Origin of the sequence: Ancylobacter sp. FA202 (assembly GCF_000380205.1) — a bacterium.
Lineage (GTDB): Bacteria > Pseudomonadota > Alphaproteobacteria > Rhizobiales > Xanthobacteraceae > Ancylobacter.
In genome coordinates this window covers 4617131-4674801 of record NZ_KB904818.1, presented here as the reverse complement: position 1 = coordinate 4674801, position 57671 = coordinate 4617131, and the positions used below count along the sequence as shown (strand labels likewise).

48 protein-coding genes, 1 tRNA gene, 2 pseudogenes and 1 other annotated feature (1 of these 52 cut by a window edge) are annotated in these 57671 nt (G+C 66.1%); of the genes and pseudogenes, 39 read left to right on the top strand and 12 right to left on the bottom strand.

Features of this window, described 5'->3' with window-relative positions:
* From A3M1_RS0121780 to A3M1_RS0121720, 13 genes are all read left to right on the top strand, one after another.
* Window positions 1-1481, top strand: partial view of an IlvD/Edd family dehydratase gene (locus A3M1_RS0121780; protein ID WP_018391103.1) — the 3' portion only. Its footprint begins 268 nt before the window's first position; 1481 of the gene's 1749 nt are visible here — the last part of the coding sequence; its start codon lies off the left edge, out of view; the stop codon is at window positions 1479-1481.
* 8 nt (window positions 1482-1489) lie between these two features.
* On the top strand, window positions 1490-2422 hold the full coding sequence (locus A3M1_RS0121775) for a dihydrodipicolinate synthase family protein (RefSeq protein ID WP_018391102.1): 933 nt from the start codon (window positions 1490-1492) through the stop codon (window positions 2420-2422).
* A 5-nt stretch (window positions 2423-2427) separates the two neighbouring features.
* Entirely contained in the window at window positions 2428-4026 is a 1599-nt protein-coding gene (locus A3M1_RS0121770; protein WP_018391101.1) for an aldehyde dehydrogenase (NADP(+)), read from the top strand.
* The gene (locus A3M1_RS0121765; protein WP_018391100.1) at window positions 4023-4949 is read left to right on the top strand and encodes a Gfo/Idh/MocA family protein; all 927 of its coding nucleotides are present in this window, start codon (window positions 4023-4025) and stop codon (window positions 4947-4949) included. Before A3M1_RS0121770 ends, A3M1_RS0121765 begins: the two co-directional genes overlap by 4 nt.
* A 15-nt stretch (window positions 4950-4964) precedes the next feature.
* On the top strand, window positions 4965-6770 hold the full coding sequence (locus tag A3M1_RS0121760; RefSeq protein WP_018391099.1) for an IlvD/Edd family dehydratase: 1806 nt from the start codon (window positions 4965-4967) through the stop codon (window positions 6768-6770).
* The gene (locus A3M1_RS0121755) at window positions 6757-7665 is read left to right on the top strand and encodes an SMP-30/gluconolactonase/LRE family protein (RefSeq protein ID WP_018391098.1); all 909 of its coding nucleotides are present in this window, start codon (window positions 6757-6759) and stop codon (window positions 7663-7665) included. Before A3M1_RS0121760 ends, A3M1_RS0121755 begins: the two co-directional genes overlap by 14 nt.
* Complete coding sequence (locus A3M1_RS0121750) at window positions 7665-8591, top strand: 2-dehydro-3-deoxygalactonokinase (RefSeq protein ID WP_018391097.1); 927 nt, start codon at window positions 7665-7667, stop codon at window positions 8589-8591. The genes A3M1_RS0121755 and A3M1_RS0121750 overlap by 1 nt, the downstream gene beginning before the upstream one ends.
* Window positions 8588-9259 carry a 2-dehydro-3-deoxy-6-phosphogalactonate aldolase gene (locus A3M1_RS0121745; RefSeq protein WP_018391096.1) on the top strand — a complete coding sequence of 224 codons (672 nt, stop codon included), beginning with the start codon at window positions 8588-8590 and terminating at the stop codon, window positions 9257-9259. Before A3M1_RS0121750 ends, A3M1_RS0121745 begins: the two co-directional genes overlap by 4 nt.
* Window positions 9260-9354: 95 nt before the next feature.
* Complete coding sequence (chvE, locus tag A3M1_RS0121740; protein WP_018391095.1) at window positions 9355-10425, top strand: multiple monosaccharide ABC transporter substrate-binding protein; 1071 nt, start codon at window positions 9355-9357, stop codon at window positions 10423-10425.
* 68 nt (window positions 10426-10493) lie between these two features.
* On the top strand, window positions 10494-12044 hold the full coding sequence (mmsA, locus tag A3M1_RS0121735; RefSeq protein WP_018391094.1) for a multiple monosaccharide ABC transporter ATP-binding protein: 1551 nt from the start codon (window positions 10494-10496) through the stop codon (window positions 12042-12044).
* A complete protein-coding gene (gene mmsB / locus A3M1_RS0121730) occupies window positions 12041-13228 on the top strand; it encodes a multiple monosaccharide ABC transporter permease (protein WP_018391093.1) in 1188 nt (395 codons plus the stop codon). Before mmsA ends, mmsB begins: the two co-directional genes overlap by 4 nt.
* A gap of 125 nt (window positions 13229-13353) precedes the next feature.
* A complete protein-coding gene (locus A3M1_RS0121725) occupies window positions 13354-14478 on the top strand; it encodes a DNA repair exonuclease (RefSeq protein WP_018391092.1) in 1125 nt (374 codons plus the stop codon).
* Window positions 14475-17129 (top strand): AAA family ATPase, encoded by a 2655-nt coding sequence (locus A3M1_RS0121720; RefSeq protein ID WP_018391091.1) that lies wholly within the window; start codon window positions 14475-14477, stop codon window positions 17127-17129. The genes A3M1_RS0121725 and A3M1_RS0121720 overlap by 4 nt, the downstream gene beginning before the upstream one ends.
* On the opposite strand, the gene A3M1_RS0121715 is transcribed toward A3M1_RS0121720, so the two are convergent.
* Window positions 17126-18547: an FAD-binding oxidoreductase gene (locus A3M1_RS0121715; RefSeq protein WP_018391090.1), complete on the bottom strand. Its 1422-nt coding sequence runs from the start codon at window positions 18545-18547 to the stop codon at window positions 17126-17128. The two genes, A3M1_RS0121720 and A3M1_RS0121715, sit on opposite strands and share 4 nt — an antisense overlap.
* Before the next feature lie 103 nt (window positions 18548-18650).
* Window positions 18651-19346 carry a GntR family transcriptional regulator gene (locus A3M1_RS0121710; RefSeq protein ID WP_018391089.1) on the bottom strand — a complete coding sequence of 232 codons (696 nt, stop codon included), beginning with the start codon at window positions 19344-19346 and terminating at the stop codon, window positions 18651-18653.
* 154 nt (window positions 19347-19500) lie between these two features.
* Between A3M1_RS0121710 and A3M1_RS0121705 the strand changes: the two genes are divergently transcribed.
* The 10 genes from A3M1_RS0121705 to A3M1_RS0121660 all read left to right on the top strand — a co-directional run bounded on the left by A3M1_RS0121705 (window position 19501) and on the right by A3M1_RS0121660 (window position 29311).
* Entirely contained in the window at window positions 19501-20139 is a 639-nt protein-coding gene (locus A3M1_RS0121705) for an amino acid synthesis family protein (protein ID WP_018391088.1), read from the top strand.
* Window positions 20132-21898, top strand: coding sequence for an alpha/beta fold hydrolase (locus A3M1_RS0121700; RefSeq protein WP_018391087.1), 1767 nt, complete (start codon window positions 20132-20134; stop codon window positions 21896-21898). The genes A3M1_RS0121705 and A3M1_RS0121700 overlap by 8 nt, the downstream gene beginning before the upstream one ends.
* Window positions 21899-21920: 22 nt before the next feature.
* Entirely contained in the window at window positions 21921-22958 is a 1038-nt protein-coding gene (locus A3M1_RS0121695) for an LLM class flavin-dependent oxidoreductase (protein WP_018391086.1), read from the top strand.
* A gap of 10 nt (window positions 22959-22968) precedes the next feature.
* The gene (locus tag A3M1_RS0121690; protein ID WP_018391085.1) at window positions 22969-24450 is read left to right on the top strand and encodes an aldehyde dehydrogenase; all 1482 of its coding nucleotides are present in this window, start codon (window positions 22969-22971) and stop codon (window positions 24448-24450) included.
* A 9-nt stretch (window positions 24451-24459) separates the two neighbouring features.
* The gene (locus A3M1_RS0121685; protein ID WP_018391084.1) at window positions 24460-24774 is read left to right on the top strand and encodes an NIPSNAP family protein; all 315 of its coding nucleotides are present in this window, start codon (window positions 24460-24462) and stop codon (window positions 24772-24774) included.
* A gap of 100 nt (window positions 24775-24874) precedes the next feature.
* Complete coding sequence (locus A3M1_RS0121680; RefSeq protein ID WP_018391083.1) at window positions 24875-25903, top strand: ABC transporter substrate-binding protein; 1029 nt, start codon at window positions 24875-24877, stop codon at window positions 25901-25903.
* Between the two features lie 201 nt (window positions 25904-26104).
* Entirely contained in the window at window positions 26105-26980 is an 876-nt protein-coding gene (locus tag A3M1_RS0121675; protein WP_018391082.1) for an ABC transporter permease, read from the top strand.
* 6 nt (window positions 26981-26986) lie between these two features.
* Window positions 26987-27787: an ABC transporter permease gene (locus A3M1_RS0121670; RefSeq protein WP_018391081.1), complete on the top strand. Its 801-nt coding sequence runs from the start codon at window positions 26987-26989 to the stop codon at window positions 27785-27787.
* On the top strand, window positions 27784-28863 hold the full coding sequence (locus tag A3M1_RS0121665; protein WP_018391080.1) for an ABC transporter ATP-binding protein: 1080 nt from the start codon (window positions 27784-27786) through the stop codon (window positions 28861-28863). Before A3M1_RS0121670 ends, A3M1_RS0121665 begins: the two co-directional genes overlap by 4 nt.
* Window positions 28864-28924: 61 nt before the next feature.
* Window positions 28925-29311: a DNA-binding transcriptional regulator gene (locus A3M1_RS0121660; RefSeq protein WP_018391079.1), complete on the top strand. Its 387-nt coding sequence runs from the start codon at window positions 28925-28927 to the stop codon at window positions 29309-29311.
* Between the two features lie 184 nt (window positions 29312-29495).
* Here A3M1_RS0121660 and A3M1_RS0121655 read toward each other — a convergent pair whose 3' ends face one another.
* The 6 genes and pseudogenes from A3M1_RS0121655 to A3M1_RS0121630 all read right to left on the bottom strand — a co-directional run bounded on the left by A3M1_RS0121655 (window position 29496) and on the right by A3M1_RS0121630 (window position 40633).
* Entirely contained in the window at window positions 29496-30698 is a 1203-nt protein-coding gene (locus A3M1_RS0121655) for a DUF763 domain-containing protein (RefSeq protein ID WP_018391078.1), read from the bottom strand.
* A gap of 63 nt (window positions 30699-30761) precedes the next feature.
* Window positions 30762-32654, bottom strand: a pseudogene (gene htpG / locus A3M1_RS26975) (molecular chaperone HtpG).
* A gap of 713 nt (window positions 32655-33367) precedes the next feature.
* Window positions 33368-37303, bottom strand: a complete 3936-nt coding sequence (locus A3M1_RS0121635) for an ATP-binding protein (RefSeq protein WP_018391074.1) — start codon at window positions 37301-37303, stop codon at window positions 33368-33370.
* Between the two features lie 548 nt (window positions 37304-37851).
* Window positions 37852-38301 (bottom strand): hypothetical protein, encoded by a 450-nt coding sequence (locus A3M1_RS26550; RefSeq protein ID WP_156029577.1) that lies wholly within the window; start codon window positions 38299-38301, stop codon window positions 37852-37854.
* 177 nt (window positions 38302-38478) lie between these two features.
* On the bottom strand, window positions 38479-39456 hold the full coding sequence (locus A3M1_RS26545; RefSeq protein WP_156029579.1) for a beta-propeller fold lactonase family protein: 978 nt from the start codon (window positions 39454-39456) through the stop codon (window positions 38479-38481).
* A gap of 325 nt (window positions 39457-39781) precedes the next feature.
* Window positions 39782-40633: a LysR family transcriptional regulator gene (locus tag A3M1_RS0121630; RefSeq protein WP_018391072.1), complete on the bottom strand. Its 852-nt coding sequence runs from the start codon at window positions 40631-40633 to the stop codon at window positions 39782-39784.
* A 123-nt stretch (window positions 40634-40756) separates the two neighbouring features.
* Here A3M1_RS0121630 and A3M1_RS0121625 point away from each other — a divergent pair, with 123 nt between their 5' ends.
* A complete protein-coding gene (locus tag A3M1_RS0121625; RefSeq protein WP_018391071.1) occupies window positions 40757-41707 on the top strand; it encodes an aldo/keto reductase in 951 nt (316 codons plus the stop codon).
* Window positions 41708-41791: 84 nt separating this feature from the next.
* Here A3M1_RS0121625 and A3M1_RS0121620 read toward each other — a convergent pair.
* Window positions 41792-43023 (bottom strand): IS3 family transposase gene (locus tag A3M1_RS0121620; protein ID WP_085930248.1). Its coding sequence is split into 2 segments (ribosomal slippage): window positions 41792-42726 and window positions 42726-43023, totalling 1233 coding nucleotides; the frame shifts between segments, so codons are not numbered across the junction.
* Window positions 42623-42739: a sequence feature (AL1L pseudoknot), on the bottom strand. It overlaps the preceding gene by 117 nt.
* Window positions 43024-43329: 306 nt before the next feature.
* On the opposite strand from A3M1_RS0121620, the gene A3M1_RS0121605 reads away from it, so the two are divergent.
* A complete protein-coding gene (locus tag A3M1_RS0121605) occupies window positions 43330-44085 on the top strand; it encodes a hypothetical protein (RefSeq protein WP_018391069.1) in 756 nt (251 codons plus the stop codon).
* Window positions 44086-44686: 601 nt separating this feature from the next.
* Window positions 44687-46318 (top strand): annotated as a pseudogene (locus A3M1_RS26085) (recombinase family protein); the annotation flags it as partial.
* Here the strand turns inward: A3M1_RS26085 and A3M1_RS0121580 are convergent.
* The 3 genes from A3M1_RS0121580 to A3M1_RS26795 all read right to left on the bottom strand — a co-directional run bounded on the left by A3M1_RS0121580 (window position 46289) and on the right by A3M1_RS26795 (window position 48103).
* Window positions 46289-46378, bottom strand: a tRNA-Ser gene (locus A3M1_RS0121580). The pseudogene A3M1_RS26085 and the gene A3M1_RS0121580 overlap by 30 nt on opposite strands.
* A gap of 80 nt (window positions 46379-46458) precedes the next feature.
* Window positions 46459-47586: a tyrosine-type recombinase/integrase gene (locus A3M1_RS0121575; protein WP_018391067.1), complete on the bottom strand. Its 1128-nt coding sequence runs from the start codon at window positions 47584-47586 to the stop codon at window positions 46459-46461.
* Window positions 47576-48103 (bottom strand): hypothetical protein, encoded by a 528-nt coding sequence (locus tag A3M1_RS26795; protein WP_198291149.1) that lies wholly within the window; start codon window positions 48101-48103, stop codon window positions 47576-47578. The genes A3M1_RS0121575 and A3M1_RS26795 overlap by 11 nt, the downstream gene beginning before the upstream one ends.
* Before the next feature lie 119 nt (window positions 48104-48222).
* Here A3M1_RS26795 and A3M1_RS0121565 point away from each other — a divergent pair, with 119 nt between their 5' ends.
* The 13 genes from A3M1_RS0121565 to A3M1_RS25220 all read left to right on the top strand — a co-directional run.
* Window positions 48223-48441 (top strand): helix-turn-helix domain-containing protein, encoded by a 219-nt coding sequence (locus tag A3M1_RS0121565; protein WP_018391065.1) that lies wholly within the window; start codon window positions 48223-48225, stop codon window positions 48439-48441.
* Window positions 48442-48452: 11 nt separating this feature from the next.
* On the top strand, window positions 48453-49133 hold the full coding sequence (locus tag A3M1_RS27235; protein WP_081620322.1) for a helix-turn-helix domain-containing protein: 681 nt from the start codon (window positions 48453-48455) through the stop codon (window positions 49131-49133).
* Between the two features lie 166 nt (window positions 49134-49299).
* A complete protein-coding gene (locus A3M1_RS0121560; RefSeq protein WP_245261808.1) occupies window positions 49300-49662 on the top strand; it encodes a hypothetical protein in 363 nt (120 codons plus the stop codon).
* A gap of 130 nt (window positions 49663-49792) precedes the next feature.
* Entirely contained in the window at window positions 49793-50974 is a 1182-nt protein-coding gene (locus A3M1_RS0121555) for a phage portal protein (RefSeq protein ID WP_018391063.1), read from the top strand.
* Window positions 50974-51477, top strand: a complete 504-nt coding sequence (locus tag A3M1_RS0121550; protein ID WP_018391062.1) for an HK97 family phage prohead protease — start codon at window positions 50974-50976, stop codon at window positions 51475-51477. The genes A3M1_RS0121555 and A3M1_RS0121550 overlap by 1 nt, the downstream gene beginning before the upstream one ends.
* 3 nt (window positions 51478-51480) lie before the next feature.
* Window positions 51481-52686 (top strand): phage major capsid protein, encoded by a 1206-nt coding sequence (locus A3M1_RS0121545; protein ID WP_018391061.1) that lies wholly within the window; start codon window positions 51481-51483, stop codon window positions 52684-52686.
* Between the two features lie 42 nt (window positions 52687-52728).
* A complete protein-coding gene (locus tag A3M1_RS0121540; protein WP_018389748.1) occupies window positions 52729-53160 on the top strand; it encodes a hypothetical protein in 432 nt (143 codons plus the stop codon).
* 203 nt (window positions 53161-53363) lie between these two features.
* Window positions 53364-53972 carry a hypothetical protein gene (locus A3M1_RS0121535; RefSeq protein WP_018389747.1) on the top strand — a complete coding sequence of 203 codons (609 nt, stop codon included), beginning with the start codon at window positions 53364-53366 and terminating at the stop codon, window positions 53970-53972.
* 7 nt (window positions 53973-53979) lie between these two features.
* Window positions 53980-54336: a hypothetical protein gene (locus tag A3M1_RS0121530; protein ID WP_018389746.1), complete on the top strand. Its 357-nt coding sequence runs from the start codon at window positions 53980-53982 to the stop codon at window positions 54334-54336.
* On the top strand, window positions 54324-54758 hold the full coding sequence (locus tag A3M1_RS0121525; protein WP_026221440.1) for a phage terminase small subunit P27 family: 435 nt from the start codon (window positions 54324-54326) through the stop codon (window positions 54756-54758). Before A3M1_RS0121530 ends, A3M1_RS0121525 begins: the two co-directional genes overlap by 13 nt.
* A 2-nt stretch (window positions 54759-54760) precedes the next feature.
* Window positions 54761-56362, top strand: a complete 1602-nt coding sequence (locus tag A3M1_RS0121520; RefSeq protein ID WP_018391059.1) for a terminase large subunit — start codon at window positions 54761-54763, stop codon at window positions 56360-56362.
* Window positions 56363-56377: 15 nt separating this feature from the next.
* Window positions 56378-56995, top strand: coding sequence for a hypothetical protein (locus tag A3M1_RS0121515; RefSeq protein ID WP_198291135.1), 618 nt, complete (start codon window positions 56378-56380; stop codon window positions 56993-56995).
* A partial coding sequence (locus tag A3M1_RS25220) for a phage tail length tape measure family protein (RefSeq protein WP_039784409.1) occupies window positions 56989-57671 on the top strand: 683 nt, incomplete at its 3' end. The genes A3M1_RS0121515 and A3M1_RS25220, both read left to right, overlap by 7 nt.

The window sequence follows — 57671 nt, the reverse complement described above, 5'->3', positions numbered from 1 at the left end:
CCTCGCTCGGCGAGGTGACGATGCGCCCCACCGCCATGCTCTATCGCAACCTCGCCTCGATGGATGTGGAGGAGGCGATCCGCGCCCACCCGCTCGACGGCGTGGTGCTGTTGATGGGCTGCGACAAGACCACGCCGGCGCTGCTGATGGGCGCGGCCTCCGCCAATCTGCCGGCCATCGGCGTGTCCGGTGGGCCGCAGCTGCGCGGCAATTATCGCGGCCAGATCATCGGCTCAGGCACCAACATCATCTCGATGAGCGAGCAGCTGCGCGCCGGCGAGATCACCATGGCGGAGTTCCACGAGGCGGAAGCGGGCATGAACCGCTCGTCCGGTTCCTGCATGACCATGGGTACCGCCTCCACCATGGCCTCGATGGTGGAAGCGCTCGGCATCGGCCTGCCGGAGAACGCCGCCATCCCCGCCGTCGACGCCCGCCGCAATTTGCTGGCGCGGATGGCCGGAAGGCGCATCGTCGACATGGTGCAGGAGGACCTGAAGCCCTCCGACATTCTCACCCGGGAAGCCTTCGAGAACGCCATCCGCACGCTGGCGGCCATTGGCGGCTCGACCAATGCGGTGGTGCATCTGCTCGCCATCGCCGGCCGCGTAGGCGTCGAGCTTAACCTGGCGGATTTCGACCGGCTCGGGCGCGACATCCATTGCCTTGTCGACCTGATGCCTTCGGGCCGCTTCCTGATGGAGGATTTCTACTATGCCGGCGGCCTGCCAGCGGTGCTGCGGGCGCTGGGCGAGCGCGGCCTGCTCAAAAAGGACGCCGTCACCGCCAATGGGCGGACGATCTGGGAGAATGTCGCCACGGCGCCGAACTGGAACGCCGAGGTCATCACCCCGTTCGAGACGCCGTTCAAGCCGGAAGCCGGCATCGCCATCCTCACCGGCAACCTCGCCCCGGATGGCGCCGTCATCAAGCCCTCCGCCGCCTCGCCCGAATTGATGGTGCACACCGGCCGCGCCGTGGTGTTCGAGAGCGTCGAGGAGATGCACCATGGCGTCAATGACGAGACGCTCGACATCGACGCCTCCTGCATCATGGTGCTGAAGCATTGCGGGCCGAAGGGCTATCCCGGCATGGCCGAGGTCGGCAACATGCCGCTGCCGGCCAAGCTGCTGCGCGAGGGCGTGCGCGACATGATCCGCATTTCCGATGCCCGCATGTCCGGCACCGCCTATGGCACCGTCGTCCTCCATGTCGCCCCCGAGGCCACCGCCGGCGGGCCGCTGGCGCTGGTGAAGAACGGCGACCTCATCACGCTCGACGTGCCCGCCCGCTCGCTGCACCTGCATGTGAGCGAGGAGGAAATGGCGGCCCGCCGCGCCGCCTGGGTGGCGCCGGAGCCGCACGCGACGCGCGGCTATCAGCGGCTTTACATCGACCATGTGCTGCAGGCCGATCGCGGCGCGGATTTCGACTTTCTGGTGGGGCGTTCGGGTTCGCCCGTTCCCCGCGACAATCACTGAGGTGCAGGATGACCATCCTTTCCGCCGCCGGCCCGTATAAGGGCGTGTTCCCGGTCGCCCCGACCGTGTTCGACGCCGAGGGCCGACTCGATCTCCAGGGCCAGAAGCGCGCCATCGACTTCATGATCGATGCCGGCTCGCACGGCCTGTGCATCCTCGCCAATTTCTCCGAGCAGTTCGTGCTGGCGGACGACGAGCGCGACCTCGTGATGCGGACGGTGCTGGAACATGTGGCCGGCCGGGTGCCTGTTATCGTCACCACCACCCATTTCGCCACCCATGTCTGCGCCGAGCGCTCGCGGCGCGCGCAGGAGGCGGGGGCGGCGATGGTGATGGTGATGCCGCCCTATCACGGCGCCACCTTCCGCGTGCCGGAGCCTTCCGTCTACGCCTTCTACAAGGCGGTGTCCGACGCCATCGACATTCCGATCATGGTGCAGGACGCCCCGGTCGCCGGCACGCCGCTCTCCGTGCCGTTCCTCGCCAGGATGGCGCAGGAAATCGAGAACCTCGCCTATTTCAAGATCGAGGTGCCGCAGGCGGCGAACAAGCTGCGGGCGCTGATCGAGGCCGGCGGCGAGTCCATTGTCGGCCCGTGGGACGGCGAAGAGGCAATCACCCTGATGGCCGACCTCGACGCGGGCGCCACCGGCGCCATGACCGGCGGCGGCTATCCCGATGGCATCCGCCAGATCCTCGACCCCTATGTCGCGGGGGACCGCGAGGCGGCGCTCGACGCCTATATGCGCTGGCTGCCGCTGATCAATTACGAGAACCGGCAGGCCGGCTTCGCCACCGCGAAAATCCTGATGCAGGAGGGCGGTGTCATCAAGCATGACACGCTGCGCGCCCCGCTGCCGCCGGTGCACCCCGCCACCCGCGCCGGGCTGATCGAGCTCGCGCGCCGGCTGGACCCTATGGTATTGAGGTGGGGCAAGTGAGCGCTATGACCATGACCGACATAACAGGCGCCGTCCTTCTCGGCTCCCGCGACCTCACCGGCGACGCGACCTTCCTCGCCGTCGATCCCGCCACCGGCGCAGCGCTGGAGCCGGCCTTCACCGAGGCTGGCCCGGCCGAGGTGGCGCAGGCGGCCGCGCTCGCCGCGAGCGCCTTCCCGCTCTACCGCGCCACCACGCCGGAAGCGCGCGCGGCCTTTCTCGACGCCATCGCCGCCAATATCGAGGCGCTGGGCGACACGCTGATCGCGCGCGCCGCTGAGGAAACCGGCCTGCCCATCGCCCGGATCACCGGCGAGCGCGGCCGCACGACGGGCCAGCTGCGGCTGTTCGCCAGCTGGGTGCGCGCCGGCGGGGCGGACGAGCCGCGCCTCGACAGCGCCCTGCCCGCCCGCACGCCCCTGCCCCGCGCCGATCTGCGCCTGCGTCATATCGGCCTCGGCCCGGTGGCGGTGTTCGGCGCCTCGAACTTCCCGCTCGCCTTCTCGGTCGCCGGCGGCGACACTGCCTCGGCGCTGGCGGCGGGCTGCCCGGTCATCGTCAAGGGCCACCCCGCCCATCCCGGCACCTCGGAACTGGTCGGCCGCGCCATCCGCGCGGCTGTCCTTGCGGCGGGCCTGCCGGAAGGCGTGTTCTCGCTTGTGACAGGCACCTCGCATGAACTGGGTTCGGCGCTGGTGGCCGATCCCCGCATCAAGGCGGTCGGCTTCACCGGCTCGCGCGCCGGCGGCCTCGCTCTGTGCCGCATCGCCGCCAACCGGCCCGAGCCGATCCCGGTCTTCGCCGAGATGAGCAGCATCAACCCGGTCTTCCTGCTGCCGGCGGCACTGGACGCGCGTGCCGAGGCGCTGGCGACCGGCTTTGTCGGCTCGCTGACCATGGGCGCCGGCCAGTTCTGCACCAATCCCGGCCTCGTCATCGCCCTCAGCGGCCCGGCGCTCGACCGCTTCATTGCCGCCGCTTCCCCGTTGGTAGCTTCCGCCCCTGCGGCCACCATGCTCACCCCCGGCATCGCCGGCGCCTATGCCAAGGGCGTCGTGACGCTTGAGAGCCAGGCGGACGTCACCGAACTCGCCCATGGCGCTGAGGGTGGCCCCAATAGCTGCCGCCCGGCGCTGTTCGTCACCGAGGCAGCCGCGTTCCTGCGCGAGCCGGTGCTGTCGCATGAAGTGTTCGGCGCCTCCTCGCTGGTCATCCGCTGCGCGGATGCGGACGAGATGGCGGCGGTGGCCGGGGCGCTGGAAGGCCAGCTCACCGCGACGCTGCATCTGGAGGCCGGCGACCACGCCCTCGCCGCCCGGCTACTGCCGGTGCTGGAGGACAAGGCCGGGCGCATCCTCGCCAATGGCTGGCCGACCGGCGTGGAAGTCTGCCACGCCATGGTGCATGGCGGCCCGTTCCCGGCGACCTCGGACCCGCGCTCGACCTCCGTCGGCACGCTCGCCATCCGCCGCTTCCTGCGCCCGGTCTGCTACCAGGATTTGCCGGAAGCGCTGCTGCCCGCCGTCGTGCGGGCGGAAAATCCGCTCGGCCTGCCCCGCCTTGTCGACGGCGCGCTTCAGCCCGCCGGGGAGGCACGCTCATGAGCCCGATCCGCCTCGCCCTTGTCGGCCTCGGCAAGATTGCCCGCGACCAGCACCTGCCCGCCATCGCCGCGACTGACGGCATCGAGCTGGTCGCGGTCGCCAGCCGCAACGCCTCGCTCGACGGCGTCGCCCATTTCGCCACGCTGGCCGATCTGCTGGCGAGTGGCGAGCCCATCGACGCGGTGGCGCTGTGCACCCCGCCGCAGGGCCGGCACGATCTCGCGGCGCAGGCGCTCAAGGCTGGCAAGCATGTGCTGCTGGAGAAGCCGCCCGGCGCGACGGTGAGCGAGCTCGGCCCGCTGGTCGCCGCGGCGCAGGCGTCGGGCCGCACCCTGTTCGCCACCTGGCATTCGCGCTTTGCCCCGGCGGTGGAGCCGGCCCGCGCCTTCCTCAGCGAAGTGCCGGCCCGCGCGGTGACGATCACCTGGAAGGAGGATGTCCGGGTCTGGCATCCCGGCCAGCGCTGGATCTGGGAGCCGGGCGGGCTCGGCGTGTTCGACCCCGCCATCAACGCGCTGTCGATCCTCACCGCCATCCTGCCGCGTGCGGTGTTCGTCACCGGGGCGGAACTGTCCTTCCCCTCCAACTGCTCCGCCCCCATCGCCGCGACGGTCGATCTGGCCGATGCGGCGGGGCTGGCGGTGCGGGCCGATCTCGATTTCCTGCAGACCGGGCCGCAGAGCTGGGACATCGCCATCGAGACCGACCGGGGCGCGCTGCTGCTGGCGCAGGGCGGGGCGAAGCTGACGCTGGACGGGCAGGTGCTGAGCGCCCAGCCCGAAGCGGAATACCGGAATATCTACAAGCACTTCGTCGAACTGGTTGAGACGGGGCGGTCGGATGTTGACCTCGCTCCGCTTCAGCTCGTCGCCGATGCCTTCCTGCTGGGCCGGCGCATCGACGTCGCGCCGTTCCACGACTGAGCCGAGGACCCCCCAATGCACGGCAACGCCCCGAAGAGCGACCGGCCCCTGCGCTCCCGCGCCTGGTTCGACAATCCGGACAATATCGACATGACCGCGCTCTATCTCGAGCGCTACCTCAATTTCGGCCTCAGCCAGGACGAGTTGCAGAGTGGCCGGCCGATCATCGGCATCGCCCAGACCGGCTCGGACCTCTCCCCCTGCAACCGCCACCATCTCGAACTCGCCAAGCGCACCCGCGAGGGCATTCGCGAGGCCGGCGGCATCGCCATCGAATTTCCGGTGCATCCGATCCAGGAAACCGGCAAGCGCCCCACCGCCGGGCTCGACCGCAACCTCGCTTATCTCGGCTTGGTCGAGGTGCTTTATGGCTACCCGCTCGACGGCGTGGTGCTGACCATCGGCTGCGACAAGACCACCCCGGCGCTGCTGATGGCGGCGGCCACCGTGAACATTCCCGCCATCGCCCTCTCGGTCGGGCCGATGCTGAACGGCTGGTACAAGGGCGCGCGCACCGGCTCCGGCACCATTGTCTGGAAGGCCCGCGAATTGCTGGCCGCCGGCGAGATCGACCATGCCGGCTTCGTCAAGCTTGTGGCCTCCTCGGCGCCGTCGACGGGCTATTGCAACACGATGGGCACGGCGACGACGATGAACTCGCTCGCCGAGGCGCTGGGCATGCAGCTGCCCGGCTCGGCCGCCATTCCCGCGCCCTATCGCGACCGGCAGGAAATCGCCTACCGCACCGGGCTGCGCATCGTCGAGATGGTGCACGAGGATTTGAAGCCCTCCGACATCCTCACCCGCGACGCCTTCCTCAACGCCATCCGGGTGAATTCGGCCATTGGCGGCTCGACCAACGCGCCGATCCACCTCAACGCGCTGGCCCGTCATGTCGGAGTGGAACTCTCCATCGACGACTGGCAGACCTATGGCGAGCATGTGCCGCTGCTGGTGAACCTGCAGCCGGCCGGGGAATATCTCGGCGAGGATTACTATCATGCCGGCGGCGTGCCGGCGGTGGTGAACCAGCTGATGGGCCAGGGCCTCATCGCCGAGGACGCGATGACCGCCAATGGCCGCACCCTCGGTGCCAACTGCGCCGGGGCGCGGATCGAGGACGAGGCGGTGATCCGCCCCTATGACCAGCCGCTGAAGGAGAATGCCGGCTTCCGCGTGCTGCGCGGCAATCTGTTCTCCTCCGCCATCATGAAGATGAGCGTCATCAGCCCGGAATTCCGCGTCCGCTACCTCTCCAACCCGGACGATCCGGAAGCCTTCGAGGGCCGCGCCATCGTGTTCGACGGGCCGGAGGATTACCACGCCCGCATCGACGATCCGGCGCTGGCCATTGACGACATGTGCGTTCTGTTCATGCGCGGGGCCGGCCCGGTCGGCTATCCCGGCGCGGCTGAGGTGGTGAACATGCGGGCGCCTGATTACCTCATCAAGGCCGGCGTGCACGCTTTGCCCTGCATCGGCGATGGCCGCCAGTCCGGCACGTCGGGCTCGCCCTCCATCCTCAACGCCTCGCCGGAAGCAGCGGTCGGCGGCGGGCTCGCGCTGCTGCGCACCGGCGACCGGGTCCGCATCGATCTGAAGCGCAACAGCGCCAACATGCTGGTGGCTGACGACGAACTAGCCCGCCGCCGCGCCGAGCTGGAAGCCGCCGGCGGCTATGCCTACCCCGCCAGCCAGACCCCCTGGCAGGAAATCCAGCGCGGCCTCGTCGGCCAGCTGGAAAGCGGCGCCGTGCTGGAAGGAGCCGTGCGCTACCAGCGCATCGCCCAGACCATGGGGATGCCGCGTGACAACCATTAGCGCGCCCGCCCCCGAGACGGCGGCCCACACCCTCCTCTGCGCCGAGCGCTGCCATCTCGGCGAAGGCCCGGCCTATGACGCCGCCAGCGACACCGCCTGGTGGTTCGACATCGTGGAGAAGCGCCTGTACGAGGCGCGGCTCGCCACCGGCGAGATCGCTGTCCACACGCTGCCGGTCATGGCCAGCGCGCTGGCCATGGTCGATGCGCGCCGCCAGCTCCTCATCACCGAGGGCGGGCTGATGCTGCGCGACATCGCCTCGGGCCGGCTGGAGAGTGTCGCCGCTGTGGAGGCGGATCACGCCGCCACCCGCTCCAACGACGCCCGCGTCCACCCCTGCGGCACCTTCTGGTTCAGCACCATGGGCCGGCAGGCGGAGAAGGGCGCGGGCACGCTCTATGCCTTCCACGCCGGGGCGGTGCTCCCGCTCGTGCCCGGCATCACCATTCCCAACGCCATCTGCTTCTCGCCTGACGGAACGCTCGGCTATTTCGCCGACACCGCCCTCGGGGAACTCTACCGTGTGCGGCTCGATCCCGTCTCCGGTCTGCCGCTGGAGGCGCCGAGCGTGCTGCACCGGCACAGCGGCGCGGGCGGGCTGGACGGCGCCGTCACCGATGCGCAGGGGCTGATCTGGTGCGCCGTGTGGGGCGGGGCGCGGCTCAACGCCTATTCCCCGGCTGGCGATCTCGTCCGCAGCCTTGTCACCCCGGCGCGGCAGACCAGCTGCCCGGTCTTCGTCGGCAAGGGGTTTGACCGCGTGCTCGTCACCTCTGCCTGGGAGCATATGGATGCGGACGCCCGCGCGGCGGACCCGGAACATGGGCGCACCTTCCTCCTCGACATCGGCGTGACCGGCCGCGCCGAGCCGCGCGTCCGTCTGGGGGCACTGTGATGGCTGGCGTCTCCCACATCGTCGTCGACTGGGGCACGTCGAGCTTCCGCCTGTGGGCGCTCGACCGCGCCGGCACCGTGCTTGGCGAGCGGCGCAGCGCCCAGGGGCTGGCCGCCTCGGGCGCCGAGGGCTTCGAGGCGGTGTTGGACTCCCATCTCGCGGCGCTGGCCATTCCCGAGGGCGTGCCTGTTATGATGTGCGGCATGGTCGGCTCGCGCGCCGGCTGGGTGGAGGCCGCCTATGTCACCACCCCGGCCGGGCTGGAAGGGCTGACGGCGAAGGCCGCTCATGTCCCCTCCGCGCGACGCCTCATCCGCATCTTGCCCGGCCTCGCCCAGCGCGGCGCCGAGGGCGCCGACGTGATGCGCGGCGAGGAAACCCAGCTGCTGCCGCTGATCCGCGACGGCTTCGAGGGGCTGGCCTGCCTGCCGGGCACTCATTCCAAATGGGTGCGGGTCGAGGCCGGCGCGGTCGCCGGCTTCGCCACCTTCATGACCGGCGAGCTGTTCCATCTGCTGCGCAGCGCCTCGATCCTCGCCCCGGCGGTGGAGGGTGCGGGAGCGGTGGACCCTGGCTCGGAGGCCTTCGCCCAGGGCGTGACGGACGGCCTTGCCGCGCCCGAGTTGCTGGGCAACCAGCTCTTCCGCCTGCGCGCCGCCTGGCTGCTGCAGGGCGAGGGCCCGGAGGCGGCGCTGGCGCGGTTGTCCGGCCTGCTGCTCGGGGCGGAACTCGCCGGGGCGGCGCGGTTCGGCGGGCGGGGGCCGGTCGCGCTCATCGCCTCCGGCCCGGCGGCATCGCTCTACCAGGTGGCGCTGGCGCTGGCCGGCATCGCCTCCGTCACCACGCATGATGCCGAGGCCTGCGTGCGGGCCGGGCTGCACGCCGCGGCCGTCAGCGCCTTCCGGCTGGAAAGGATGTCCGCATGAGCGCCCCCTTCACTCCCCGCATCGCCTGGCCTTCGCTGCGGCGCGGGCTGGTCGCCATCCTGCGCGGCATCCGCCCGGACGAGACGGAGGCGATCGTCGCCGCGCTGATCGAGGAAGGGCTGGAGGCGATCGAGATCCCGCTCAATTCGCCGGACCCGTTCGCCTCCATCGAGGCCGCCGCCCGCCTCGCCCCGGATCATGTGCTGATCGGCGCCGGCACGGTGCTGACGGTGGAGCAGGTCGACCTGCTCAACTATGCCGGCGGGCGCCTCATGGTGAGCCCGAATGTCGACGCAGCGGTGATCGCCCGTGCCAGCGCCCATGGCATGGTGACGATGCCGGGCGTGCTGACCCCCACGGAGGCGTTCGCGGCGCTGAAGGCGGGGGCGTCGGGGCTGAAGTTCTTCCCCGCCAATCTGCTCGGCCCGTCGATCATCCAGGCGATTTCGGTGGTGCTGCCGCCGGGAACGGTGATCGGCGCGGTGGGCGGCGTCGGCGAAAACGAGTTCGCCGCCTATGCCAGCGCCGGCATCCGCACCTTCGGTCTCGGCTCCAGCCTCTACCGGCCGGGCGCCACGGTGGGCGAGGTGCGGGCGAAGGCGCGCGCGGTGGTCGCCGCCTATGACGCCGCCTTTCCTTCCATCGAGACACGGCGCGCCGCCCAGTGAGGCGCGCGCCCTCGCGCGGGAGTCCCCGCCAAGAAACCGGAACGCCAAAGGCGACCGCTGAAAAGACGAAACGTGAAACGCTCAAGGAGCTGACGATGAAACGCCTGACGACGCTTTTCTCCGCTACCGCCTTCGCGCTCGGCGCGCTGGCCCTCGCCCTCCCCGCCTCGGCGGCGGACAAGGGCACGGTCGGCATCGCCATGCCCACCAAGTCCTCCGCCCGCTGGATCGCCGATGGCGACAACATGGTGAAGGTGCTGAAGGAGCGCGGCTACACCACCGACCTGCAATATGCCGAGGACGACATTCCCAACCAGCTCTCGCAGATCGAGAACATGGTGACCAAGGGCGCCAAGGTGCTGGTGATCGCCTCGATCGACGGCACCACCCTGTCCGACGTGCTGAAGCAGGCGCATGACAAGGGCATCAAGGTCATCGCCTATGACCGGCTGATCCGCGAGACGCCGAATGTCGACTATTACGCGACCTTCGACAATTTCCAGGTCGGCGTGCTGCAGGCGCAGTCGCTGCTCAAGGGCCTCGGCTATCCCGAGAACAAGGGCCCGTTCAACATCGAGCTGTTCGGCGGCTCGCCGGACGATAACAACGCCTATTTCTTCTATGACGGCGCCATGTCGGTGCTGAAGCCGCTGATCGACAATGGCACGCTGAAGGTCGCCTCCGGCCAGATGGGCATGGACAAGGTCTCGACCCTGCGCTGGGACGGCGCCACCGCCCAGGCCCGCATGGACAATTTGCTGAGCGCCTACTACTCCGACAAGACGCTTAATGGCGTGCTCTCGCCCTATGACGGGCTGTCCATCGGCATCCTGTCCTCGCTCAAGGGCGTCGGCTATGGCTCGGGCAAGATGAAGATGCCCGTCGTCACCGGCCAGGACGCCGAGGTGCCGTCGATGAAGTCGATCCTCGCCGGCGAGCAGTATTCCACCATCTTCAAGGACACGCGCGAACTCGCCAAGGTGACGGCCGACATGGTCGACGCCTCGCTCAGCGGCAAGGAAGTCACGGTCAACGACACCAAGACGTACAACAATGGCGTCAAGGTCGTGCCGTCCTACCTGCTCAAGCCGGTCGTGGTCGACAAGGGCAACTGGGAAGCCGTGCTCATCGGCTCCGGCTATTACAAGCCCGGCCAGATCAACTGACCCCATCCGCACCCGCCGATCCCCGCGCCGGACTGGTTCCGGCGCGGACCCGGCCATTGGAGCGAGCCATGAACGCTCTTCTCGAAATGCAGGGCATCAGCAAGCACTTCGCCGGGGTGAAGGCGCTGAGCGATGTCACCTTCGCCGTCCGACCCGGCGAGATCCATGCCCTTGTCGGCGAGAACGGCGCGGGAAAATCCACCCTGATGAAGGTGCTGAGCGGGGTCTACCCGCACGGCTCCTATGACGGCGCCATCGTCTTCGACGGCGAGGAACGCCGCTTCAGCGACATCAACGCCTCGGAATCGCTTGGCATTATCATCATCCACCAGGAACTCGCCCTCGTTCCCCTGCTGTCGATCGCCGAGAACATCTTCATCGCCAACCCGCCCGGCCGCTTCGGCATCATCGATCGCGGCGCGGTGCACCGGCGCACCCGCGAACTGCTCGCCAAGGTAGGGCTGGAGGAATCCCCCGACACGCTGGTGACCAATATCGGGGTCGGCAAGCAGCAGCTGGTGGAGATCGCCAAGGCGCTGTCGAAGAAGGTGCGCCTGCTCATCCTCGACGAGCCGACCGCCAGCCTCTCGGAAAAGGACAGCGCGGCGCTGCTCGACCTGCTGCTGGAGTTCAAGGCGCAGGGCATCGCCTCCATCCTCATTTCGCACAAGCTGAACGAGGTCTCCAAGGTCGCCGACCGCATCACCGTGCTGCGCGACGGGCGCACCGTCGACACGCTCGACTGCCATGACGGCGCGGTGGAGGAAGACCGCATCATCTCCAAGATGGTCGATCGCGACCTCGAACACCGCTACCCCAAGCGCCAGCCCACCATCGGCGAACCGATCTTCAAGGTCAGCAACTGGTCGGCCTATCACCCGCTGCATGCCGACCGGCAGGTGATCAAGAATGTCGATTTCGAGGTGCGGCGCGGCGAGATCGTTGGCATTGCCGGGCTGATGGGCGCGGGGCGCACCGAATTCGCCATGAGCATCTTCGGCCGCGCCTGGGGCCAGAAGATCAGCGGCCGGGCGGAGATGGAGGGACGCGAGGTCGACCTCTCCACCGTGCGCCGCGCCATCGATGCCGGCCTTGCCTATGTGACCGAGGACCGCAAGCAGCTCGGCCTGCTGCTGGCCGAGGACATCCGCAAGAACGTCACGCTGGCCAACCTGCCGGCGATCGCGCCGGGCCGCATCATCGACGACATGAAGGAACTGCGCGTCGCCTCCGACTATCGCGGGCGGATGCACATACGCTGCCACAGCGTGTTCCAGGAGACCGGCAAGCTCTCCGGCGGCAACCAGCAGAAGGTGGTGCTGTCGAAATGGCTGTTCACCGACCCCAAGGTGCTGATCCTCGATGAGCCGACACGCGGCATCGATGTCGGCGCCAAGTACGAAATCTATTGCATCATCAACGAGCTGGCGGATGCCGGCAAAGGCGTGGTGGTGATCTCCTCCGAGATGCCGGAACTGCTCGGCATCTGCGACCGCATCTGCGTGATGAACGAGGGCGCCTTTGTCGGCGAGTTCACAGGCACTGAGGCCTCGCAGGAGAAGATCATGCGCGCCATCATGCGCAAGGGAGAGCAGCGCCCCATGGAGGCATTGGCATGAGCGATACCGCTCTCAAGGACAAGCCGCGGCATGCCGGCTTCCTGAAGAACAATCTGCGCGAATACGGGATGCTGATCTCGCTCTTCGCCATCATGATCTTCTTCGAGGTGGTGACGAACGGCACGCTGATGCGCCCGCTCAACCTCACCAATCTCGTGCTGCAGAACAGCTACATCGTCATCATGGCGCTGGGCATGCTGCTGGTCATCGTCACCGGCCATATCGACCTCTCGGTCGGCTCGGTGGCCGGCTTCATCGGCGCGGTGGCGGCGGTGCTGATGGTGAAGTTCGATGTCCACTACATCCCCGCAACGCTGATCTGCCTGGCGCTGGGCGGGCTGATCGGCGCGGCGCAGGGCTATTGGGTGGCCTATTTCAAGATCCCGTCCTTCATCGTGACGCTGGCCGGCATGCTGGTGTTCAAGGGGCTGGCGCTCGCCATCCTCGCCGGCCAGTCGGTCGGTCCGTTCCCGCCCACCTTCCAGAAGCTGTCCTCCGGCTTCATCCCGGAACTGGTGCCGGACGCCGGCACGCTCTACCCCACCTCGCTGGCGGTGGGCGCACTGCTCGCCCTCGCGCTGGTGTGGCTGAACTTCCGTGGCCGGGCCCGGCAGGAGGCGCACCATGTCGAGACCGAGCCCTATGGCTTCTTCGTCGCCAAGAACGTGGCGCTGTTCGGCGTCATCACCTATTTCGCCTATCTGATCGCCTCGCATCGCGGCATGCCGAATGTGCTTGTGATCATGACGGCGCTGATCGCGCTCTATGCGTTCGTCACCACCCGCACCACCATCGGCCGGCAGATCTACGCCGTCGGCGGCAATGAGAAGGCGGCCAAGCTCTCGGGCATCAAGACCGAGCGGCTGACCTTCCTCACCTTCGTCAATATGGGCGTGCTGGCGGCGCTGGCGGGCCTGGTCTTCGCCGCCCGGCTCAACACCGCGACGCCGAAGGCGGGCCTCGGCTTCGAACTCGACGTCATCGCCGCCTGCTTCATCGGCGGCGCCTCGGCCTATGGCGGCGTCGGCCGCGTCGGCGGCGCGGTCATCGGCGCGCTCATCATGGGCGTGATGAACAACGGCATGTCGATTCTCGGCATCGGCATCGACTACCAGCAGGTGATCAAGGGGCTGGTGCTGCTCGGCGCCGTCTGCCTCGACGTCTACAACCAGCGCCGCGCGTAAGCGTGGCCCGTGCGGCCCGGCGCTCCCCAGCGGGGCGCCGGCCCTGCGGGAAGGCGCCCGGCTTGACAAGAGCGGCGCGCTGGCCGACCCCGGTTGTCCGCACCCCTCCCCGCACCCGGCGCGCCATGTTCCGCTTCCTGCATTCCAGCGACCTGCATCTGGGCAAGCGCTTCGGCAGTTTTTCCGGCGACCTGCCGGGGCGGCTGCGCGAGGCGCGCCACGGCGTGATCGCCCGGCTGGCGCAGCACGCGCGCGAGCACGGCGCCGGCACCATCCTGCTCGCCGGCGACACCTTCGACACCGAGACCCCCGCCCCCGAGGTGCGCCGGCAGGCGCTGGCCGAAATGCGCCACCACGCGCCGCTCACCTGGGTTCTCCTGCCCGGCAATCATGATTCGCTGCAGGCGGCGCCGCTCTGGGCGACGCTGAAGGCGGAGGCGCCTGATAATGTGATCCTCGCCACCACGCCCCGGCCGCTGGACCTCGCCCCCGGCGTGGTGCTGCTGCCTGCCCCCTGCACCACCCGCCGGCCCGGTCGCGACCTCACCGAGTGGATGGACGGCCACCCGACCCCGGAAGGCACGCTGCGCCTCGGCCTCGCCCATGGCGCCATTCGCTCCTTTTCCGAGGACGCGGTGGCGGGCGACGTGATCGCCCCCGACCGCGCCCGCCGCGCCGGCCTTGCCTATCTCGCGCTCGGCGACTGGCACGGGGCGGTGGAGGTCGATTCCCGCACCCGCTACAGCGGCACGCCCGAGCCGGACCGCTTCAAGCACGAGGCGCCGGGCACGGCGCTGCTGGTCAGCCTTGCGGGAGCGAATGCCCTGCCGGAGGTGACGGCGCTGCCGACGGCGAGCTTCGCCTGGCGTTCACTCGATCTGCATCTGCTGGAAGGCGACGACCCCGTGGCGGCGCTGGTGGCGCGGCTGCCGGAGGCGCGGGCGCGCCGGCAGACGCTGGCCCGCCTCATCGCCAGCGGGCACACAAGGCTGGCCGGCCAGGCCGCACTGGCGGGCGCCGTTGCGGAGGCCGCGCCGGATTTCGCCCTGCTGGAACTTGACGAGACAGGCCTTTCCACCGCCTGCGTGCCGGACGATCTCGACCTTATCGACCGGGCCGGCGCGCTGCGCGAGGCCGCCGATGCGCTGCTGGCGGAGGCCGGCGATGCCTCCCGCTCCGCCGCCGAGCGCGAGGTCGCCCGCGCGGCGCTGGCGCGGCTCTATTCCTATGCGCAGACGGTGGCGTCATGAAGATAACGGCGCTGCGCCTGTTCAATGTGAAGCGCTTCGCCAATCGCGGCGTGGCGATCGAGGGCATCGGCAACGGCGTCAACGTGCTGTGCGCCGTCAATGAATTCGGCAAGTCGACCAGCTTCGAGGCGCTGCACGCGCTGTTCTTCCAGCCCCATTCCGGCACGCCGGGCGATGTGCAGCGGCTGCGGCCCTATAGCGGCGGCAGCCCGCTTGTTGAGGCCGACATCGCCACCGAGGCGGGCCGCTTTCGGCTCACCAAGCAATATTATGGCGGCCGTTCCGCCCGCGTCACCGATCTCGCCACCGGCCGGCTGGTGGCGCAGGCGGACGAGGCGGAGAACTTCATCGCCGGGCTCATCAAGGGCGGCACCGCCGGGCCGGCCGGGCTGCTCTGGGTGCGGCAGGGGCTCACCGGCATCGAGAAGCGCAGCAAGTCGGAAGAGGACAGCGAGAAGCAGGTGCGCGCCAGCCTGCTGGAATCGGTGCAGGGCGAGGTCGAGGCCGTCACCGGCGGCCGGCGCATGGCGGAGATCATCGCGGCGACGCAGGACGCGCTGGCCGAACTCGTCACCGCCACCGGCCGCCCGAAGACCGGCGGGCGCTACGCCGCCGCCCTCGATGCCCGGGACCGGCTGGTGGCGCAGGAAGAGCGACTGGCCGGCGATGTGCGGACCCTGCGCGAGGCGCTGGACCGCCGCGCCACCGCCGTGAAGCGGCTCGCCGAACTGGAGAACGCCGAGGACCGGCAGGCGCGGGCCCGGGCGGTGGAGAGCGCGCAGGCCGCCTTCGACGCCGCCAAGGCGCAGGGCGAGGCGCTGCGCACCGCCGAGGCGGAGGCCGGGCTGGCCCGCGAGCGCCGCGACGCCGCCGAGCGCGAACTCACCGCCTATCGCACCGTCCTTGCCACCTCGGACGCGCATTGGGCGGCGCTGCAGGCGGCGGAACTGCGGCGCGAGGCGGCGGTCGGCAAGCGCCACGCCGCCGGCGCCGGGGTGGAACAGGCCCATGCCGAGGTCGCGGCGGCGGAAGCCGCCGAGCAGGAGGCCCGCCAGCTGCTGGCCCGCGTTGACGCGGCGTTGAGGGCGCGCGAGGCACAGGCGCGGCACGCGGCGTTGAGCGAGCGGCTGGCCGGCGCCGAGGATGCCCGTAAGGCGCTGGAAGCCGCCGAAGCACGGCTCGCCACCGAGGCGATTCCGCCAAGTGCGGTGGAGGAACTTCAGGCGCTGGAAATCGACATCGCCACGCTCCGCGCGGTGGAGGAGGCGGCGCGCCCCTCGGTGGCGATCGCCTATGCCCCCGGCGCGGCCTCGCCCGTGGTCATGGAATCGGCGCCGCTGCGCGAGGGCGAGGAACGCGGCTATGAGGGGCAGGCGGAGCTGGTCATCCCCGGCATCGGCACCCTCACTTTGCGCTCCAACCGGCCGGCGCAGGACAATAGCCGGCTGGAAAAGGCCGTCGCCAAACGGCGGACGCTGCTGGCCTCAATGGGGGTCGACGATCTCGCCGCTGCCCGCGCGCGGCAGATACGGGCGCAGCAGATCGACGCCGAGCGGCGGGAACTGAACGGCCGGCTCAGCTTGCTGGCGCCGGAGGGGCTGGCAAAGCTCCGGGCGGATGTGGCCGCGCATGGCGCGCGCGGCACCGAGGACATCGAGCTGACGGAGGACACGGCGCAGGCTCAGACGCAGGCGCAGGCGGCCCTCTCCGCCGCCGAGGCGCGGCGCACCCTCGCCCGGCAGGCACTGCGGGCGGCCGAGCCGCTGCGGGCCCGCGCCGACGAGGCGTTTGTCGAGGCCGAGACCGCGCTGGCCGCCTTGAAGGCCGAGCGCACCCGGATCGAGGCCATTCTCGGCCCGGATGAGGCGCGCGGCGCCCGGCTGCAGGAGCTGTCCGAACGCTTCGAGCAGCGCGACCGGCTCGGCGCGAGTGCCGAGGCGCAGGTGCAGCGCCTGCGCGCGAGCGTTATCGATCTCGAATCGGCCGAGGCCGCGCTTCGCCGTGCCCGCTCGGTCGCGGACGCCACCGACAAGGAAGCCGCCGCCCTGCGCGAGGCCATTGCGGGCCTGAACGCTGAGATCAGCACCCGTTCCGACGAGGCGGTGGAAGAGATGTGGGGCGAGGCGAAGGAGGCGCTTGCCGCCGCCAGCGCCCGGGTGGAGGCCTTCAGTGCCGAAATCCGCGTGCTGCAAAGGCTGGCGGCTGCGCTGGAGGCGGCACGGGCGCAGGCGCGCGATCTCTATCTCAAGCCCGTCATGGCCGAACTCACCCCGCTGCTCGGCCTGCTGTTCGACGATGCCGCCATCACCTTCGACGACAAGACGCTGCTGCCGCAGACCCTGCGCCGCAACGGCCATGAGGAGGATGTCGACCGGCTGAGCGGCGGCATGCGCGAACAGCTCTCGGTGCTCACCCGCCTCGCCTTCGCCCGCCTGCTCGCCCGCGATGGGCGGCCGGCGCCGGTTATTCTCGACGACGCGCTGGTCTATTCCGACGATGACCGTATCGAACGGATGTTCGACGCGCTGCACCGCCAGTCGCGCGACCAGCAGATCATCGTCTTCTCCTGCCGCCAGCGCGCCTTCCAGAAGCTCGGCGGCCATGTGCTTGCTATGACCGACTGGCAGCCCGGCGCGAGCACCGGCGGCTAGAACCGCACCACCTTGCCGGGGTTCATCAGGTTGGCCGGGTCGAGCGCGGCCTTCAGCGCGCGCATCATGTGGAGCTTGGCCGGGTCGCCATAGCGGTCCAGCAGGTCGAGCTTGACGGTGCCGATGCCGTATTCCGCCCCGAAGGAGCCGCCCATCGCCACGGCGAGGTCATAGATTCGCGGCGACACCTCGCGCTCGAACCACGGCTTGTAGCCGGCGGGGTCGACGCCCACGGGGGCGACCACGTTGAAATGCACATTGCCGTCGCCGACATGGCCATAGATGGAGAGCCGCCCGCCGGCGCTGTGCGCCTCGACCAGCGCGCTGGCCTGCGTGATGAAGGCCGGCAAGGCCGAGGTCGGCACCGAAACATCGTGCTTCACCGAGCCGCCATTGGCGACTTCCGCCTCGGGAATATGCTCGCGCAGATACCACAGCTGGTCGCGCTGCTGGCCGCCGGCGGCGAGTGTGCCGTCGCCGACCAGCCCCTCGCCCATAAGCTCCTCCAGCAGCGTCGCCACCGCGTCCTCCAGCCCCAGCACCGGCGAGCAGGTCTGCGCCTCCATCAGCACATAATGCGGCGCCGGGCTCTCCAGCGGATGGCGCAGGCCGGGCTGCGCGGCGAGCAGCAGGCTGAGCGAATGCTGCGAGACGTACTCGAACGAGGTGATGTTCTCGCCGGTCAGAATCTGCGCCCGTGCCAGCAGCGTGGTCAGCGCGTCGATCGCCTCGACCGCGAGGAAGGCCGTCACCGTCTGCGCCGGCTTTCGCGCCAGCTTCAGCGAGGCGGCGGTGATGATGCCGAGCGTGCCCTCGGCGCCGAGCAGCATTTGCTTCACGTCATAGCCGGTGTTGTTCTTGCGCAGCGGCTGCAGCACGTTGAGCAATTGCCCGTCCGGCAGCACGGCCTCAAGGCCCAGCACGAGGTCGCGGGCCATGCCGTATTTCAGCACCGAGATGCCGCCGGCATTGGTGGAGAGGGCGCCGCCGAGCTGGCAGGACTGGCGCGAGCCGAGATCCAGCGGCAGCATCAGGCCGGCCGCGTCGGCCGCCTCCTGCAGCACGCTCAGCACGCAGCCCGCTTCCGCCGTCAGCGACAGATTGGCGGCGTCGATCGCGCGCACGCCATTCAGCCGCTCCAGGCTCAGCACCAGCTCGCCGCCCTCCGGCGAGGGGGTGGCGGCGGCGCAATAGGAGGTGTTGCCGCCCTGCGGCACCAGTGGCACGCCATGGGCGGCGCACAGCGTGACGATGGCCTGCACCTCGGCCGTGGAGCGCGGGCGCAGCACGGCGCGGGCGGCCCCAGTGCGGAAACGGCGGAAATCGGTGAGATAGCGCGCCACCACATCCGGGTCGGTGGCGGTGATCTCCGGCGGCAGGCTGCCGAGGACGCGGGTGATCGGGTCCAGCTCTGCCATATCAGCCATCTCTTCCTCGCCGCTCTCACCTGCCCCGCGCGGGCCGTGCGAGATAGCCGGTGGGCGGCGCGGCTGGCAAGCCGGTCCGTGGCGCGGCGCGAGGTCAGATCCGGCTGAGAATGGCGCCGGCGAGCCCGGCCACCGTCGCCACATGGGCGCGGCTCGCCTCATAGGCGCCGGCCGCGTCCCGCCGCAGCAGCGCCGCGTGCAGCAGCCGCATTTCGGCGATGGCGGCCCTGTGCCGCCCTTCCTGGGCAATGGTCATCGAGCGCAGATGGTTGATCCGGGCATTGAGCGAGCGCACCACATCCCACGCCACCTCCTTGCCGGCGGCGACGAACAGCTTCTCGTAGAATTCCGTCGTCCGCCGCAGCACTTCGCGCGGGCTGCCGGTCTGGAAGGCGGCGTCGATCTCGTCGATCACCCCGCCAAGCTCGGCAATCGCCGCCTCCGGGGCGTTCAGCGCGCAGGCCCGCGCGGCCTCGCTCTCCAACAGGCCGCGTATCTCGTAGATCTGCGCCGCCTGCGCCGGGTCCGGCTTGGTCACGGCCGGGCCCTGATGGGGAATGGTCTCCACCAGCCCCTCGGCCTCCAGATGCCGCAGCACTTCGCGCACCACGCTGCGGCTCACCCCCAGCCGCTCGCACAGCGTGCGCTCCACCAGCCGCTCGCCGGGCTTGAAGCGGAAATCGAGAATGGCGTCGCGCATCTTTTCCAGCGTCAGGCTGCGCAGCGTGGTGACGCTGCGCTCGACCTTCATCTCTTCATTCGCCGTGTTCGATTCCGTCGTCGCGACCATGGCCGTCTCCCCTCCCGCCTCTTGTCGCCCGAGCGGCGCGGGATGACAATTGACTCGATTGTCTTATGGTATACCATCATACGTAACTTGAGGCCATCGTCGCTGAACGACTGCCCGCCCGGCACCGCTCAGCCCGTCTTTCGTGAGACAGATCATGCCGTTGCAGCTGCGCAAGCTCGTCACCTATGCCGAGACCACCTTCATCGAGGGCGGGCGCGCCGCCCCCACGCCGCTGCGCCTCTATGCGGCGGCGGCCGTGCTCACCAATCCGTGGGCCGGGCGCGGCTTCGTCGAGGATCTCAAGCCGGAGATTCACGACATCGCCCCCCAGCTCGGCGCGCTGCTGACCGAGGAAATCCTCCGCATGGCCGGCTCGGGCGAGACGGTGGAGGGCTATGGCAAGGCGGCGATCGTCGGCACCTCGGGCGAGGTGGAACACGCCTCGGCGCTGATCCACACGCTGCGCTTCGGTAATCACTACCGCAAGGCGGTGGGCGCCAAGAGCTATCTCGCTTTCACCAACACGCGCGGCGGGCCGAATGCCGCCATCGCCATTCCGCTGATGGACAAGCTGGATGAGGGGCGCCGCTCGCACTACCTCACCATCCAGTTCGCCATCAACGACGCCCCGGCGCCCGACGAGATCGTGGTCGCGCTCGGCGCCTCCATTGGCGGGCGCCCGCATCACCGCATTGGCGACCGCTATCAGGACCTCAAGGACCTCGGCTCCACCCAGGGGCTGGACACCGCCCCGGGCCTCGACGCCGCCGGCGCGGATTCCTCCCATGGCTGAGGTTCGCACCCTCGCCTATGCCGGCCGCGACGGCGCCCTCGCGCAGGTTGCCTATCGCCGCGCCGGCGTGGTGGGCGCGCCTGTTGTGGTGCTGATCCATGGCGTCGGCATGGCGAGCGAGGTGTGGGGCCCGCAGATCGCGGCGCTGGCCGAGGGCCATGACGTGATCGCGCTCGACATGCCCGGCCATGGCGGCTCCAGCCTGCCGCCGGCAGACGCACGCCTCTCCGACTATGCCGATCACGTCATCGCCCTGATGGATGGGCTGGGCCTGGCCTCGGCCGCGCTGGTCGGCCATTCCATGGGCGCGCTGGTGGCGCTGGAGACGGCGCTGGCGCATCCTGCCCGGGTGCGCGCCGTCGCCGCGCTCAACGCCGTTTTCTGCCGCACGCCGGAACAGCGCGCCATCGTCACCGCCCGCGCCGGCGCGCTGGACGCGGAAGGCCGGGCCGCCTCGCACGCCGCCGCCGTCGCCCGCTGGTTCGGCGCGCCGGTGCCGCCGGAACTGGAGGCGAGCGCGGCGCAGGTGACGGCGCTCCTCGCGGCGGGTGATCCGGTCGGCTATGCCCGCACCTATGCGCTGTTCGCCGCCTCCGACGCCGCCCATCGCGACCGGCTCTCCAGCCTCGCCCTGCCGGCTTTGTTCATGACCGCCGATGGCGACGGCAATTCGACCCCCGCCATGTCGCAGGCGATGGCCATGCTGGCCCCGCAGGGCCGCGCCGAGGTGCTGGCAGGCGCCCGCCACATGATGACGCTGACCCACCCGGACGCCGTGAACGCACGGCTTCTCACCTTCATCGATGCATCGGCCGCGCCCTTCGACGCAAAAGCCTTCCGCCAAGCGCTCGGTGCCTTCCTCACCGGCGTCACGGTCGTGACGACGCGCAACGCGGCCGGCGAGATGCGCGGCTTCACCGCCAATTCCTTCTCCTCCGTCTCGCTCGATCCCCCGCTCATCCTGGTGTGCCTGGCGAAAACCGCGTCGAGCTTCCCGGTGTTCTCAGCGGCGGAAAACTTCGCCGTCTCGGTTCTGGCGGCGGAGCAGAAGGACGTTTCGGCCCTGTTCGCCTCCAAGTCGCCGGACAAGTTTTCCGGCGCGCCCTGGCAGCTCGGCCCGGCCGGCAGCCCGGTCATCTCAGGCGCGGCGGCGTGGTTCGATTGCCGCAGGCACGAGGTGGTGGAAGCCGGCGACCATGTGATCCTGATCGGCCATGTCAGCGGCTTCGGCACGCGCGATGTCGCCCCGCTCGGCTATTGCCGCGGCGCCTATGTCGATGTCTCGCTCGGCCAGCAGGCGCTGGCCAAGCGCGACGAGCCGGCCCGCGTCGGCGCCCTTCTGGAACAGGACGGCGCGCTGCTGCTGGTCGAGGACGGCACGGGCGGGCTCGACCTTCCCGCCGGCACCTGCCTGGAGTCGGCCACCAATCCGCGCAGCCTGCGGGGCGCGCTGGCCCGGCTCGGCGTCGAGGGCCGGCTCGGCTTCCTGTTCGCGGTGTTCGAGACCCCGGGCGAAGGCTCGGCCCCGCCCACGGTCTCGATCTATTATCGCGGCGGATATGAAGGCACGCCGCGCCCGGAGGCCGGTGCCCGCCTCGTGCCGCTGGAGGCGGTCGACCTCGCCCGCCTGCCGGACGAGGCCACCCGCTCCATGCTGGCGCGCTATCTGCGCGAGCGGCGCGAGGATGCGTTCGGTATCTATGTCGGCGATGCCGAGCGCGGTCAGATTCACCCGCTCGCCGCCGCCCCCCACGGCTGAGACCAGAACCGGGATCACCCTCATGAAGTTCTCCCTTTTCGTCCATATGGAGCGCACCGATCCCGCCATTCCCCATGCGAGGCTGTTCGCCGAGCTGGAGGAGCTGGCGCTCACCGCCGAGGGCGCGGGCTTCGAGACGGTGTGGATCGGCGAGCACCACGCGATGGACTTCACCATCGCCCCCAACCCCTTCATCCAGCTCGCCCATCTCGCGGCGAAGACCAAGACCATCCGCCTCGGCACCGGCAATGTGATCGCCCCGTTCTGGCACCCGATCCGGCTGGCCGGCGAGGCGGCGATGATGGACATCGCCTGCGAGGGCCGGCTCGATCTCGGCGTGGCGCGCGGCGCCTACAGCTTTGAATATGAGCGCCTGCTGCCCGGCCTCGACGCCATGGGCGCCGGGCTGCGCATGCGCGAGCTGGTGCCGGCGGTGCAGAAGCTGTGGGAGGGCGACTATGCCCATGAGGGCCAGTTCTGGAGCTTCCCCACCTCCACCGCCTCGCCGCTGCCGGTGCAGGAAGGCGGCCCGCCGATCTGGATCGCCGCGCGGGACCCCAACAGCCACGCCTTTGCCGTCGCCAATGGCTGCAATGTGCAGGTGACGCCGCTCGCCTCAGGCGATGGCGAGGTGGTGAGCCTGATGGAGCGCTTCAACACCGCCGTCGCCGACCACAAGCAGGTGCCGCGCCCGAAGATCATGCTGCTGCAGCACTGTTTTGTGGCGGAGTCGCCTGCTGAGGCCGACCAACTCGCGGACGATCTTTCCGCCTGGTACGGGCTGTTCGGCGCCTGGTTCGCCAATAAGCGGCCGATCCATCAGGCGATCATGGCGCCGCTGTCCCCGGAAGAGCGGGCCGCCGTCCCGCACTTCGCCCCGGAGGTCGTGCGCAAGAATCTCGTCATCGGCGAGCCCGAGGAGGTGATCGCCCGGCTGAAGGGTTATGAGGCGCTCGGCTTCGACCAGTTCGCGCTGTGGATCGACGCCGGCATCAGCCATCAGCGCAAGGCGAAGTCGCTGGACCGCTTCATCCGCCACGTCCTGCCGGCTTTCGCGTGAGGGTGAGCCGATGACCGCCCTGCGCGACGATTTCCGGCTCTATATCGACGGCGCCTTCGTCACCGGCGGGGCGAGTTTCGAGAGCCTCGATCCCTCCACCGGCCAGCCCTGGGCGGTGATGCCGGCCGCCACCAGCGCCGACGTGAACCGCGCGGTGGAAGCCGCCTACCGCGCTTTTGACGCGCCGGAATGGGCAAACCTCACCGCCACCGCGCGCGGCAAGCTCTTGATGCGGCTCGGCGATCTCGTCGCCGCGCATGCGCAGGAACTGGCGGAGCTGGAGACCCGCGACACCGGCAAGATCATCCGCGAGACGCGGGCGCAGATCGGCTATGTCGCGGAGTATTATCGCTATTTCGGCGGCCTCGCCGACAAGGTCGAGGGCGCCCATCTGCCCGTCGACAAGCCGGATATGGAAGCCTGGCTGCGGCGCGAGCCGATCGGCGTCGTCGCCGCCGTGGTGCCGTGGAACTCGCAGCTCTTCCTCTCGGCGGTAAAGCTCGGCCCGGCGCTGGCGGCGGGTTGCACCGTGGTGCTGAAAGCCTCCGAGGAAGGCCCCGCCCCGCTGCTCGCCTTCGCCCGGCTGGTGCATGAGGCGGGCTTTCCCCCCGGCGTGGTCAACATAATCACCGGCTTCGGCGAGGAATGCGGCAAGACGCTCACCGCGCACCGGCTCGTCTCCCGCGTCGCCTTCACCGGCGGCCCGGCGACCGCGCGCCATGTGGTGCGCAACACGGCGGAAAACCTCGCTTTCACGACGCTGGAACTCGGCGGCAAGTCGCCGGTGCTGGTGTTCGCCGATGCCGATCTGGAGAGCGCCGCCAATGCGGTGGTGGCCGGCATTTTTGCGGCCTCCGGCCAGAGCTGCGTCGCCGGCTCCCGCCTCTTCGTCGAGGAGAGCGTGCGCGAGAAGCTGCTGGCCATCCTCATTGAGAAGGCCCGCCGCATCCGCATCGGCGACCCGCAGGACCCGGCGACCGAGATGGGCCCGCTCGCCACCGCTCGCCAGCGCGCCCATATCGAACAGGTCGTCGCCGCCAGCCTCGCGGCGGGGGCCACCCTCGTCACCGGCGGCACGCGGGCGGAGGGGTTTGCCTCGGGCAATTACTACGCCCCCACCATCCTCGCCTGCGCCGGCAATGAAGTGCCCTGCGCGGCGGAGGAGCTGTTCGGCCCGGTGCTCAGCGTCATCAGCTTCGAGGGCGAGGTGGACGCGCTCAGTAAAGCCAATGACAGCCCGTTCGGCCTCGCCGCCGGCGTGTTCACCCGCGATCTCACCCGCGCCCATAGGCTGATCCGAAAGCTGCGCGCCGGCATCGTCTGGGTCAACACCTACCGCGCGGTCTCGCCCATCGTGCCCTTCGGCGGCTATGGCCTGTCCGGCCTCGGGCGCGAGGGCGGGGCGGAATCGATCCGCGACTACACCCGCACCAAATCGGTCTGGCTGCGCACATCAGACGAGCCGATCGCCGATCCCTTCGTGATGCGCTGAGGCCAAGCCATGCTCTACGAGATGCGTACCTACCGCCTGAAGACCGGCGCCGTCCCGGCCTATGTGAAGCTGGTGGCCGAGGAAGGCATCGCTTTGCAGAAGAGCCATCTCGGCCAGTTGGTCGGCTATTTCACCAGCGAGATCGGTCCGCTGAACGAGATCGTCCACATCTGGGCCTATGCCAGCCTGGATGACCGCGCCGCCCGCCGCGCGCGGCTGAACGCCGATCCCGCCTGGCTCGCCTTCCTGCCGAAGATCCAGGCGCTGATCGAGACCATGGAGAACAAGATTCTCCTGCCCACCGCCTTCTCGCCGCTGGACTGACGGAGGGGAGCCTTGAGGCCCCGCTCCTCGCCGCGACGCAAAAAGTCCGAGCGCCCAACGCGCCGCCTTCCACACCGAACGCCAACCAAAGGGGACTATCATGTCGCGCACATCACGAGCCCTCGGGGTCGCCGCCCTCGCCCTCGCCGCCGGCCTCGCCGGCGCCGCCATGGCGCAGTCGGGCTCCATCGTCTTCACCAGCTGGGGCGGCACCACCCAGGACGCCCAGAAGAAGAGCTGGGCCGTGCCCTTCACCAAGGAAACCGGCATCACTGTCAAGCAGGATGGCCCGACCGACTATGGCAAGCTGAAAGCCATGGTCGAGAGCGGCAACGTCTCCTGGGACGTGGTGGATGTGGAAGCCGATTTCGCCGCCGCCGCCGCCAAGGACGGGCTGATCGAGCCGATCGACTTTTCCATCGTCAAGCGCGACGAGATCGACCCGCGCTTCGTCACCGACCATGCGGTCGGCAGCTTCTATTATTCCTTCGTGCTCGGCTTCAACCCGGCGAGCCTGAAGGGCAAGGCGCCGAAGAGCTGGGCGGATGTGTTCGACACCAAGGCCTTCCCCGGCAAGCGCACCTTCTACAAATGGTCGGCGCCGGGCGTGCTGGAGATCGCCCTGCTGGCGGACGGCGTGGCCGCCGACAAGCTCTACCCGCTCGACCTCGACCGCGCCTTCAAGAAGCTCGACAGCATCAAGAAGGACATTGTCTGGTGGGGCACCGGCGCGCAGTCGCAGCAGCTGCTCGCCTCCGGCGAGGCGCCGATCGGCCAGTTCTGGAACGGGCGCATCTTCGCGCTGCAGCAGAGCGGCGAGAAGGTCGACCTGTCCTGGGAGCAGAACCTGACCGCCGCCGACATGCTGGTCGTGCCCAAGGGCGCGAAGAACAAGGAAGCGGCGATGAAGTTCATCGCCGAGGCGACCAGCCCGGAAGGGCAGGCGAGCTTCGCCACCGAGAGCGGCTATGCGCCGGTCAATGTGAAGTCCGCCGCGCTGATGCCGAAGGACGTCGCCGCTAACCTGCCCGACCAGCACACCGGCTCGCAGATCAATCTCGACATGGGCTACTGGGCCGCCCATCGCGACGAGATCGGCAAGCGCTGGTACGCCTGGCAGGCGGAGTGACCGGGAGTTCCCGGCACGCCGGCGACCGGTAAGTCGCGCTGGCGCGCGCCGCACGACATCTGCCCGTCCGCGCTTCCCACGGAGGAGAGCGCGACCGGGTGCGGAGGCGGGGCGCCGCACCCGGTCGCGTTGGCCTCTTTGGCCTCATCGGCCTGATCGTCCACCTCACTGCACTCATCGAACCGCCGTGATCGAGCCCTCATGACCGTGACCGACGTGCCGATTGCCACCCCCTCACCCGTCCTCGCCGCCAGCCGGCGGCGGGGCCGGGGCTTCGCGCCTGTCCTGCCGGCGCTCGCTCTGGTTGTGGTGGTGTTCGTGATTCCGGTGCTGGCCCTGCTGCTGCGCAGCGTGCTGGAACCCGAGCCGGGGCTGCAGAACTACGCCGCCTTTTTCGCCTCGACGACCTATCTCAAAGTGCTGGGCAACACCTTCCTGGTCGCGGGAACGGTGACGATCGCGACGGTTCTCCTTGGTTTTCCAGTGGCTTGGTTCCTGGCGATCGCGCCGTCTTTCTGGTCACGACTGCTGTTCGCCATCGTCATCCTGTCGATGTGGACCAACCTTCTCGCCCGCACCTATGCCTGGATGGTGCTGCTCCAGCGGACCGGCATCATCAACCGCACGCTGATGGATCTCGGCCTGATTTCCGAGCCGCTGCCGCTGATCAACAATCTGGCCGGCGTTACCATCGGCATGACCTACATCATGCTGCCCTTCATGATCCTGCCGCTGCACGCCACCATCCGTTCCATCGACCCCGCCATTTTCCAGGCCGCCGCCCTCTGCGGCGCCAGCCGCTGGCAGGCTTTCACCCGCGTCATGCTCCCCCTCACCGCCTCCGGCATCGCCGCCGGCGCGCTGATGGTCTTCGTCATGTCGCTCGGCTATTTCATCACCCCGGCCCTGCTTGGCGGCACCTCGAACATGATGCTGGCGGAGCTGATAGCCCAGCTGGTGCAATCGCTGCTCGACTGGGGTCTGGCGGGGGCGGCGGCGCTGGTGCTGCTGGTGATCACGCTCGCCATCTACATGGTGCAGCTACGCTTTTTCGGCTTCGGCCAGGCGAGGAGCTAGCGCGCCATGCTGCTTGATTTCGCCCGTCTCGGCCCCTGGCGGGTCGCCCTGATCGCCATCGCCCTGCTGGTCGGGGCCTATCTGCTGCTGCCGATCCTGCTGATCGTCGCCTTGTCCTTCGGCTCCTCGCAATGGTTGCAATTCCCGCCGCCCGGCTGGACGCTGCGCTGGTATGAGGACCTGTTCGAGGATCCCGAATGGATCGCCTCCTTCCTCACCAGCTTCCAGATCGCGGTGGTGGTGACGGTGCTGTCGGTGCTGATCGGACTGATGGCCTCCTTCGGCCTGACGCGCGGCACGTTTCGCGGCCGGCAGGCGCTGCGGGCGTTGTTCCTGACCCCGATGATCCTGCCGGTGGTGGTGCTCGCGGTCGCGCTCTACGCCTTCTTCCTGCGGCTGCATCTCAACGGCACGTTTCTGGGCTTTGTTTTGGCGCATCTGGTGATCGCCCTGCCCTTCTCAATCATCGCGATTTCCAATGCGCTGGAACGGTTTGACCGCGATATCGAGACCGCCGCCATCGTCTGCGGCGCGAGCCCGCTGGAAGCCAAGATCCGAGTCACCCTGCCGGGCATCCGGCTGGGTCTGGTGAGCGCGGCGATCTTTTCCTTCCTCGCCTCCTGGGACGAGGTGGTGATCGCCATCTTCATGGCGAGCCCCGATCTCCAGACCCTGCCCGTGCGGATCTTCGGCACGCTGCGCCAGGATCTCTCGCCTGTTATCGCCGCGGTTTCGACGCTGCTGATCGCCCTGACCGCGGCCCTCATGGCGCTTGCCGCCTTCTTCCGCAAGGACGCCCGCTCATGACCTTTTTGGAAATAAGCAATATTTCCAAGACGTTCGGCAAGGTTGCCGCCGTCAATGACGTTTCGCTTGAGATCGCGCGCGGCGAGTTCGTCACTTTTCTCGGGCCCTCCGGCTCGGGCAAGAGCACGACGCTCTACATGATCGCCGGCTTCTTCGAGCCGACGGGCGGCGATGTGCGGCTGGAGGGGCGCAGCATCCTCGCCGAGCCCTCGAACAAGCGGAACATCGGCATGGTGTTCCAGCGCTACACGCTGTTCCCGCACCTCTCCGTCGCCGAGAACGTCGCCTTCCCCCTGCGCGTGCGCCGGTGGCCGGCGGCCAAGATCGCCCGCAAGGTCGAGGAGATGCTGGCGCTGGTGCGGCTGGAGACCTTCGCCGACCGGATGCCGGCCCAGCTCTCCGGCGGCCAGCAGCAGCGTGTCGCGCTGGCCCGGGCGCTCGCCTACAACCCACCGTTGCTGTTGATGGACGAGCCGCTCTCGGCGCTCGACAAGAAACTGCGGGAGGAAATCCAGGACGAGATCCGCCGCATCCACCGTCAGACCGGCGTGACCATCCTCTATGTCACCCACGACCAGGAAGAAGCGCTGAGTCTTTCCGATCGCATTGCCCTGTTCAACCAGGGCCGCATCGAACAACTCGGCAAAGGCCGGGAACTCTACGACGCGCCGCGCACGCGCTTTGTCGCTGATTTCATTGGTCATTCCAACTTCATCGACTGCACCATCACCCGCAGCGAAGGCGAGAGCGCCGACATCGTGCTGCCGGATGGCGGAACCCTGAGCGGCATCTCCCTGCACGGCGCCGCCGTCGCCGGTGCCCGCGCCGGGCTGATGATCCGCCCCGACCGCCTGCACCTTTCGGCTCTCGGGAAGCCGGCGGGACCGGGTATCGACGCCGTCCTCTCCGACGCGACCTTTATCGGCGAGACCTACCATTTTGTTTTCGCCACCGGCTGGGGCGCCAGCGTCAATGTGCGAATTCCCGCCAGCCGTGTGCGACCGGACGACGTCACCATCGGCGCCCGCATGCGGTTGCACTGGGAGGCGGCGGACGCACGACTTTTCAGTCAGTGAGATTGACGCCCCGGCTGAGCGGGCCATAGCCAGTCCGTTTCGCTCCTGCTATTGCCGGGACATGACAGCCGAAGAATTTCAGGACGCCCTCGAAAAGCTCAACGCGACGCCAGCGCGCATCGCCAAGCTCATCGGCGTCGATATCCGCACGGTGCGCCGCTGGAGCACGGGCGCGAAAGTGATTCCGGACAGCGTCGCCGCCCAGCTCGGCGCCATTATCGAGGCCGGTGGCCTGCCGTCAGAGGCGGACAGCCAATCACTGCGCAATAATGAACAGGCGGATCAGCCGGTTTCACGTTTCGTGTGGGTTCAGCGAAGGGATAGCGACCCACATTGGACGGTCGCGGAGCACGACCTTGTTTCCGATGTGTTTTATCTGCCCGGCCGGGTCGAGCGCTTCGTCGCCGACGAGCTTGTGATCGGCCTGCCGCTAACCGTGCCGGAGTGAGTGCGGCTGTCTGACCCGATGGATCGGTCAAGGCGGCAGCTGAGGTCGATGTCGGCTCCTCCGAGGCGTTGTTTGTCGCGTGCGAACCCGCGAAAGGCTTCCTGACCCGGGTCCTGAATGCCGACATTCTCGCGGAGTATGTCCTGTTCCATCTGGATCGCCTGCCGCGCGAGCGCGTAGCGCGTCAGCTCCCCGATGTCCGCCTCTCGTCCTCGACAATCTCATCCCAGCTGCGCCCTCCAGCGAAACGCTCCAGCTGGCGCGTCTGGTCGTCGAGCCGGCGGATTGCGGCAAGCTCCTCGGACTGGCCGAGCTTCGCCTTGCGCACCGCTGATTTCATCACGTCGATGGTGTGATCATAGACCCTTAGCGGCACCGGGAAGGGATGGCGGTCCTTGCCGCCATGCGCATAGGAAAAGCGTGCGGGGTCGGAGAAGCGACAGGGCGCCCCGTGGACCACTTCCGCCACCAGGGCGAGCGCCTCGACCGTGCGTGCGCCGACGCCCGGCACCAGCAGCAGTTCGGCAAAGTCCTGCGGCCCGCGATCAGTGGCTGCGGCGAGCGCCGCCTGCAGGCGCGGCAGCACCACGTCCTTCGCGCGCACATCGTGATGCGCCGGCATGACGAGGTGTGGCAGTTCGAGTTGGTCGCTTGCGGGCGCCGCCTTCTGCACCTTCGCGCCGTCCAGCCCCGCAAAGGTGCGGGCGATCGCGTCCGGTCCGAGATGTTCCAGCAGGTCCAGCTGCCCGCTGCGGGAGGGCGCGGCGCGGGCATCGGCGAGGTTGACGATGTCGCCCTGATGCGGGCCGTCGACGGCGGCATGGGGGTCGTCGAGAAAACTCTTCAGCCCTTCCGAAAGCCAATGGTAGCGCCGCGCCTGCCCGCGCGCGTCGTTCATTCCCTGCTGTACCACCACCCAGTGCCCGTCATCGGTGACGATGAAGCCGTGCAGATAGAGATCGAACCCGTCCTGCACGGCGGCGCTGTCGATCTTGGCGACAAGGCGGCTTGCTCGGCCCAGGGCCTCGCCGTCGCAGCCTGTGCGTTCGCCGAAGGCCATCAGTTCCTGCGGCGTCTTGCGCGAATGCCGGCCGCGCCCGCCGCAGACATGGATGCCCAGCTCGCCCTCGAGCGGCTGCAGGCCGCGCTTGAGCGCGCCGATGACGCTCGTGGTGATGCCGGAGGAGTGCCAGTCCATGCCCATGACGGCGCCGAAGGACTGGAACCAGAACGGATGCGCCATCCGGCGCAGGAATTCGTCGCGGCCATAGTGATGCACGATGGCCTCACTGATCACCGCGCCAAGCTTGGTCATGCGCTCCGCCAGCCAGGGCGGCACACGGCCGGTGTGAAGGGGCAGATCGGCGCTTCCGGTGCGACGGGACATGGCTCTCTCAATAGCCCACGCGCGAGGTGGCCGGAAGCACCGTCAGCGGACGGCGGCGCCGGCTCAGGCGGTGCCGATCCCGCGTGTCATCAGCCGGAACAGCCGTTGCGAGAACGCGGTCGCGTCGGCCGGCCGCTCGCCGTCGAGCACGTGGGCCGTGTCGAGCAGAAGATGCGCGACATCCGCCCGGGTGGCGTCGTCGGTATTGCCGGCGAGGCCGATGATCATGGCGTGTGTGGGGTTCACTTCGAGGATCGGCTTGGCCGCGCTGCCAAGTCGACCCGACGCCGCGAGGAAGCGCTCATATTGCCTGTCCGGTCCATTCTCGGCGGCAACGAGGCACACGGCACTGTCGGTGAGGCGGTCAGAGGCCCGCACATCGGCCACTTCCGCGCCCAGCAGCTCCTTCATTTCGGCGATGAGCCCGCTGACCTCCGCGCTGGCCCCGACCGAGGGCGGCGTGTCCTTGTCGAGGAGCGGAATAAGGCCGAGATCGGCACTGCCCTGTGTCACCGATCGGAACGGCTTGCCCTCGTAGTCGAGCCCTCCCGCTACCCAGAACGCATCGACCGGATCGGCGAGGAGCAGCACCTCGATGCCGCGTGCGCGGAAGCCTTCCAGATGCGGCGAACTCGCGATGCGAGCCGCGTCGTCACCGGTAATGATGTAAATCGCGGTTTGGTTCTCCTTCAGTCCCGCAACATAGTCCTTGAGGCTGCGCGTGCCCTCGCCGGAGGCGGTGGTCTTGAAGCGGGCGAGGTTTAAGAGCTGCTCGCGGCGCTCGAAATCCTCATAGAGGCCCTCCTTGATGACCGCGCCGAAATTCTCCCACACCCTGCCGAACGCTTCCGCATCCTGCTCGGTGAGCTTGGCGAGATCCGCGATCACGCGGTTGGTGAGCCCCTTGCGGATCGCGCCGAGCAGCGGGCTGTCCTGGATCATTTCGCGCGAGACGTTGAGCGGCAGGTCGGCGCTGTCGACCAGGCCGCGCACGAAGCGAAGATAGCGCGGCAGAAGCTCGGCGTCGTCGGTGATGAAGACGCGCTTCACATAGAGCTTGATCCGACCCTTGCGGTCGGCGTCGAACAGGTCGAACGGGCGCGCGCCCGGCACAAAGGCCAGCGCGGTGTATTAATGCCGGCCCTCGGCGCGGAAATGCACGGTGAGCGCCGGCTCGTCATATTGCCCCGCGACGCTGCGGTAGAAGTCGGTGTATTCCTGCGCCGTGATCTCGGATTTGGCGCGGGTCCACAGCGCGGCGCCGTCCGACAGCGCGGCCGCATCCGCACCGGGCTTCTCGATGAAGCGGATGGGCACCGGCACGTGGCCGGACTGTTCCTTGACGATGCGCTCCAGCGTCCAGCGCTCGGCATAGCTCTTGGCGTCGTCGGTGAGATGGAGCACGACCCGCGTCCCCCGTGCGGGGGCTGCGTCGAGGGCGACCGGCGCGACGGAGAATTCGCCTTTGCCGTCCGAGGACCAGAGCCACGCCTCGTCGCTGCCGGCGCGGCGGCTGACCACATCCACCTTCGCGGCAACCATGAACGCGGAATAGAAGCCGACGCCGAACTGGCCGATGAGCTGGGCGCCCTCCTTACCGCTTCCTTGGCTCTCGGCCGAGGCGATGCGATCGATGAAGCTGCGCGTGCCGGAGCGGGCGATGGTGCCGAGCGCCTCGATCATTTCATCCCGGCTCATGCTCATGCCGCTATCGGCGATGGTTAGCGTGCCGGCCTCCGGATCAGCCGAGAGGGTGATGGCGAGCCCGGCGTCGGCGCCCAGCAGTTCGGGGAGGGTAATCGCCTCATAGCGCAGCTTTTCGCAGGCATCGGCGGCGTTCGAGATCAGTTCCCGCAGGAACACGTCGCGGTCGGAATAGACCGAATGCACCATCATGTGCAGCAGACGGGAAACGTCGGCCTCGAAAGGGCGGCTCTCAAAGGTCTCGGTGGTCATGGCGAACCGTCACATGGATGAACGAGGCGCCTGAGATGGCGACACCGGCGCCAGAGATCAAGACGCGCGATGGCCCGCGGCGACGCTGAAGCGTCTTTGGCAGCCGAGCGCCAAACGCAGCCCCTCGAATCGACCCCGACACGGGACATTCGGGCGGGACCGCCGCGCCCGACGTCGGGTCCTCCGCCTAGGTCATCAAGGGCGAGCGGCTGCTTGCCCTCACTCGGTCTCTAGCGGAAGATCGGCGGGCGTCGGCGTGCCCAGCTTGGAACTGAAACTGGCGGGCCGTGAACGACCAAGAAGAGAACTATGTGTTCGCTATAGCCCTATGACGCATCCTGACCCATACCTGCCCCTCGCCGCCTTTCAGCGACGTCCGCTTTGCGCCCCGATCTCGGACGTTCGGTAGCCTGAAACGTGATCCCGGAAGCCGCCACTCGTGATATGGAATCGTAAGCGATTACACCAATAGGGAGGACGCCCGACTTGCCTCGCCGACCGCCCCCTATTGTGGCTTACAAAGCGCCCCCCGTTCTGCACACGAGCGGGACAGAGGAAGACATTCTCCATATGATAGCGCGTCACTACGCGGTCGCTGCGGGCTTCTTCCACGAATGTGCGGAGAAATCCGGGCACGACACGGCGATGCTCACGCGAACAGACAAGGATATCATTGCGATCAATATTGAGCCGGATTAGCAGGTGATCGTGTCCTACACGGTGTAAAGCACGCCAATCACCTGTCGGGCGGAGAGGAAGCGAGGGACTTCATTTGCGCCATCGTCTTCCGCGAGCGAAATCACCAGAGAGCTTCCAAGCCCGCCAACACTCTCGAACTGCCAGAGCTTCCCCTGCGTGCCCGGCACGCGCTGGCCAATTCGTTTGAAAACGCTGCTGCCATTGTCGAGGCAGAGGGCGACAAGGGCACCCTCCATGTGAGCAAGCTGTTCCTTGGGGACAATGTCGCCCCCGAGGACTACCTGCCCCGGCAGGGCCAACGGGACGCCGCTTTCCTCACGCACCCGATATGCTGACTTCACGTGCGACAAGCTCGTAGCAGTGATTTCAGTTGCCTCGCCTTTGCCGACCGGCGGGACAGGGCGCTCGGTGAGCATTCCGACGATCCGGTGAAGCACGACATCATGTGCATTGAACACCAGCGTCGGCTTCGACTCGCGTGGATCAGGTGCCTCCGCCGCGAGCGCTATCTCGGCGCTATTGGCAGGACGAAAAAGGCGCCGCGCCAGCAGATGACCCTTCTGCCGGGCTATTACGAGGTTATGGTCGCGTCCATCATAGGGCGTACACTCGACGATGGCGATGCAGCCATCAGGCACGGAGAAGCCGAGGTTATTCTTACGAATATAGAAGAAAGCCTTATCGCCGAACCATGAAGCATCGAACCAGTCGGTCTCCGAATCCTGCGTAAAACCGTCAGGCGCATGCGTACTGAATGCGGCAAGGTCTGGATGGATTACCACTTTGATCTGCGGGGCACTCACGGATTTGAACGGCACAACATTGGTGGCCCGGTCCTGACTTTGGATCGGCTCACTCCACCGCCAATGACGAAACTCGACATGCATGCGTTCGGCCAACGCACGCACCACGTCTAGCTGCTCGGCGACAGCGAAGATGTCGCCGGCGCTCAACGAAGCCTTGTTGTGGTGGGACGTATTGAGGACTCGAAGACATTCCGCGCCTTGTGCAAGGGCCTTGCACTCGCAGAAAGCTTTTGTGGCCTTCCCTCGGAAAAGCGCGTTCGGCGGTTGATTGACGAGGCTACGAAGATGGCCAAGGTGATCCGCCAACGTCGGATTCTTCGAACTCGCCGCGTAGGCCGGATACGCGGGATCGTCGAACAGATCGGCCAGCCGAGCCTCTAAAAAGATGCGGACTTCGTTGGCATAATCTTGCGCCATCGACGCATTGTCTTTGTCCTCCAGATAAGCGTCGCGCTTACGATCCAGATCTTCCAGAGCGGCAGCCGTTCCAACCATCGGGCGCGAGGAATTGACGGGGTGCACGCTGCGGTGTTCGATGCGGGCATATGTGCGCCCTGCCGCCACGGTCATTCGCGCAAAGTTTCGGTCGTAGGTGGCGATCAGCAGTTGCCCGCCCGCGCCCACGAGCTCTGGGATCAGTCGCGCCAGCTTTTCCCGATTGTCGAGATCCAACAATTCCTGCGGATCATCAAAAATCAGTGTCGTGATCCCGCCCCGCTCCGTAAGCACATGCTCCCAAAAGGCTAAGTAGAACCCCATCAAGTTTGCTCGCAGGGCAGACGCATTCGAAATGTGCTGCGCGGGCGCGGTCGCCTTTTCGAAGCCAATGTGAATATCGAGGACGCCTTTGGCATCCATGGCGGTGTCGCGCAGGGCATGTCCTGCCATCGGAAATGAGTTCCGGTAGCAGCGATCACGCCAATAAGTGGTGCGTGCATGCAGTTTCCGTCGCAGGGTATCGACCTGTCTTTCAGCGAGCGACCCCAGCTTCGTAATGCCTTCCAACGCATCCGCAGCACGGGCGTAAAGTGCTAGGTGGTCCTCTTTCAACCGCCTCGCGTTCAACTGCGTGGTGAGCCGTGCGCATAAGTCGAGCGCCGTGTTGAGAGGTGCGACGCCTTTAACGATAGAGTTCAGGGCCTCAAGTTTTTGCGCAATGGGTGTGGTGTCGACCACGGTCGCAACGGGCCCGCCTGTACCTTTTAGGATCGCCAACGTGACATCGGCGACTGCGGATTGATGAGCGTCGCGCCACTTTGCAAACGCTTCGGCACGCACCAGGCGTTGCATGGTCTCAGTCAGCGCTACGCCAGCCGCACCGAGGTCTGCGGGGAGCGCCTCGACCACAGGTTCGATGAACGGCGGCAGGTTGGGAAGATGCTTATCGCAAAGGGCGGCGACACCCGGCTTCAACGCTGCCAACGTGCCCTGAAAGGCGACCGTCTCAAAGAGCTCCTGTGTCAACGCCGCGCGAATAAGGTCACCGGGATGTCCGGGTAAATCCCGCCGCAGTTCCGGCTGGAGCGCTTCGTGGCTTTTGCTGGTAAGCGCTCCACCCCAGTTTGCAGCCCATCTCTGAATACTCAGGGCAAGCAACGCCTGTTCCGATTCAGTCACCTCGGAAAGGTGCTGAGAGACTGATTTTTGCGTTACCGGGTCGAGGACACCGTCGAGCGACCGGCTGCAAACCACACAAGCAGCCGGGTCATGGTCATCACCTTCAGCCATCCACCCGGCCACACGAGCATACAGCGTCTTGCGCCGGGAAAGCGCGGGCGTCGCCGTGAGTTCAGCCAGAACTGCGCCTTCGGCGCGAATCTGCTGCACCAGTGCATCGACCGTATGCCAGTCGGACGGGGTCAGCTCGGCCAAGTCACGCACACGCTTGACGCTCGCCAGTTGTCCGAGCGATTTAAGTTGTCCCTGCGCCGGACCGATGCCCGCCTCTAGGCCATCGCGGGCCGCCTTGCTGGTCGGATCAAAGCCTTTGCCCAAGATCGTCTGTGCATCGGCAAGTGCCGACGTCTTCAGCGTGTCGAAGTGCTGAACCAGCGCCTCAATCTTCGATTCCACATCCTTCGCATCGGACGGCGTCGGCAGCGGGTCAGGAGGCAACATCGTTGGAAACTCGTCGATCTGCTTTTGCAGGTCCCCTAGTGCCTCCATGAACCGTGAATCTGCCGCGTCGATTTCCTTTGTCCGGTCCTTCTTAAGATCGCCGTTCAGCTTCTCGCGCGATTTCGCGGCATGCTTCGCAAGGCTCGCGACGTCAGCCAGACCAGTCAGCTTGGCCGCAGCCTCGCCAAGGTCGGATGGCGAGCCAACTTTGATGTATTGCAGAAGAGCTGGCATCGTGGTCCCAATCCGCAGCGCGATCGGATCGACGCCCAGAGTGTCGAAACCGGAAAGCGTTTCGGTGATCTTTCCTCTCGGACCGCGTAGCTGCGTGCGCCTGACGGGTGCGACAGGCTGGCCATCTTGATCGATGAAGGTCAGCTCGACCCAGCTATCGATATGAACCGGCTTTCCTACAGGTGGCACATAGTATTTGGGGTCTGGTAGCGGCGTGATCGGCGTAAGTGCATGGCTACTCGTTTCATCGTTGCCATTCACATCGCGCACAAACAGCCCGTCGAATTCTTCTTGCCCGCTCTCCGGGCGCCGCTGCGGCCTGAGAATCTCACCCGTCAAACACCAGACCACCGTGTTCAGTAGGGATGTCTTGCCCGCTCCATTCCAACCATCGAATAGCGTGATCGGCTCGCGTGGCTCGAAGACGAAATCTACTGGCGGGGTTTCCGCCGTCCCGTACGCGTGTACGCCTGCAAACCGGTGCGCGACGATCTTTGCGAGCCGCAGCCGCCGACCCGCTTTCGCCGCTGTTGGGGCGGGAGGCTGTGGGACGGATGGTTTGGTTAGAACGGAAGCCACCATGGCTTCAACGTCGACCGTCATCACGTTGCCCGCCCACTTGGACCTGTTCAGTCGGTACCAATTCAGGACCGCAGGACTGTCGACATTCGTTAGTGAAAACTCGGTGCCTGACTCGTCGACCGAAATGCTTGCCCCCCCGATCAGATCAGCGAACAAGCTATCAATGGTCTGGAGATGCAAGGGCCGCTTGATGGGAGTGGTTTCGGACATGCTTACGCCGCGTTGGTTAAACAATGACAGTTTGATGCCAAGCAATAACTTTAGCCGAAGCTCAATTCGCCCGCCATGGCAATCGAAAACAGCAAATAGATGTTCCTGCTCGAAAGAATGTGTCCTATCGTACTTAGTCCAGAGACTTGAACGTAAAGCCGCGGGCAAACGATCACTGGGTGAACGCCATGCGCTGGCAGGGCTCACACGGACGCTCGGCCGACTACTGATGCGTCGCGCCTTCACGCACCGCATCCACCGCACGCTCTTGAAGATCGACCAACAGAGTTTTCGACATGCCCGCAGCCTTGACCTTCACGAGGGAGTTCCGATTCAATCATGTCGGCCTACGCTCTAGTAGATTGCCGACGTCTGCAATGGGGTCGCCTGCGGACCGGCAGGATCGGGGTGGGAAACGGACTGGCGGCTATTGGACGACGAGAAGGAGTTAACCGACATTCGGTAGACTTGCGCGAGGTCAAAGCAATTGCCGTTGAAGTTAATGATTCCGGCAAGGAGGAGGCATCAGTACGCTGTTAGCGTCAAGGCTACTCAAAACTCACCGCAGAAAAGCTGTCAATAAATGCGAGCCGAGCTATCGGGTCACCGCGCCCGATATGCGACCGACCTAGAGGTTTGACGGCGATGGATAATCCAACACCATTGCCACCGCTAAGTTGCTTTCCAGTCATTACCCCCGGCACAACAGCCAGATTCGGGATGTCGTGACCGGGTAACACGAGAATCAGCTGTGAATCATCGCAGTGGATATCAAGACCGAGACGCCATTCCCAAGTGTTCTCGCCATTTGGGAGAAACATCGCTTCCCAATGGTCGCCGGATTTGAAGTCGAACCGTCGAAAACCTGTAGCTGATCGAAATCCGATGAAGGCCGACTGTCGGCGCCAAACTTCGACGATTCCGTTCTCGCTGGCGAAGCGTGCAAGCTCAGCTTCTTCACAATGAAATTGAATCTCATCCAGCTGATCAAAGGTCACGTCGACCGGACTTTGCAGAACCAGAAGGTGCTTTGCTGCGGTGACAAATGGACCGCATCGTCGCGACGACCGTACTGTCTTTAGAAACCGAAAGTCGGTCAGCCTCTCCTGCTCAGCTACAGAGACAGGAGATGGTCTGATTGACCAAGGATATTTCTGCGAAAGACGTATCACGAGCTACCGAACATACAACGAAACGCTGCACGGGCCGGCTCCAACAGGGACATCCCTGATTGCAGGCTCAGCCTCCCTGAACGACGTCAATCCAGCGCTGAAAGAAAAGAACGATACTGCGTTTCCCTGCCGCAACGTCTTTGTTCTGTCGAATGCAGACGTGAAAAGTGTACCGCTATCTGCGTCGAACAAAAGGCCGCGAGGGCCAGAGCCACTTGATAACCTTTTAACAACCTCTCGCGAGCGCAGGTCGATCACAGCCACCTCGCTCGAATTCTCCAAAGAAACGAAGGCAGTTTGTGAGTCTGGCGTGTATGCCGTACCACGAGCGCCCTTCTCGCCAACATTGATCTGAGCTTCAACTGAATCGGTGGCAACCGAGATCAGGGAGACGTATCCAACTTGATTGTTAGCAGCAATGACCCATTGACCGTCTGGCGAGACGGCAGAACTGTAAGGAAATGCGCCGTCACCGACAGCAATTTGAGCAATTTCTGAAATGCTATTGAGATCTCTCCCACCCGAAGCGAGCTCTCCCAATGAGATTTTTGAAACATATTGCCCAACCGAAATTGGAACATAGCCATATTTACCATCCGGCGTAACATCGGGATGCCGGGGCTCTCTTCCAACGCCGAGTCTATGAAATTCGTGTCTGTCTTCGACATTTACAAATGAAACAGTATTATCGCCAGCATTGGAAACAATAAGTGTCTTGCCTCCTGGCAGAAGGGCGCATCCGATCGGTGCTACTCCTACAACAATGCGATCAACCTCGGTCAGTGAGTAAGCGTCGATCACGGATAACGTATTTCCCGCGTGATTTGTCACAAAACCGATGCCAGATTTCGTGAAGCGCACCGCTCCACGAGGGCCGTTACCTACCGGAATAACAGCCACACGTTCAGCGTCATTCCCCGTTACATTTAGGACTGTGATAGTGCCACTATCTGTGTCAGTCGAAAATAGAAGCTTTTCCAATGACGCCTCCCTAATCACAACGTTTGTTTCTTGATCTCCCAATACAAGCATACTGCAAATCAAGAGATAGGGAAAATCGAATCTTTTTGTGGGGGTACCGACGGCACAGCCGCTGGTGGGGAAGCGGCTGTAATGGTGGCCCTGACGGTCTTCATGTGCAAGGTCCGGTTTCAGGCGCGAGGGTCGCTTTTACCAATGACCGTATTGGGGTCGGTTGCAGAACGGCGGCTATCTGCATGGCGGCAGCCAAAACCGGCCAGTCCGCTCCCGGCCCGAAACGGCCATTCGCAGTCGTCGAACGTTCTGTTTCTGGCGCATTATGCCATCAGGCGTCCTGCATTGGAGCGAACAGAGCGCGATTTGCGGTGATCAGGCGGGCGATGGCGTCGATCGTTTCGCGCACGCCGGGCCTGTTCCGGTCCTCACCGTGCACGACCAGCCATTGCTCGTGGGAAATCTCCTCGATCACCGGCCCCGTCCTGATCAGGCGCTCATGGGCAGCGCCGACGAAGCACGGCAGGACCACCTGCCCGGCGCCGGCCAGCGCCAGATCGAGAAGCGAACGTGGGTTCGACACTTCCATGTGGATGTGCGCGCGTCGATGGCTTCGCACCCAGCGTGCGGATGGGGTGTCGACCGTGCAGGCGATCCAGTCGTCGCGTACCGAGCCGTTGTTCAGGGCATACGGTGCGAAGGTCACCGTCGCCGTGCGTCGCACCGCCAATCCCGGTTCGGAGGAGCGCTGGTTGCGGATGCCGATCAGCGCTTCACGCCGGCCTATATTGTGCCGCTCCTCCGCTGCGCTGAAGACAAGGTTGCTTCTGGCCGCATCCAGCGCGTCGATGTGCCGGGTTAGGAACCAGGTCATCCAGGTTCCAGCCGAGATGCGGATGGGCAATCCAGCGTCCCGCTCGGAGGAATCTCGCACCATATCGAGAATGCGCCCCTCCACCGCTTCGGCCTGCGCGAGACGTTTCTTGCCAGCTTCCGTCAGCGCATAGCCGCTTGGCAGACGACGAAACAGTTCCTCGCCGAGAGCACGCTCCAGATCGACGATATGGCGCCCCAGTGTCGCAGAGCTCTGCCCGGTAGCCTTCGCCGCCGCCGCAAGCCCGCCGGTCCGTGCGACGGCCAGAAAGATCCGAAGGTCCGACCAGTCGAACGTCGTTTCATCCATGAACAGGGCCTTTCATTCCCGGCGGCTGCACCAGCCGGCGGCGGCGTCGCAATTTCCCGAACCACGCGGAAGGGAGCTTGCGGAAATATGACATCAAGACTGCAAACGGCACCACGCATCGGCATGGGCTGCTGGGCCATCGGAGGCCCGTTTTGGTTCGGCGAGATCGCGGCCGGATATTCCGGCGCGGACGATGTCGAATCCGTGCGGGCCGTCCATGCCGCGTGGGACCACGGGATCCGGGTGTTCGACACCTCCGCCGTCTATGGCGCCGGCCATTCCGAGCGGCTTCTAGGCAAGGCCCTGGTGGGACGGGATGATGCCGTAATCGTCTCCAAATTCGGTCATTCGATCGATGCCGCGACGAGGCAGCTGACGGGCCCGCGCTTCGATCCGGCCTATGTGCGCGGATCGGTCGAGCAGAGCTTGGCGCGCCTCGGCCGGGATCATATCGACGTCATGCTGCTGCATCTCAACGACCTCCCGGTCGCGGACGCCGAACCAGCCTTTGAAACGCTTGAGTCCTTCGTGGCGGTCGGGGCCATCGGCAGTTATGGCTGGAGCACGGATTTTCCTGCAAGCGCCGGGGCCATGGCCCGCCGCCTTGGCTTTTCGACGGTACAGCATTCCATGAACCTGTTCTTCGACGCGCCGTCCATGTGCCGGGTGGCGACGGAGCGCGGCCTGACCCAGCTCATCCGCTCGCCGCTCGGCATGGGCGTACTGACGGGGAAGTTCGATGATGGGCGCTGCGTACCAAGCGGGGACGTGCGCGCCGGCCCGGCGGACTGGCAGGGCTATTTCGATGCCGGGCGCCCGCGCGCGGATCTGGCGCGGCAGATGGCAGCCGTTCGCGAACTGCTCACGATAGGAGGTCGAACGCTGACTCAGGGCGCCCTGTGCTGGTTGCTAGCGAAAGGCCCCATGATCTTGCCGATTCCGGGCGCCAAGACTGCCCTCCAAGCAACCGAGAACGCCGAAGCCATGGCTTTCGGCCCACTGCCGGAGAGCGTGATGGAGGAAATCGAGACTGTCCTCCAGCGCCCAACGGAGGGACCTCCGCACCCACGATGATAGTGAGAAGCGTCAACCAAAGCGGAGGGGCCGTCGCCCCGGAACTGAACCGCCCCGGTTTCACCGGAGGCCATTTGGTTTAAGTCACGCCGCCATTTGCTGCTCACCGAGCATGACGTAGTAGCGCTCCTCGGCTTCGGCCGGCGGGATGTTGCCGATAGGCTCCAGGAGCCGGCGATGGTTGAACCAGTCGACCCAGGTCAGCGTGGCGAACTCGACGGCCTCGAAGGATCGCCAAGGCCCCCCACGATGGATGACCTCGGCCTTGTAGAGGCCGTTGATCGTCTCGGCGAGTGCGTTGTCATAGCTGTCACCGACGCTGCCGACGGAGGGCTCGATGCCGGCCTCAGCCAGCCGTTCGGTGTAGCGAATGCTCACATATTGCGAACCGCGGTCGCTATGGTGCACCAGGCCGCCGCGATGGGCGGGCCGTCGCTCGTGAAGGGCCTGCTCCAGGGCATCAAGCACGAAGCTGGCATGCGCGGTCCGGCTCACCCTCCAGCCGACGATGCGGCGAGCATAGGCGTCGATCACAAAGGCGACGTAGACGAAGCCCGCCCAGGTGCTGACATAGGTGAAGTCCGAGAGCCAGAGCCGGTTAGGCGCCGGCGCATGGAACACCCGGTTCACACGGTCGAGCGGGCACGGTGCCGACTTGTCCGAGATGGTCGTGCGGACCGGCTTGCCGCGGATCACACCAGCGAGGCCCATGCCCTGCATCAGCCGTTCGACGGTGCAACGGGCAACGTCAAACCCTTCGCGCATCATCTGTCGCCAGACCTTGCGCGCTCCATAGACCTCGAAGTTCTCGGCGAACACGCGCTCGATCTCGGGCCGCAAGGCCGCGTCCCGTAGCGCCCGTGCCGAGCACTTCGACGGATCAAGCCGCCGGGCGACATGCGCATGATAGGTCGATGGGGCGATCGGCAGGACCTTGCAGATCGGCTCGACCCCATACGCACCGCGATGATCATCGATGAACGCGATCATGTCTTCGACCGGCGGTCGAGCTCCGCCATGGCGAAATATGCAGATGCCTTGCGCAGGATCTCGTTCGCCTGCCGCAGCTCGCGGTTCTCGCGCTCAAGGGCCTTCAGCTTCGCAGACATATCCGTCGTCACCCCGGCCCGCTTACCGGCGTCGACCTCAGCCTTCTTCAGCCACTCGTTCAGTGAGTGTGCCGAGCAGCCAATCTTCGCCGCTATCGACACAATCGCCTGCCAGCGCGACGGATGCTCAGCCTCATGATCCAGCACCATCCGCACCGCGCGAGCGCGCACCTCAGGCGAGAACTTGTTCGTCGTCTTGCTCGTCATAGCCCCATCCTCTCAGGAGTTGGGGTCTCCGGCAAAGCCGGGGCGGTTCAGAGCCCGGCCCGTCGAGATCGATGGCCGCCGCTATGCGATCATGCAGTGGATGGGCCGCAGCAAGCAGTTCATCGAGAAGTGGAAACGAGCGAGAGGCTATGTTTTCCTTGAGTGCGAAACTCACATTTTCTTCCTCGCAGGTGACGAGCTGGCGCGGAGCGTAACCGGCGGCATTCCACTCAAAAGGGGCGAATACGCGCTCAGTCGATGGAGTCGGGAAGACTTCATCCACTCTGTTCAGTGGACAGGTGCCGCGTGAAGGAAGGCAAAGCACGGGTCGAGTTGGGCGACGGGCTCGTGCAATATATGGCCGCCGCCGATGATACCACGCGCGAGCTGCAGGCAGCCGAAAGCCCCTTGTTGAAAGCGCTGCTGCAGTACGACGCCTATTTTCGGCGCGACCTGTGGGAGCACGTATCGCCGACGCCGGCCTTCGCCCTCGTCCTCTTCCTCAACGCCTATCAGATGTTTCTCGCCGCGGCGCGCATGGCATTAAGCGGGCATCCGGCAGAGGTTTTTCCACTTTTGCGGACCGCCCTCGAATCCGCAAGCTATGGTTACCTCATGGAGCAGCAGCCCGCCCTCTCCGAGGTCTGGGTCAACCGACACCGCAGCGAGGCCGATAAGAAGGCTTGCCGCAACGCCTTCACCTTCGATAAGGCGATCAAGGGTTTTGCCCATAAGGCTCCGGATATCGATAGGCTCGCCAAAGAGGCCTACGAGGGCGCGATCGACTACGGCGCGCACCCCAATCTGAAGGGCGTTTTCGGCCATGTTTCGATCAACGAAGATCGACCGGACGGCATGGTGGCCGTCACCCACACCAGCCTATACGGCTCAGGTCACCACGAGACGATCCGCGGCATCTGCGCCTGTCTCGACTTCGGCTTTGCCATCATCGGTATCATTGCGCTGTCCGGCCCGTCCGCAATCGGGAAGCTGCACGACCAGCTGCAGGCGTTGAACGACGCCAAGGAAGGGGCGATCGCCGCCCATCAGGCTGCGCCATAGTTCGTCCGCTGTTCCTGAATCGACCGCCCTCTCCGGCAGGCGAATGCAGTAGAAGAAAGGATGACACTACGTTGATATATAAGAGCCGACCGAATCTTGATGCAGATCGGCATCGGCACCAAGCCGAAAATTTCGGGCGCCCAACCACACATATACGAACATCGGCTTTAAGGTTCATAAATTGGCTCGGCGAACGATTGAGGTGGCGGCGCAAAGCCGCCATTCGAACGGGCATGCTGAGATGGCCACTTCGGGTCCAGCAAGTACTGCGTATTGCAGGTCATAGATCGGCTGTTGGGCATCGGTCGCCGTCGCGTCAGTCTTGGGAATGACCAGACGCTCACATTCACGCACTCAATACCCTGCATATCAATTTGCGCCGGGACGATTGCCCGACAATCTCTACACCTACGCGGAGACGCCGCTACCCCGCCGCCGGACGCGAACTTCCCCAACTCCCGCCCCGATGACCGTCACCGACGACTGGCCGGAATACATTCCGGTGACAGAGGCGGAGATTGCTGTCTTCGAGGCCTGGTTCGGGGATATTCTGGAGGAGCTGATCGAAGGGGAATGACCGCCTGACACGAAAGGCTCTGCCATGACCGCTCCGCTGCGTGCCGCCTTGTACCTGCGCGTCTCCACAGCCCGGCAGGCCGAGCACGATGTCTCGATCCCCGATCAGCGCCGGCAGGGGGAAGCCTATTGCCAGGCGCGCGGCTATCAGCTGGTCGAGACCTATGTCGAGCCGGGAGCGTCAGCCACCAATGATCGCCGGCCGGAGTTCCAGCGGATGATCGAAGCGGGCACGCTGAAGCCGGCGCCGTTCGATGTCGTCGTGGTGCACAGCTTCTCGCGCTTCTTCCGCGATCACTTCGAGCTGGAGTTCTATGTCAGGAAGCTCGCTCGAAACGGCGTGCGGCTGGTGTCGATCACCCAGGAGATGGGCGACGATCCGATGCACGTCATGATGCGGCAGATCATGGCGCTGTTCGACGAGTACCAGTCAAAGGAGAACGCCAAGCACGTCCTGCGGGCGCAGAAGGAGAATGCACGGCAGGGCTTCTGGAACGGTGCTCGCCCGCCGATCGGTTATCGCGTGGTCGAGGCCGAGCAGCGCGGTGCCAAGGTGAAGAAGAAGCTGGAGATCGATCCGCTTCACGCCGACACCGTGCGGCTGATCTTCGATTTGGCCCTGAATGGCAACGGTCGCTCCGGTCCGATGGGCGTGAAGGCGATCGTCAGCCACCTCAATCGGAACCGGATCTACACTCGCGAGGGCGGACGCTGGGGTATCGGCCAGCTTCACCGGGTGCTGACCCGCCGGACCTATGTGGGCGAGCACCAGTTCAACAGCCGCTCAAAGAGCAAGCAGAAGAAGCCGGAGAGCGAGGTAGTGGTGGTCGCCGTGCCGCCCCTCATCGACGCCAAGGTCTTCGACGCCGTGCAGGAGCAGCTTCAGGCCCGTAATCCGAAGATCGTCCCCCCGCGCGTGGTGAGCGGCCCGACCCTCCTAACCGGCATCTGCTACTGCGCGCAGTGCGGCGGGGCCATGACCATCCGCACCGGCAAGAGCGGGCGCTATCGCTACTATGCCTGCTCGATCAAGGCACGGCAGGGCGAGACCGGCTGCGCCGGGAGGGCCATCCCGATGGAGACGCTCGACACCCTTGTGGCGACCCATATCGAGCAGCGTCTTCTCCAGCCCGAGAGGCTGCAGGAAATCCTCGCCTCCATGCTCACCCACCGCCAGGAGCGCCTTGAGCGGCGGCGCGAGCATATTGCCGAACTCAGCAAGCGCGGGACAGAGGCCGACCAGAGGCTGCGTCGGCTCTACGACGCCATCGAATCAGGCGTGGCCGACATTACCGATCCGGCGCTGAAAGAACGAATTGACGGCCTGAAGGCGATCCGCGACCAGGCGCAGGCCGATGCAGCTCGCGCGCAAACCTCTCTCGCGACCTCGGGCGAAGACGCCGTCACGCCCGCCATGGTCGCGCGCTTCGCCGATATCGCCCGCAAGCGCATGCGTATCGAAGGCGGCGGCTACCGGCGTGATCATCTGCGCGCCCTGGCTCAGCGCGTGGAGGTCGGAGCGAAGGAAGTCCGCATCATCGGATCGAAAGGAGACCTGCTCCGAACGCTGGCTGCCGTCTCAGGAGGGAAATCGGCTACGCTCGGCGTGCCCAGTTTTGGACTGAAATGGCGGAAGGGGTGGGATTCGAACCCACGGTGGGCTTGCACCCACGGCGGTTTTCAAGACCGCTGCCTTAAACCACTCGGCCACCCTTCCATCTAGCAATATCAACGACTTAGTCGATGCTGCCGGCGATCCAATTCCGGGACTTGGCACCGGATTGGCACCGGACGTTCTCATTCTGTCCCGATGAGAGCCGCATCCATGATGGAGGCTGCCCTGTCATCCGTCTTGAAGAGGTGCCCATAGACTCCGAGCGTGATCGCGGGCGAGCCATGCCCTAGTCGGCGGCTGATAGTCAAGACGTCGAGCCCCGATGCGATGAGCGTGCTGGCGTGGGTGTGCCGGAGGGAATGGAATGTGGCCCTGAGGCTCGCCTTGCCCATGAGGGTGGACCACTCCTTGGTGAGGGCGTTCGGCGATCGAGGCGAGCCGTCATGCTCGCAGAAAACAAGGGATTCGGGCGGCGCCTTGCCGAGGCCGAGCATCAACCGCTGTTCCTGCTGGGCTTTCCAATGGGCGCGCAAGGCCGTGACGAGCGAAGCAGGTAGCGTAATGGTGCGCCGGCCGTGCCGCGTCTTCGGAGCCTTGAACAGGAGCCCTCCCCGCTTCGTCTGTTCCAGCGACCTTTCCACGCGCAAGACCGCGCCGTCGAGGTCTACGTCCTGCCAGCGAAGCGCGAGGATCTCTGAGCGACGCATGCCGGTACCAAGCGCAGTTATGGCAACGGAGTAGATCGGCCGGCCCTGCACGGAGGAGAGGACCTTCTTCAGCGCCGCCGGAGTCAGGATGTCGATCTCCTTGCCGACAACGGTCGGCGCGTCGATGAGCCCCGCCACGTTCTGCTGCACCACGCCCCACTGAGCGGCGTGCTTGAGCATCCGATGCAACACCCGATGAACGTGTAAACGTGTCCTGTCCGCGAGCCCGGCCTTGGCCAGCTTGGCCTGGATCGACTGCACGTCGGCCGCCCTCACCTTCTGGAGCGCCAGCTTGCCGATATGCGGCACGACGTGGCGCCGTAGGATTTGCTCATAGCGCTGATACGTCTTGTTCGAGGTGTTCGTCGCTGCCCAGTCTTGCAGCCATCGCGCGATAAATTCGGCTACCGTCTCCCGGCTGTGGTCGACGTAGCTGCCGGTGACGCTGGAGGCGATGATCTTTGCCGCCTCCGCCTGGGCGTGCGCCTTGGTGCCGTTGATCGTGTGGTAGCGCGTGAGCCGCTTGCCGGTGTCCGGATCAACGCCAAGCTCAAATTTGAGGCGCCATGAAGACTTGCCACGGCGGGTAAGATTACCCTTCATTGTTTCCTCCCGGCTGGGGAGGTAGGCGCTGTATAATGGCCTCCGCCACGCGTTCGGAAAGGATATCAATAAAATTCTTGTTTGTGTGCGTTATACTGTTCGCCAACTCAATGGTGTTATTTAATTCAGTTACATCTACATTAGGCGGAGCCCATAGCGTATTTCCGCCTACTGTAACTGATATGTATCCGTACCTCTTTAGTGCTTCTTCAATATTCGTTTGGATTATGGCGTTCGCCATTTCGATTACACCATGTCCATCCATGGTATACTGAATTCGCAAATCGCGAAATTTTACGTTGCCGCCGAGACGCTCAAGCTCCTTGGAAAACTGGCTGAACTGCAGAAGGTGGTCCTCTATAACGGCACTCACTGAGCGCCCTAGTTCGGTGGCCTCTTCGCTCAACTCTGCATCGAGTGAATCGCTGATGCGAAAGGTCCTGCTCTTGGTGAGAGGGTCGCCTTTGCGATGCGTCGGGCGCCCCCCTTTGCTGCGTTTGCTGCCCTCATCCGTCATCTAGCACTCCTCCGGATAGTTTGTCTGGTGTTATCTCATACAAACCGTTGACGCAATGATCCGGTGCGTGCCATACGAGTTTGTAAGATGATATTTAGTACAAACATGGAGGATGAGCGATGCCGGACGATCTTAGTGTTCTGACCGATCGCCTGACGGTGGATGTCGTTACGGCCGCCCGGGTCTTGGGAATTGGACGGAACGCGGCCTATGAAGCTGTAAAGGTAGGGGAAATTCCGAGCTTGAAGATTGGGGGCCGCATCGTGGTTCCGACCGCCCCGCTTCGGAAGATGCTCGGGATTGAGCCCAAGAACGAAACGGTCGCAGTCGGGCGCTGATCGGCATTCTCATGTCTACGGCTGACGACCCGCCAGGGCAGTCGCGGTTTGGTCGCCTTTGGGAGGCTTGGTGTGATGCCGTAATGGCGTCTCCGAGTATTCCTCATGGCGCGAAGAGTGTCGCCTATATAATCGGAAGATGTGTGGATAATAAAACCGGCACGTGCTGGCCTTCTCAGGCCACCATAGCCGACAGATGCAATATGTCTGTCGACAACGTGCAGCGGTCGGTTCGGCGCCTTGCTGAGGCAGGATTCCTCGATGTGAGCAAGAAAAGGTTCGGAGGATCGAACCGCATGACGCTCCGATTTCCGGCCTCGGGCCGACCACATCCCAATTCCGCTCCAGAGGCCGGAATTGGTGTCCTCAATTCCGCTCCAGAGGCCGGAATTGGTGTTCTCAATTCCGCTCCAGAGGCCGGGTCAATTCCGCTCTCTGGGCCGGGTCAATTCCGCTCTCTCGGTCGGGCTAACTCTCTTAAGAACTCTCAATTGAACTCTTCCCCCTCCGTGCCCCCCGCGCACGAGGACAGTGCATCCCGGGAAGAAATTGAGGGGGCGCCTGTCAAACGCACAGGCGAGCCCCACAGGGAGTTCCTAAAGCGGAAGCTGGCGCACGAACATAAGCGGCGGGAAGCCGGCCAGTTGCTCGACGACATTCTCCGCCATATGAGGCCTCTCCACCGTCGATAGAGCAGTAGGGCTTGGCGATTAGAAAGTTGTGGACAGTACTGTATACGTCTGCGTGCGAGTGTTGAGATGTCCTCATCTGTCCCGTCCCGTCAGATGACGCGAATGACAACCATTCGTTTCCATGGACTGTTGGCGACATCGTTGTCCGCCAACTATGAGCCCCACCATGGCTAACCGTGAAGCTGCCATCCAGACCCGTCGGGGGCGGCCGCGCCGCGCGACGAACCTCACTATCCTGCCTCCGCTGATGCGGGTTCTCTTCACCGAGGGCGAGAACCTTGTGCTCCTGGCGGTGGTGCGCTGCCTGTCGGGCAAGTGGATTGGGTCGGTAGCGCGCCGCCGGCTCATGATGGAATCGGGCCGCTCGTTGGCCACCGTCGAGAAGACCATGCGCCACGCTCGCAAGGTTGGCTTGATCCGCGAGTGGGATGATCCACAGCGCGGCTACCTCACCGAGATCATCTCGACCGAATGGCGCGCCTGGCTTGCCGGGCAGCCCGAGTTCGCCGGAGCGAGCCGTCGCGGCTAGCTGTCCCCGGCCGGGGGTGGTTGCCGACTTACGCCCTAGGGGCCGGGACCGTCTGGGGTGGATCGCGCGAGATAGAGCCGAAATAGGCTTTTTGATCAGTCGTTTAGATTGAGATCGAGGGTTTTTTGCAGTGTTCGCGACGGTCAAAAACTGGTTCGGCATGACGACCAAGAGCCTGTCGGCGCCCGATGCGGAGCTGCAGGCGCTATTCGGCGCGCTGCCCTCCGGCCTGTCGGTCGGCGCGGCGCAGGCCCTGACCGTGCCGGCCGTGGCCTCGGCGATCCGCCTGCTGTCGGAAGCGACCGCCTGTCTCGACCTGAAGGTGGTGCGCCGCGTCGGTGACGCGGACGCCGTGGCATCCGACCATCCCGTGGCGCAGCTGCTCGCGGACCGCCCGAACGACTGGACGTGCAGCTATGAGTTCGTCCGCGACATGGTGGCGGCGGCGCTCATCAGCGACAAGGGTTCGCTCGCCCTGGCGAACAAGGTCGATGGGCGCGTGATCGAGCTGGTGCGCTATGAGCCGGCGCACTTCACCGTCGACTATTCCGGCGACGGTCGCCTCGAGCCGCGCTATCGCATCAACAATGTCCCGGTGTCGGCGGACGACGTGGTGCACCTGCGTTCGCCCTTCGCGCGGTGCCCGCTCTCCCTCGCCGCCGACGCGATCGGCGTGGCAAAGGCGCTGGAGGAGCACGCCGGCCGGCTGTTCAAGAACGGTGCTCGCCCTTCCGGTGTCCTTTCCCTCGCCGAGCGCGTCACGCCGGATGTCCTGAAGCGCATTCGCGAGTCGTGGCATCTCACGCACGGCAACGGCAAGTCCGGCGGCACCGCTATCGTCGAAGGCGGGGCGACCTATGCCCAGCTCACCATGCTCTCAACGGATGGGCAGTTCCTCGAGAACCGCACCTTCCAGATCGTGGAGATCGCCCGCGCCTTCCGTGTGCCGCCGAGCATGCTCTACGAGCTGGATCGCGCCACCTGGTCCAACTCCGAACAGATGGGCAAGGAGTTCCTGACCTACTCGTTGGAGCCTTGGCTGCGCGCTTTTGAGGGCGCCTTGCGCCGCGCGCTGTTCACGGCGGAGGAGCGGCGCGAATACCGCGTGGCCTTCGACCGCGACGACCTCACCCGCGCCAGCCTGACCGAGCGCGCCACGGCCATCAACTCGCTGATCGCCGCCCGCGTGCTCAACCCCAATGAGGGCCGCGACTGGCTCGACCTGCCGCCGCGCGCGGGTGGCGAGGAATATGCCAATCCCAACACCGGCTCCAGCCAGCCCGGCGGCGGCCCTGCCGAGGATGCTGCCTGATGGAGCACGCTTTCATCGAGACCAAGATACTCGCCGACGACGCCGGGCTTATCTCCGGCCTGGCGTGGAAGTTCGGCGCGCCCGATCGCGTCGGCGACATGATCGAGCCCGGCGCCTTCAAGGGCCTCAAGCTGCCGCTGCCGATGCTGTTCGGCCACAACCTGAACGATCCCGTCGGCGTGTGGACCGAAGCGCAGGAAACCGGCGCCGGCCTCGCCCTCAAGGGACACATGCTGATCGACGACATGCCGCGCGCCCGCGAGGTACGCGCCCTGGTGAAGGCCGGCGCGGTCGGTGGGCTCTCTATCGGCTTCGTCACCCGCAAGGCCGTGGCGCGCTCCGGCGGCGGCCGCACGATCACGGCGCTCGACCTCTTCGAGGTGTCGCTCGTCACGGCGCCCATGCACCCCGGCGCCCGCATCACCGGCGCCAAGTCTGCGGCGGATGCCTTTCGGCTCGCCGAATCCATCCGCCGCGCTCACGCGGCCATCAAAGGAACCTGAACGATGAAGCACACCGGCCTCAACACGCTGGCCCTCGGCGCCGTGGTCCTGAAGGGCGAGAATGACGATCCGAACGAGATCGTCACCAAGGCGCTTGGCGATCTCACCAAGACTGTCAACGATGGCCAGAAGACGCTCGGCGATCGCATCGCCGTGCTCGAGGGCAAGGGTGCCAAGCCGGACGACAAGAAGGACGACCCGGCCGCGAAGCTGGTCGAGCGCCTGGACAAGATCGAGGCGAAGATCAACCGCCCCGGCGGCGGCACGGAAACCAAGGGCGAGGCGAGCGTCGAGCAGAAGGCGTTCGGCGCCTATCTCCGCCATGGCGACCGCGCCCCCGATGCCGAGCTGAAGGTGCTGACCGTCTCCAGCGACACGCAGGGCGGCTATCTCGCGCCGACCGAGATGTCGGCCGAGTTCATCCGCGACATCACCGAGTTCTCGCCTATCCGCACGCTGGCCACGGTGCGCACCACGGTCGCCCCGGCCGTGAGCTACCCCAAGCGCACCGGCATCACCAATGCCAAGTGGAAGGGCGAGACGCAGGCGCAGGAGGGCAGCGAGCCGAGCTTCGGTCAGGTCGAGATCCCGATCCGCGAGGTGAACACCTATGTCGATGTGTCCAACCAGCTGCTCGCCGACAGCGGCGGTACGGCCGAGGCGGAGATCAATCTCGCCCTCGCCGAGGACTTCGGCCAGAAGGAAGGCCTCGCCTTCGTCTCCGGCAATGGCATCCTCGAGCCGGAAGGCCTGCTGACCGGAGCCGGCATCGCCGAGACGCTGAACGGCCATGCGACGAACCTCTCGGCCGACCAGCTGATCGCCCTGATGTACGCGCTGCCGGCGTCCTACCGCTCGCGCGGTTCCTGGCTGATGAATGGCGGCACCCTCGCCAAGCTGCGCACCATGAAGGACGGTCAGGGCAACTATCTCTGGCAGCCGAGCTATCAGGCCGGCCAGCCGGAGATGATCCTCGGCCGCCCGGTGGTGGAAGCGATCGACATGCCCGACGTGGCGGCGAGCGCCTATCCCGTCCTGTTCGGCGACTTCGCGACCGCTTACCGGATCGTCGACCGCTTGGCGCTGTCCATCCTCGTCAACCCGTACCTGCGCGCCACCGAGGGCATCACCCGCATTCATGCCACCCGCCGCACCGGCGCCGGCGTCGTGCAGGCCCGCGCGCTCCGCAAGCTCAAGATGGCGGCCTGACGGTCGCCAATCCCTTTCACGCGCTCCCCGGAGGAACATCCCATGCGCGACATCATCTCGAATATCGCCGTCGTCGAGGCCGTCCCGCCGGCCGCTTATGCGGCGGACAACACCCCGGCGGCCATCGACCGCAAGGGGTTCGATTCCGCCATGCTGGCGATCCATGTCGGCGTCGGCGGCATCACTTTCAGCGGCGCGAACAAGATCGAGTTCAAGCTGACGCACAGCGATGACGATGCGACCTATGCCGCCGTCACCATCGACGACGTGCAGGGCGTCGCCAGTGTCGGCGCCGGCGGCATCGTCCGCTCGCTTATCGCCGCCCACGCTGCGCCCACGATCACCCGCGTCGGTTATGTCGGCAACAAGCGGTACCTGAAGTTGCTGGCGGACTTCTCCGGCACGCACGGCACCGCCACGCCGCTTTCCGCCACCGTCATCCAGGGCCACGCCCGCGACCGTCCGGTGGCGTGAATCCTTGGGCGCCGTTCTCTGAGGGCATGTAGCGGCCTGCCCAACAACGGAAACCCCGCCTCTCCGGCGCCCGGCTCGCAGGAGCTTCAGATGGGAGGCAAGGCGGGGAAGGTCGCGAGCACCAACCGGGCATCAGTGCCGGCCAAGGGCTCGCGGGCGGGCGCAGCGAGAGGCTGCGTCCGCCCACTCTCAGGAGAGCCAAAATGCTTATCGTGATTACGCCTGCCGCCGGCCGCGATCTTACTACGCTTCCGGCAGTGACCGCTGAGCTCGGCATGGAGATCGGCGCTCAGCATGAGGCATATCTTCGCTCCCTCATCACCCACATAAGCCGGGCGATCGAGAGCTGGTGCGGGCGCAGCCTTGCCTGCGAGGGCGTGCGCGAGACGTTCCATCTGACGACACCGTCCGCTGCGCTGATCCTGGCGCGCTTCCCAATCGCGGTGATTGTCTCAGTCACCACAGAGGCCGGCGCGCTGGAGCCTTCACTGTATGAGGTCGATCCCGGCGCCGGCACGCTCTACCGCCTCACCACGTCCGGCGCCCGGTTCGCCTGGTCGCCTGGTCGCGTCGTGGTCGATTATAGCGCCGGGTTTATTCTGCCGGATGCCGAGGGGCGTGGCCTTCCCGAAGACATCGAGCGCGCGGCCATCCTCGCGGTGCGCAACGCCTTCCTGACGCGCGGCCGGGACCAGACGGTGCGCAGCGAGGATGTCGAGGGTATCGCCTCATCCACCTATGGCCTGCCTTCGGCGCTTCCCGCCGACGTCACCGACCTCCTGGCGCCGTACCGGCTGCCGGGCTTCGCGTGAGGTGTTTATGCCGGTTCGCGCACCACGTATCTGCGGCTGCGGCCATCGTGTCGCCTCCAGCGAGCGCTGCCCCTGCGAGGCCAAGCGCAAGGCTCAATACGACCAGCGCCGGCCGTCCGCGCGGGAGCGTGGCTATGACACCGAATACCAGCGCCTCGCCTCCGCGTTTCTTAAAGAGCACCGGCGCTGCACTTGTGGCCAGCCGGCCGTTCTCGTGCGCCACAAGATCAGCATCCGCCTGCGGCCGGATCTGCGCATGTCGCAATCGAACTGGCTGCCGGGCTGCAGGGCCTGCAATGCGAAGGACGTCCAGCGGGAGCAGCGGACGAAGACCGGGGCGGTGTCGCCGCCATGGGAGAGGTAATCTTCATGCGCGGTGCCAAGCCCTTCGCCATCGCTCCCGGCTCCTCACCGGTGCGTGAGCCGCTCGATCCCCCGGACTGGCTCTCGGAAGACGCGCGGGCCGAGTGGAACCGCGTGGCGCCGATCCTNATCGAGGAACGCCGCACCCTTACCGTGACCGACATCGCGACGCTGGTGAACTATTGCGTTGCGGTAGGNCGGGCGGCCGAGGCGGAACGGATCATCNNCGCCGANGGCATGATCTACNAGAGCAAGACCGGGCCNAAAAAGCACCCGGCCGTNGCAATCTCCTCCGATGCCCAGACNCAGGCTCGCNTGCTNGCTGGNGAGCTGGGGCTGACNCCGGTCAGTCGCTCTCGGCCGGCGGCGCGNGGNGGTGAGGGGAATTCCGGCCAGTCCAGCCTNTTCGACNTGGACTTCTGACCATGGCGCGCTCGACTTATCCNGAATGGATCTTCGACGGCAGCGNAATCCCCGACCCGATGNGGTACGGNGCGCGCGCGGTGCGCTGGCTGGCCATGCTNCGCCANCCCAAGAGCACCTTGCCNGGGCGGCCGTTCAAGCTNGACCCGTGGCAAGAGCGNATCGTGCGCCGNATCTANGGNCCNCGCCATGAAGACGGCACGCGCATCGTCAAGACNGTNGTGCTGCTGCTNCCGCGNGGNAACCGCAAGACCGCGCTCGCNGCNGCNCTNGCNNTGCTGCACACGATCGGGCCGGAGCGGGTGCCNGGCGGCGAGGTGATCTCGGCNGCTGCNGACNGNAAGCAGGCGAGGCTCGCCTTTGCNGAGGCGCTNGGCATNGTNCGNACNGTGCCGGCNGNGGCTTCNAACACNCGCGTCGTCGACTATCGNAACCGNCTCACCTTCCCGCGTGACGGNTCGTTCTATGAGGCGATCTCGGCCGATGCNGGCACCCAGCACGGNCGNACGCCNGCNTTNGTGCTCGCCGACGAGCTGCANGCCTGGCCNAAGCGCGAGCTATGGGACGTNNTGCGCTCCGGCCTCGTGAANCAGAAGGGTTCGCTCCTCGTCGTCGCCACCACGGCNGGCCGNGGNCANGANAACGTCGCNTGGGANATCGTNGANGANGCCCGCCGCGTNGCNCGNGGNGAGGTCGANGATCCCTCGATCCTNCCGATCATGTTCGAGGCGGACCGNGATTGCGATTGGACCGACGANNNNGTCTGGCACCGGGTGAACCCNGGCCTCGCCTATGGCTACCCGGACCTTGAAGGCCTNCGCCANCTCGCCCGCGAGGGNCAGCGNCGNATCGGCGACCGCGAGGCCTTCCGCCAGCTCAACCTCAANATCTGGCTCGANCACTCCGCCGACCCGTTCGTCGANATGGACNTNTACGACGCNGGNGNCGAGCCGGTGGANCTCGANGCGCTNGAGGGCNTGCCCTGCTGGCTNGGNGTCGANCTCTCCAGCAATCACGACCTCACCGCCGTCGTCGCCGCCTGGCGCAACGAGGCCGGCGGCTACATCGTCCATCCCTGGTTCTTCTGTCCGGAAGACAATCTGCGCGCCCGCGCCGACCGCGACGGCGTGCCCTATCCGACCTGGGCCGAGCAGGGCTTCATTATCGCGACGCCCGGCAACGTCGTCGACTTCCGCACCGTGGAAGACACGATCCGCGACCTGTGCGCTCGCTTCAACGTGCAGGAGATCGCCTTCGATCCGCACCTCGCGCGCAACGTCATGAACAACCTGCTCGACGATGGCCTGCCGGCCGTGGAGATGCGGCAGGGCTGGGTGACGATGGCGCCGGCCGTCAAGGAATTGGAGCGCGCCGTTGTCGGCCGCCAGATGGCCCATGGTGGCCACCCGGTGCTGCGCTGGTGCTTCGATAACATAGCCGTCCACACCGACAGCGCCGGCAACCGCATGTTCCACAAGGGTAAGAGCCGCGACCGGATCGACGGCGCCGTGGCATGCGCCATGGCCATTGCCCGAGCGAGCGCAGAGGGCGGGGCGAGCATCTACGAAAGCGACGAGTGGTCGCCCGAACTCATGGTGATGTAGATGGCGTCCCGCTCCATGCGATCCATCGTTGAGGCCATCGTGGCGCGAGACCTGGCGCCAGCCACGCAGAAGCGGATGGTGGCGGACTTCGCGCGGCAGCGGCTCGCTGATGGCGTGCAAGCCAACCGGCAGGCCACCGGGCGCGAACCGACCTATGAGCAGATCGTTGATGGCCACACCGGCGCGTCGCTCGAAAGCGTCAACCTGCCGGGCCGGATCATCTTTCGCTTCGACGGCGGACTCGGTCGGGTGTTCGAGTGGATCGGTGACATGCTGGTGCAGCACTCACCCTTCGTGACCGGCGAATATCAGCGCTCGCACAGGTTTTATGCCGGCGGGCGGGAGATCGAGCCCGGCGGGAAGGTGCCGCCGGCCGATGAATATGTGTTCCTGTCGGTCGCGCCCTACGCGCGCCGGCTGGAGAAGCACTATGGGCCGGCCGGCATCTATGAGGCCGTTGCAGCCCTTGCCAATGCGCGGTTTCGCGACGTCGCTTCCGTCAAGTTCACATTTCGGACGCCGCAGGAGTTTGGCCTGCATCCGCCCGTTTCGTCGGGGCGCTCCCGTGCCCGCGCTCGTGAGCGAGCCGCCCGCGTTCCCGCCATCGTCATCGCAGGAGATCGCTCATGGTAGCGCTTCGGGAAGTTCGAGAGATTGATATCAAGGCGACCGTCAACGGCGTTGATCAGGCTACGGATAAGCTTGATGGCCTCGCCAGAGCGGATGATGCCGTCGTGGCAGCTGGTGAGCGCCTCGAGCGCTCCACCGCCAGCGTGGGCCGCTCGCTGGAGCGCTGGAACCGGACGCTCGATACTGGTTATACCGCCAGCAAGCATCTGGAGAAGGCAACGCGCGACCTGGCCGCCGCGCGGGCGGACGGCCTCATAACAGTGGAGCGGCAGAACCAGTTGCTCTCCATGGCGCATGCCCGGTATGGCGGCGTCTCCGATCAGATCAAGGGGGTGAACGACAACACCAAGCTCGCCACTCATGAGGTCGGCCTCATGGGTGCGCAGTTCATGGACCTGGGCGCCCAGATTGCCGGCGGCGGCGGTCTGTTCCTGCCGATCATCCAGCAGGGCGGGCAACTCGCTGGCCAGCTTGGCGACAGGGGCCTCAAGGGGGCCTTGGGTGCGCTCGGCGCCGGCCTGATGGCCTTCGTCACCAACCCGCTCAATCTCGCCGTACTGGGCCTCGCCAGCGCCGGGGCGGCGGCTACGTGGTTCTTCTCGACGGTTGGCGATGGCGCCAAGTCAACCGAGGACGTGTTCAAGGCACATGAGGACATCATCGGCCGGATCGGCGACCG

Bases quoted from the DNA above. Each gene is read 5' to 3' on its own strand.
- A3M1_RS0121715 (WP_018391090.1), bottom strand. From the start codon at position 18,547: ATGGCAGAGCTGGACCCGATCACCCGCGTCCTCGGCAGCCTGCCGCCG.
- A3M1_RS0121625 (WP_018391071.1), top strand. From the start codon at position 40,757: ATGGGCTGCTGGGCCATCGGAGGCCCGTTTTGGTTCGGCGAGATCGCG.
- A3M1_RS26795 (WP_198291149.1), bottom strand. From the start codon at position 48,103: ATGACGGATGAGGGCAGCAAACGCAGCAAAGGGGGGCGCCCGACGCAT.
- A3M1_RS0121705 (WP_018391088.1), top strand. From the start codon at position 19,501: ATGCCGTTGCAGCTGCGCAAGCTCGTCACCTATGCCGAGACCACCTTC.
- mmsA (WP_018391094.1), top strand. From the start codon at position 10,494: ATGAACGCTCTTCTCGAAATGCAGGGCATCAGCAAGCACTTCGCCGGG.
- A3M1_RS0121530 (WP_018389746.1), top strand. From the start codon at position 53,980: ATGCCGGTTCGCGCACCACGTATCTGCGGCTGCGGCCATCGTGTCGCC.
- A3M1_RS0121660 (WP_018391079.1), top strand. From the start codon at position 28,925: ATGACAGCCGAAGAATTTCAGGACGCCCTCGAAAAGCTCAACGCGACG.
- A3M1_RS0121750 (WP_018391097.1), top strand. From the start codon at position 7,665: ATGGCTGGCGTCTCCCACATCGTCGTCGACTGGGGCACGTCGAGCTTC.
- A3M1_RS0121760 (WP_018391099.1), top strand. From the start codon at position 4,965: ATGCACGGCAACGCCCCGAAGAGCGACCGGCCCCTGCGCTCCCGCGCC.
- A3M1_RS0121655 (WP_018391078.1), bottom strand. From the start codon at position 30,698: ATGTCCCGTCGCACCGGAAGCGCCGATCTGCCCCTTCACACCGGCCGT.
- A3M1_RS0121720 (WP_018391091.1), top strand. From the start codon at position 14,475: ATGAAGATAACGGCGCTGCGCCTGTTCAATGTGAAGCGCTTCGCCAAT.
- A3M1_RS0121680 (WP_018391083.1), top strand. From the start codon at position 24,875: ATGTCGCGCACATCACGAGCCCTCGGGGTCGCCGCCCTCGCCCTCGCC.
- A3M1_RS0121675 (WP_018391082.1), top strand. From the start codon at position 26,105: ATGACCGTGACCGACGTGCCGATTGCCACCCCCTCACCCGTCCTCGCC.
- A3M1_RS0121700 (WP_018391087.1), top strand. From the start codon at position 20,132: ATGGCTGAGGTTCGCACCCTCGCCTATGCCGGCCGCGACGGCGCCCTC.
- A3M1_RS0121635 (WP_018391074.1), bottom strand. From the start codon at position 37,303: ATGTCCGAAACCACTCCCATCAAGCGGCCCTTGCATCTCCAGACCATT.
- A3M1_RS0121745 (WP_018391096.1), top strand. From the start codon at position 8,588: ATGAGCGCCCCCTTCACTCCCCGCATCGCCTGGCCTTCGCTGCGGCGC.
- A3M1_RS0121685 (WP_018391084.1), top strand. From the start codon at position 24,460: ATGCTCTACGAGATGCGTACCTACCGCCTGAAGACCGGCGCCGTCCCG.
- A3M1_RS27235 (WP_081620322.1), top strand. From the start codon at position 48,453: ATGTCTACGGCTGACGACCCGCCAGGGCAGTCGCGGTTTGGTCGCCTT.
- A3M1_RS0121565 (WP_018391065.1), top strand. From the start codon at position 48,223: ATGCCGGACGATCTTAGTGTTCTGACCGATCGCCTGACGGTGGATGTC.
- chvE (WP_018391095.1), top strand. From the start codon at position 9,355: ATGAAACGCCTGACGACGCTTTTCTCCGCTACCGCCTTCGCGCTCGGC.
- A3M1_RS0121690 (WP_018391085.1), top strand. From the start codon at position 22,969: ATGACCGCCCTGCGCGACGATTTCCGGCTCTATATCGACGGCGCCTTC.
- A3M1_RS0121765 (WP_018391100.1), top strand. From the start codon at position 4,023: ATGAGCCCGATCCGCCTCGCCCTTGTCGGCCTCGGCAAGATTGCCCGC.
- A3M1_RS0121575 (WP_018391067.1), bottom strand. From the start codon at position 47,586: ATGAAGGGTAATCTTACCCGCCGTGGCAAGTCTTCATGGCGCCTCAAA.
- A3M1_RS0121725 (WP_018391092.1), top strand. From the start codon at position 13,354: ATGTTCCGCTTCCTGCATTCCAGCGACCTGCATCTGGGCAAGCGCTTC.
- A3M1_RS0121770 (WP_018391101.1), top strand. From the start codon at position 2,428: ATGACCATGACCGACATAACAGGCGCCGTCCTTCTCGGCTCCCGCGAC.
- A3M1_RS0121540 (WP_018389748.1), top strand. From the start codon at position 52,729: ATGCGCGACATCATCTCGAATATCGCCGTCGTCGAGGCCGTCCCGCCG.
- A3M1_RS0121710 (WP_018391089.1), bottom strand. From the start codon at position 19,346: ATGGTCGCGACGACGGAATCGAACACGGCGAATGAAGAGATGAAGGTC.
- A3M1_RS0121560 (WP_245261808.1), top strand. From the start codon at position 49,300: ATGGCTAACCGTGAAGCTGCCATCCAGACCCGTCGGGGGCGGCCGCGC.
- mmsB (WP_018391093.1), top strand. From the start codon at position 12,041: ATGAGCGATACCGCTCTCAAGGACAAGCCGCGGCATGCCGGCTTCCTG.
- A3M1_RS0121545 (WP_018391061.1), top strand. From the start codon at position 51,481: ATGAAGCACACCGGCCTCAACACGCTGGCCCTCGGCGCCGTGGTCCTG.
- A3M1_RS0121535 (WP_018389747.1), top strand. From the start codon at position 53,364: ATGCTTATCGTGATTACGCCTGCCGCCGGCCGCGATCTTACTACGCTT.
- A3M1_RS0121695 (WP_018391086.1), top strand. From the start codon at position 21,921: ATGAAGTTCTCCCTTTTCGTCCATATGGAGCGCACCGATCCCGCCATT.
- A3M1_RS0121670 (WP_018391081.1), top strand. From the start codon at position 26,987: ATGCTGCTTGATTTCGCCCGTCTCGGCCCCTGGCGGGTCGCCCTGATC.
- A3M1_RS0121665 (WP_018391080.1), top strand. From the start codon at position 27,784: ATGACCTTTTTGGAAATAAGCAATATTTCCAAGACGTTCGGCAAGGTT.
- A3M1_RS0121550 (WP_018391062.1), top strand. From the start codon at position 50,974: ATGGAGCACGCTTTCATCGAGACCAAGATACTCGCCGACGACGCCGGG.
- A3M1_RS0121515 (WP_198291135.1), top strand. From the start codon at position 56,378: ATGCGATCCATCGTTGAGGCCATCGTGGCGCGAGACCTGGCGCCAGCC.
- A3M1_RS0121775 (WP_018391102.1), top strand. From the start codon at position 1,490: ATGACCATCCTTTCCGCCGCCGGCCCGTATAAGGGCGTGTTCCCGGTC.
- A3M1_RS0121630 (WP_018391072.1), bottom strand. From the start codon at position 40,633: ATGGATGAAACGACGTTCGACTGGTCGGACCTTCGGATCTTTCTGGCC.